Here is a 57,671-nt window from a genome sequence, read left to right on the forward strand (position 1 = left end):
ACCTCCTGGGCCAGTCGCCGTACCTCGGAGAGCCGGGACATATCGGCTGTGATCGCTTGGATGTGGCGATTCCCGGTAGACCTGCGGAGTTCATCCACCGCCGCCGCAGCCCGGCCCTTGTCCCGTCCCACGAGGACGACACCGGCACCCAGACCGGCCAAGACGCGCGCGGTCTCCTTCCCGATCCCTCCGGTACTCCCGGTCACCAGCACTGTTTTGCCTTCCATAGCCACCACTCCGTTCATCGTGTCACTCGGTGTCACTATAGCCATCGTATGACACAAAGTAGTCTGGGTGAATGACCGAAGGACTGCGCGAACGAACGCGCCGAGCGGTCCGGGCGGAAATCGCCCAGGTAGCCCTCGGCCTGTTCGCCGGCAAGAGTTTCGACGAGACGACCGTCGAGGAGATCGCCGCCGCGGCCGGTATGACCAAGCGCAGCTTCTTCCGCTACTTCCCCACCAAAGAAGACGTCGTCTTCGACGGCATCGACCTCACCGGAGAGCAGGTCGTCGCAGATATCGCCGCCCGGCCGGCCGGGGAAGACGCCTGGACGGTACTGCACCATGTCCTGCGGGCCTGGCAAGACCAGATCCACGCCGGTGCGCAGGTACTCGCCACCCTGCGCCTCATCCAAACCACGCCCGCGCTCGTCGGCGGACTCCACCACCGGCGAACCGAATGGCGCCGGCGCGTCAGCGAAGCACTGCAGAACCGCCCGGGGGCGGATATCGACGCCTACACCGCGGACCTGCTCACCAACGCGGCGACCGCAGTGCTCGACGCAGTATCCGGCGAGTGGGTGCGATCGGGCGGACAGGCGGACCGCACAGCCCTACTCGACCAGGGGTTCGGTCAGGTCCGCGTCGATACCTCCTCCGCTGCCGGAACCGGTTCCGAATAGTTATCCGGCCGAAGCCGGTTTCGGGATTCGTCGGCGACACGACGTGCATATACGCCCGAATCCGGGCTGGAACGGCGATACTCGCAACTCGATCTAGATCTATTGAGTCGAGGCGCCACGTTCTCTGCTCGAAGCCCTTGGTGTTGTGCTCGCGTCCACGGCGCTTTCGGTTCAATAGCTGCCGGGATGAGCCGTACGCAGAAGGGATCGCTATGAAGAGCGGGAAGCGCGCATGGGCCGCAGTCCTGTCGGGAACTCTCATGGTCGGCGGCGCCGCGGCGGTCGCACCGACCGCCTGGGCACAGCCGCGGCCGGTGCAGTCGCAGGGAGCCGGAGGCGAGATTGTCCGTACCGAGGTATCGCAGGTCGCCTTGCCGGTTCCCGGGCTCCCCGGGACGACACCGGTGCGGTCGACACGCCTCACTTACACCAGCAGCGATACCCATGATGCGCCGACCACCGTGGTGGGGACGTATTTCGAGCCCACGGCACCGTGGCGAGGCCCGGGCGAACGCCCATTGGTGGCCTACGCGGGCGGCACCCAGGGACAAGGCCCCGAATGCGCACCGTCGGCGATGGTGTCACAGGTGGTCCGGTTCCAGCCGCCGGCCGATGTGGTTTTCGAATACGACGTGATGGCTATCCAATACCTGCTGGCCCAGGGGATGGCGGTGGTGATGACCGACTATCACGATCTCGCCGCCCCCGGTATCCACAACTTCCTCAATCGCAAAACTCAGGGCTACGCGGTCCTCGATGCCGCCCGTGCCGCGTTGCATCTGCCCGGCAGCGGTTTCCACCCCGGTTCGCCGGTCGTTCTCTACGGCTACTCGCAGGGTGGGATGGCAGCCGCGGCCGCGGCCGAACTGCAGCCGGCCTATGCCCCCGAGCTGAACGTGCGCGGCGCCTACGTCGGCGGGCCTCCGGTGGGTCCCGCGGAATATATCGCGCGCAGCGACGGCCTTCCCGGCGTCGCGCCCGCCATCGCGTGGATCCTCAACGGTATCGCCGCCGATTACCCCGAAACCCGGCCGGTACTCGAGACCGTCCTGAACGACACCGGTAAAGCGATCCTGAACGAATCGATCGGCAAATGCGGCGGCGGCCTCTCGAACACCCTCACGCAACCGCAGCACACGTCGCGCTGGACCACCAGTGGACAGCCGATCACCGCGGTGATCGAAAACACCCCGGAATTGAAGGAGGCCTTCGACGAGCAGCGGCTCGGCGGGACGGCGCCCGCAGTGCCGGTGCGTATCTACTCGGCGCGCAACGACGAGATGTTTCCGGCATCCCGCGGTATCGCCGCCGCCTGGTGCGGTGGTGGTACGCCGGTACAGCTGGAGGTGGACGCCTCCGTGCCGCCCATAGCCGGATTCCTGAGCACTCACGATGTGGCGTTCTTCCCGTCGATGACCACCTCGGTGCCGTGGGTGACCGATCGTCTGGCCGGTGTGCCGGCCCCGGTGAATTGCGCGGCCCTGCCATGATTCGGTGAAAACCAAACCGGTTCCGGTGCTCCGGCGCCCCGATCAGTCCGCGGGACTGTCCCGATCCCGCGGCGCCGGCTGGTCGCGGGCGCGGGATCTGGCGATACTCAGACGTGCGAGCGCGCGTGATCCCAAACGCTATCTGTGGATTCTGAGTACCGTCGCGCCCGGTTGCGCGCTGCTTCCGGCGCAACTGGTCGAGTTCACGGGGCTGGCGTTGTTCTGGTGGATCGGCCCGATCGTGGTGTTCGGGGTGATTCCGATCCTGGATATCGCGGTGGGCTGCGATGGCAGCAGCCCACGAGACGAGGACTACGCGGCCCTGTCCAACGATCGCTACTACCGCTGGTGCACATTTCTCTTCTTGCCGATCCAGTTCACCGGCCTGGTCATCGCGGGATATATGTGGTCGAGTCCTGAGCTACAGCTCGTCGACAAACTGGGGCTGACCGTCACGATGGGGCTCGTTTCCGGTATCGGGATCAATGCCGCCCACGAGCTCGGCCACCGGGCCGAACACCTCGAACGCCGGCTGGCGCAGATCGCCCTGGCACAGTCCGGATACGGTCACTTCTTCGTGGAGCACAACCGCGGCCACCACGTCCGGGTCGCCACCCCCGGCGATCCGGCAAGCTCCCGCTTCGGCGAGTCGTTGTGGGCGTTCATACCGCGCAGCGTGGGTGGCGGTTTCCGTTCGGCGCTGATGTTGGAACGGGATCGTCTGTCCCGCAAGGGGAAAAGATGGTTGTGCCGCGACAATCAACTGCTTCGGGCATGGTCCATGAGCGTTGCGCTGTTCGGGGTGATGATTCTCGTGTTCGGACCCGGCATCATCCCGTTTCTGGTCCTGCAGGCCGTGATCGGCATCGGATTGCTCGAGACGGTGAACTATCTCGAACACTATGGATTGCTGCGGGCGCGCCGGCCCGACGGCCGATACGAACGATGCTCACCACGCCACAGCTGGAACAGCGACCGCCTGGTGACCAACGTGTTCCTGCTCCACTTGCAACGGCACAGCGACCACCACGCCAACCCCGGCCGCCGCTATCAGACACTTCGCAGCTCGGCGGAGGCCCCGCAGCTGCCGTTCGGTTACGCCACCATGGTCCTGCTCGCCGCCGTCCCCCCGCTGTGGCGCAGGGTGATGGATCCCCGGGTCCTCGACCACTACGGCGGCGACATCACGCTCGTCAACCGGAAACCGCGCAGCTGAACCGGACGGCTGTCGGTGTCCTGCTCGACCGGAGCCGCGCAGCCGATCCGGGCCGGCGGCCCCCGGTATCCCGGTCAGCTCGGCTTCGGGCGGCCTGCGCCGGATCCGGTAACCGGATTCGCCGGACGGCGGCGGGTGGCGGTGATGCTGTAGGTGAGGATCGAGGACAGCAGAATCACCAGGATCGGCGCGATCACGGGCGACCACGCCAGTTCGATGGGCAGCGCGGCAGCGGCGGCCGCGGCGCCGGTCCAGACGACGGCCCCGATCACCGAGGGCAGGGTTGTCGGTACCACCCCGCGCGGGGCCGTGACGGTAGCGATATTCAGCAGGTAGGTGGTGGCGACCAGGCCCGCGGAGGCGGCCGCGGTCAGCCCGGTGTCGGACAAACCCAGAACTCCGATCACCAGCAGCACGGCGCCGACGGCCGCGAGGCGCCACCACCAGCCCACGATCACCAGGATGATCGCGGCGGGGGCCGCCCACGGCTGGATCAGCGCGACCAGCAGTACCAGCAGGGTTCCGGAGAGGTGGGCGAGGAATTTGGTCATCGGCGTACCCGCATCATCCGCCGGTGCCGAGGCAGCAGGCGCATGGTCTGGTCGAGCCGGGTGTCGGCCGCCCAGCCGACGATATCGACCCCGACCGTGCTCATATCGCGGTACATCGACATCCGCTCGAGCTGCCACATCTTTTCCATGGTCGGGTCGAGTTCGCCGGTGAACGGGCTGCCGCGCAGCACATCCACCGCCACCACCACGTGACCGCGTTTGCGCAGGTCGATCAGGGCAAGCGCGAATTGGGTGTCGAGCAGGGTGGAGAACGCGACGACGACCGCGCCGAGCGGGACCGCGGCCCACGGCGCGAGCGTGCCGGTGGTGGGGATGTGTTCGTCGCCGACATCGAGGACGGTGTCGACGATCCGGTAGAACTGGCGGCGGCCGATATCGGGACGCAGCCAGCGCGGCGACCGGCCCAGGCACACCACGGCGGTGCGGTCGCCGGCCTGCAACGTGGACTGCACCACCTGCGCGGCGCCGCGCACGGATAGTTCGAGCGCGTCGGTGGCCGGGCCGGGTGCCTGCTGAGAAGTGTCCACCAGGACGACCACGTCGGCGGAACGGTTGGTCAGGCGTTCGGTCACATACAGCCGGCCGCGGCGAGCGCTCACCGGCCAGTTCACGATGCGGAGCTGGTCACCGGGGGCATAGGCGCGGATATCGGCGTATTCCACGCCGGGGCCGTGCCGGCGGGTCAGGTGTACACCGAGTCGTTCGGGCAGTTCGGTGCGCGGCAGAGGTATTCGCTGAGGGTCGGTGACCGGGTAGACGAAGATTTCACCGGCGGGCAAGGTGGCGGTGGCCAGGGCCATCCCGGCCGGGCTCAATGCTTTCACCCGCACCGAGACCGGGTAGCGGCCCCACCGCTGCGCCGAAACGGTCAACCGCAACCCGGCGGGCGCCGGCCCGGAATCCGACGATTCGTCGACGGTTACCGTCATCCCCTCGGTCACCACCGGTTTACAACGCAACAGCGCATGCCCCTGGTCGACGAACGCGGCGATGCTGACCGTGACCTCCTCGCCCTCGAAACACCGCTGGGTGCCGCCGCCGTCCACCTGGATCCGGGTGCGCGAAACCTGCCACGGCGCACTGGCCAGCACCCCGAGCATGGGCGCGGCGAACACCACCAGCTGCCAGCTGGCCGAGATCACCGCGCCGAACAGCGCTACCGCCGAGGCGATGGCGAGCAGATAGGTCAGCGGGGCGGGGCGCCAGCGCAGCCTCGCCTCCACGGTGGCGGTGGCATCGCGGTGTCTCATGGCGTGGCGGCGCGCGGCACCGGGAGCCGGCGCAGGAGTTCGCCGATCACGTCCTCCCCGCGGATCCGGCGCACCCACATTTCCGGCCGCAGGGTGATGCGGTGCGCCATCGCGGGCACGGCGAGGGCTTTCACGTCTTCGGGGATGACGTAGTCGCGCCCGTTCAGCAGCGCCCGAGCCCGCGCCATCTGCACCAGATCCAGTTCCGATCGCGGACTGGCCCCGACCTCCACCTGTGCGTGGCCGCGGGTCGCCGAAGCCAGCGCCACCACATACCCCACGACATCCGGGTGCACGGAAACGAATTCGACCGCGTGCCGCATCTCCAGCAGGTCTTTGGCGTCCACCACCTGCTGTACCCGCGGCTGCACCGCACCACGTTCCAGGCGGCGCCGGATCATCTCGGTTTCGTCGAGTTCGGAGAGATACCCGATACGCAACTGGATGGCGAAACGGTCCAGCTGAGCCTCCGGCAACGGGTAGGTGCCCTCGTATTCGATGGGGTTGTCGGTGGCCAGCACGATGAACGGCTGCGGCAGCGGAAAGGTTTCGCCGTCGATGCTCACCTGTCCCTCGGCCATCGCCTCCAGCAGGGCCGCCTGTGTTTTCGGCGGCGTGCGGTTCACCTCGTCGGCGAGCAGCATATGGGTGAACACCGGGCCCCGGCGGAAGGTGAAACGGCCGGTGGACATGTCGTAGATGGTGGAGCCGAGCAGATCGGCGGGCAGCAGATCGGGGGTGAACTGCACCCGGGTGAAATCCAGGCCGAGCGCCGCCGCGAACGAGCGGGCGATCAATGTCTTGCCCAGGCCGGGCAGATCCTCGATGAGCACATGCCCGCCGGACAGGATCGCGATCATGATGAGCTGTAGCTCGTCGCGTTTACCGACCACGACCCGGGAGACCTCCCGGAGCACGGCCTCGGTGCGTTGGACAGTCGCGTCCAGGGGCATCGTCATGTGTTTACTCGCAATGCGTCGACCCATCTCACATTCTTTGCAGGCGGCTCAGGATCTCGTCCAGAGCCGCACGACCCGGCGCGGGCGTGTTCTGGTCACGCAACGCCGAATCCGCCGGATCCACCCAGCGCCACAGGTCGGCGCCGAACAGATGGATACCGGCACTTTCCAGCGCCCGCCGGTTCTTGCTGACCCGCAAACCGGCGGACAGTTGGAACTCCTTGGCCAGCAGCGGGCGCAGATGCCGATCCCAGTCGGCGCGGTTCCCGTCGGCGCGGTCGACGAGCATTCCGGCGCGGGCATGCCAGTGGCGCAGCATTTCGGCGGGCCCGTTCTCCATCTCGTCGGCGAGTTCCTTCGCTTTCTGCTCCGGGCGCAGCAGTACCCAGACGAAGCAGCACAGCGCGATCGCCACCGGCACCCCTGCGGCCATCAGCATGAATTCCCGGGCCCGCAGATAAGCCGCGATTTCGACGACGGCGACGGCGAGGATGGCGGTCACCACTATCCAGGGCCGAGTCATGGGGCCACCGTCCCGCCGGACAGGTATGCCGGCTGTCCGGGCGATTCCGGATCGGCGGCATCGGGTATCGGCGTGCCCTGAAGATCGGAGAGCACCACACGCAACAACTGTTCGGCGCGCATCCGCTGCCACTCCAGCATGGCGTGCGGGCTGAACCGGGCTTCTTCGAACAGCGCGACCAGTTCGCGGGCGGAGGCGTCGTGCAGGGCACCGTGCTCGAAGGCCCGGGCCAGCACCTCCATGGGCGTATCGGAGGCCAGCGGCGCGGCGGCGCGGGCGTGGACGAGACCGCGTTCCATCGCCAGATAGCAGGCGATGATCGCGGTGCGCGGGTCCTGGCCGGGGGCGTTCATCGCGGCCAGACCCATCTCGGCGGCTTTGACCAGGGACAGGGTTTCTTCCCGCAACTGTTCGCCGGTGATGCCCGCGGCCTCTTCGGATTCGGGTGTGCGTTCCCGGCGCTGGGTGTTCACCGTGACCACGACCAGTCCGGTCACCGCCACGGCCACCAGGGTCGCGGCGGCGGCGCTGGCCAAGATCAGCCCGGTGCCGGTGAGCACCGGCTCGTCCTCTTCCATACCGGGCGGCACAGCAGGCGGGGCGGGTTGTTCGGACCGTTGCTCCGGCGCCGTCGGAACCGCCTCGCCGGGACGCTGGAACCCGATGAAATAGACGGCGAAAACGATAGACGCCAGTACTCCGGCGACGGCCAGCACGAACAGCACGATCACCCCGGCCCGACCCAGCCGCCAGGTCTGTTCGGATTCGTCGGCGTCCAGATCGGGCATGGCCAGCGGCAGCCGGTGCTGGCTGGCGATGACCCCGGCCAGCAGCACCACGATCGATACGGTGAGCAGAACGGGCATGAGGACGACGGACAGCACGGCGGGGGCGCCGTCGGCACCTTCCGCCGGATTTTCCGGCATCCCCGGAATATGGCCGCGCAGCGCGACGACAGCGCAGAACAGCAGCGCGAACACCGCCACAATGCGCGCGATCAGCGCCCGCGACCCGGCCAAAACTTCGACTCCACCATGTTTACTGCCAAGAACTGCCACATATTTACATGCCGGACGGCCGGTCCGGGAGAGAATCGACAATAGGAAATGACGAGTTTTGCACCGTTACCAGATCCTCGCCGGCAAACCCACTGACGATTGAGTGATCGACAGTTATATCTTGTTCCCCGCTGTGAAAACTCACAAGCGACCGGGCCCAGAGCTGCCGCGCCGGTCACCTGCTCTGGGGCGACCCGGCCCACTCAGCCTCTCCAGGAAGAACCAGTGACACCGCATTCCCTCGAGTTCTACATGCACGTGATCGCGTCCGGAACCGTCCTCGGCGCCAAACCGACGGACACCCCCGACCAGGTCACCGCGATCCTGGGCTCCGACTACGCCGAGAATTCCCTCGACGGCCGAAGCATGTGGCGCGACTACGGAATGGTCGAGTTCTTCTGGTTCCGGGAATCACGCGACAGCCCGTGGAAGGGCCAGCACTTCACCCTGCAAGTTCATCGGCTTTCCTACGGCGGCAGCACGGTCAACCGGGTGATTCTCGACCGGTACGGCCGCTTCGACCGCCGCCTTCGCTTCGACAAACTGGCGCGGCTGCTGGCCAAGCGCGGCGTGCACACGGAGGACATCCCACATCCCGGCAATCCGGCCCACACCCTGCACTGGCAACCTGGTTCTCAGGTCTCCGTCATGGTGTGCCGGTCTCCTGGGGAGGGAAAGCGTCGTCGCGGCGGTGCACATATCGGTGACGTGTCTACCGTCTCATCGTCGACGAGTGCCGAGCAGGTGGCCTGGTTCCGGTCGCGCTACGGCGGTCACAACATTTAGCCCATCCGATGTCTCGGGTTCAGGGTCCGAGCCGACGCCTGATCGGTCCGCCGCCGCCTGGCGCCTGCTCAGACCCTGACAACTGCTCAGGCGTCGGCGCTGAGCACCAATCCCGAAGTCGGCACCCCGGTACCCGCGGTGACCAGTACGTTCTCCACATTCTCGACCTGGTTCACCGAAGTTCCGCGCAATTGCCGGACCCCTTCGGCGATACCGTTCATCCCGTGGATATACGCTTCACCCAATTGTCCGCCGTGGGTGTTGACGGGAAGTTTTCCACCGATTTCGATCGCGCCGTCGGCAATGAAATCCTTCGCCTCGCCGCGCCCGCAGAATCCCAGTTCCTCCAATTGCATGAGCACAAAAGGAGTGAAGTGGTCGTACAGAATTGCGGTCTGGATATCGCCGGGGCGTAAACCGCTCTGTTCCCACAACTGGTCGCCGACGAGTCCCATTTCCGGAAGCCCGGTGAGCGCGTCGCGGTAGTAGCTGGTCATCACGTACTGGTCGGCTCCGCTGCCCTGGGCGGCGGCGGTGATCACGGCGGCCGGGTTGGGCAGATCGCGGGCCCGTTCCACACTGGTCACCACGATCGCGACCCCGCCGTCGGATTCCTGGCAGCAGTCCAGCAGATGCAGCGGTTCGGCGATCCAGCGCGATTTCTGGTGGTCTTCGAGAGTGATCGGCTTGTTGTAGAAGAAGGCGTTCGGGTTGACCGCGGCGTGTTTACGGTCCGCGACGGCGACCCGCCCGAAATCGGCGCTGGTCGCGCCGTAGACGTGCATATAGCGGCGCGCCACCATCGCGACCTGCGCGGCGGGCGTACCCAGGCCGTGCGGATACGACCAGCCGGCATCGATCCCAGAGGAGGTCGGCGCAGCGGCCAGCGAGGTGGAGAACTGCCCGAACCGCGATACCGACCGTTCGTTGAACGCCCGGTATGCCACCACCACATCCGCGACACCGGTGGCCACCGCCATCGCCGCCTGCTGCACGGTGGCGCAGGCCGCGCCACCGCCGTAGCCGATATGGCTGAAGAACTTCAGTTGTGGAATACCCGTGGCCCGCGCGACCGCGACCTGCAGGTTCGTATCCATGGTGAAGGTGGTCAGGCCGTCGACGTCGGCGGGGGTGAGTCCGGCGTCGGCGAGCGCGGCGGTGACCGCCTCCGCGGCCAGCCGCAGTTCGCTGCGGCCGGATTCCTTGGAGAAATCGGTGGCGCCGATTCCCGCGATGGCGGCCCGGCCGGACAGTGGGTGATCCGAGTTGCTCATTGGGTACCTCCGCCGCAGCGCGCGATATCGATGACGGCCTTCGCGACGATGTGATCGCCGAGACTGTCCTTGCCGATCACTTCGAGGCTCACCTCGGAACCTTCGATGGCCGTCACCTTGCCGGTGAGGGTGAGGGTGTCGTAGGCATACAGCGGCACGCCGAGGCGCAGCGATATGGATTTCACCACCGTGCTCGGGCCCGCCCAGTCGGTGACGAACCGCTGGACCAGGCCGGTATCGGTGAGGATATTGACGAAAATATCCTTGGAGCCGCGCTCGATCGCCTTGTCCCGGTCGTGGTGCACATCCTGGAAGTCGCGGGTGGCCAGGGCGGTGCTGATCACGAAGGTCGGGTCGGCGTGGATCGACAGTTCGGGCAGTTGGGTACCCACCGCGACCGTCGCCGGATCGAATGTTGTCGTCACGGGATCACCTTCCAGAACGGCAGCACCGTATCGTCGTCCAGTTTTTCGTAATCGGCGATTACGGGCAGCCCCACCTCGACCTTCTCGGGTTCGATACCGCGCAGTTCGCCCAGCATCCGCACCCCTTCCTCGAGTTCCACCAGCGCCACCACGAACGGCAGGTTGCGGCCGGGAACCTTGGGTGCGTGGTGCACCACGAAACTGAACACGGTGCCCTTACCGGAGGCGACGACATAGTCGACCGGTTCGGTCTTGTCCTGCCAGATCGCGGGGACGGGCGGGTGACGCAGCGTACCGTTGGGCAGCTTCTGGATGCGCAGCTCGCCGGCTTTGGCGCCTTCCCAGAAGAATTCGGTGTCGTGCGAGACCAGCGGGCGTACGCGGTCGGCGAGCGACGGTTTCGGGGGCGCACCGGTGCCGGGTGCGAATTTCAGGATGCGGAACAGCATTTCGGTGACGAGTTCGTCGCCGACGTACCAGCTGGTGCGGTAGGTGAGGAAGAACCCCTCCCCCAGCCCGGTTTTCTTCGGGCCCACGACGCTGTCCAGCGCGCTGGTGATGCTCACCTCTTCGCCGGGCCGCACGTAGCGGTGGTAGATCTGCTCACAGTTGGTGCCGACCACCGAGGTGTAGCCCGCGGAATCGAGCAGGGCGTTGGTGGCCTCCATGGGATCGTCGGCCGGGCGGCGGCCGCCCAGACCCAGCATGGTCCACACCTGGGCCATGGCGGGCGGCGCGACGATCCCGTCGAACCCGGCGGCCTTGGCGGCGGCCTCGTCGACGTACACCGGGTTGGTATCGCCCAGGGCCTCCACCCAGTTGTTGATCATCGGCTGGTTCACCGGATCACGGCCGAGCCGGGGCGCACTGGCGCCGGCGGCCATGATCTTCTCCGCGGCCGCGGTGATCTCTTCCGGAGTACTTGTATCCGGCAAGGAACTGCTCCTTAGGGATAGAGGGTGGGGCACGGGATCCGGCCGAACCCGGTCAACGGGGCACCCGGGGCAGCTTCAGGCCCGCGGAGGCGACGAGTTCGCGCATCACCTCGTTGACGCCACCGCCGAAGGTCACCACCAGGTTCTGTTTGGTGCGCCGGTCCAGCCAGCCGAGCAGTTCCGCGGTGGCCGGGTCGGCCGGGTCGCCGAAACGGCCCACGACCTCTTCGGCCAGCCGGCCGGCTTCCTGCAGCGATTCAGTGGAGAAGATCTTGGTCGCCGACGCGTCCGCGATGACCTGGGACTGATCCGTGTCCGGGCTCTCCGCGGTCGCCGCCACCTGCCAGTTCAACAACTCGTTGAGCCTGGTCATGGCATGGATTCGGCCCAGCGCGCGCTGCGCCTCGGGTTCGTCGAGGATCGCCCGCGGCTCGGCCCAATCGCGGACCTTGTCGTAGAGCTGTTCGATCTTGCCGGACGGCCCCAGGCTCACCCGCTCGTGGTTGAGCTGGGTGGTGATCAGCCGCCAGCCCTTGTTCTCCTCGCCCACCAGCATGCTCGCCGGAACCTTGACGTCGTCGAAGTAGGTGGCGTTGGTGTGGTGCGCGCCGTCGGCGGTGATGATCGGGGTCCAGGAATACCCGGGGTCGGAAGTATCGGCGATCAGGATGGTGATGCCGCGATGCCGGGATTCCACCGAACCGGTTCGGCAGGCCAGCCAGATGTAGTCGGCCTCGTGCGCGCCGGTGGTGAAGATCTTCTGGCCGTTGACGACCCAATCGCCGGATTCGTCCTTGACCGCGCTCGTCCGCAGTGCTGCGAGATCGGTGCCGGCTTCCGGTTCGGAATAGCCGATGGCGAAATGGATATCGCCGGACAGGATCCCGGGCAGGAACTTCTCCTTCTGTTCCTGCGTGCCGAACTGCTGCAAGGTCGGGCCGACGGTCAGCAGGGTGACCAGCGGCAGTGGAACATCGGCGCGGGACGCCTCGTTGTAGAAGATCTGCTGTTCGACCGGCCCGTACCCGTGCCCGCCGTACTCCTTCGGCCAGCCGACACCGAGCCAGCCGTCGTGGCCCATCCGCCGGACCACGGCGCGATAGGCGTCGCCGTGCCGGTTGTCCAGCATTTCGGCGGCCTCTTCCGGGGTGACGAGATCGGCGAAGTAGGCGCGCAGATCGTCACGGAGTTTGCGTTGTTCGCTGGTCAGATCGATGAACACCCTGCCCCCAATCGTTCGAGCCGCAGTGCGGCGCCGCCCAGCCAGCGGGCGATGTCCTTGGACTGTGAGTAATAGCGGTGCATGGAGTGGGTGACATCCACTCCGATACCGCCGTGCAGGTGATGACACTTCTGCATGGCGCGCGGCAGCTCCGCGGCCACGGTGTAGGCCAGCACGTTCAGATCGTCGTCGATCCGCTGCTGGTGTTCGGGGCTCGGATCGCTCTGCCCCAGCGCCCAGTTCGCGGAAACCGCCGCGACGTGCAGGGTACGCGACACCACGTACAGGTCCGCGATCTGCTGCGCGACGGCCTGGAACTCCGCCAGCGGCCGGTTGAACTGCTGCCGGGTGCCCACATGCGCGGCAGTGAGTTTCACCGCGCCGGAGAGCAGGCCGTCCGCGACGGCGCCGATGGCGGCCAGCACGATCCGGTGCAGGTGCGAGCCCGCATCGGACAGCAAGCGGTCGGCCGGAATCTGCACCCCGTCCAGTTTCACCGAGAACTCGGGAAGCCCACCGGATACCGAGGACGGTGCAAGCGACAGGCCCGCCGCCTTCGCATCGACGACGGCCACCCCGGATTCCGTGGTGACCAGCAGCCACCGGGCCTGATCGGCGCAGGGCACCGCCACCTTGTATCCGGTGATCCGCACCGTATCGCCGGATACCTCGGCCTTCGTGGTGGGCTCGGTGGTCAACGGCGCACCGGGCTCGCTGATGGCCGCGGTGAGCACCGCGCCCTCGGCGACCGCCGGGAACACTTCCGCCGCCACACTCTCCGGTACCGCGCCCAGCAGGGGCAGCACCCCGAACCCCAGAGTGGGCAGAGCGGGCGCGGCCACCGCGTCGGTGGCCAGTTCGGTCAGCAGTACCGATATCGCGTCGATACCCATATCGTCGCCACCGAACCGCTCCGGTAGCGCTACCGACAGCAGTCCGGTCGCCGCCAGTTTCGGCCACAGCTCGCCGTCGCGCGCCGCCTCCCGCTCCAGGAGTCCGACGACGACCTCCGCCACCGCCTCCTGAGCTTCGTCTCGGGTGAAGTCCACGTTCTGCTCTCCAGTCGTCGCACGAACTGGGCGTACCTTCGCATCCGCTCCGGCCATGCGCGGATTACGGATGGGCTGCGCCCAACAGCACTCATTTAACGGCCGCGTCGCGGGGCAAGCCCAGGATCCGCTCGGCGGCCACGGTCAACAGGATCTGCTCGGTTCCGCCCGCAATCGACAGACAGCGGGTGAGCAGAAATTCCGAGGTGTCCTCGGTCGTTCGCGCACCGGCCGGGCCGGCCACCTGTACCGCGAACTCGGCGACCGCCTGCCGGTGCCGGACGCCCACCAATTTGCGCACACTGCTCTGCGCGCTCGGATCGGCGCCGGCCAGGATCCGCACCGCCGCGCGCTGTTCCAGCAACAGTCCGGCGATCGCGTCGGCGACGAAACCGCCCAGCCGGTCGTTGATCAGTTCCGAACCCCGCCCGGTGGCCGGCAGTTTGGTGATCAGTTCCTCCAGCGCGGGGCCGATACCGTTACCGCTCATGGCGACCCGCTCCGCCGACAATGTGGAGCGAGCGATCTTCCAGCCGTTGCCGAGCGCGCCGACCACACAGTCGTCCGGGACGAACACCTCGTCGAGGAACACCTCACTGAAGCGTGCCTCGCCGGTGATCTGCACCAGCGGCCGGATATCGATACCGGCACTGCGCATATCGACCAGGAAGTAGCTGATGCCTTTGTGTTTCGGTGCGGCCGGATCGGTGCGGGCCAGGCAGATCGCCCAGTTCGCTTCCTTCGCCAGCGAAGTCCACACCTTCTGGCCGCGCAGGATCCAGCCGCCCTCGGTGCGTTCGGCGCTGGTGCGCAGTGCGGCGAGGTCGGAACCGGCGCCGGGCTCGCTGAACAGCTGACACCAGACCACTTCGCCGCGCAGGGTCGGCCAGGCGAAACGCTCGATCTGCTCGGGCGTTCCATGTTGCAGCAGGGTCGGGACGGCCCAGCCGCCGATGGTCAGATCGGGTACCGCGACACCCGCGCGGCGCAGTTCCTCGGAGATCACCAGACCGGTCATCGGATCGGCCGCGCGACCGTAGGGCTTCGGCCAATGCGGCATGATCAGGCCGGTCTCGGCCAGCGCGGTGCGCTGTTCATCGGCCGGCAGCGCGGCGATCCGGGCCACTTCGGTGGTGAGTTCGTCGGTTACGGCGCCGGTATCGGTTCCACCCACTGCGGCCGCATCGGCGAACACCCGGTCGGCGCCCGTGGTCCGCCGCTTCCCGGCGCGAGTCAGTTCGGCGACCCGGCCACGCCAGTAGGAACCACCGCCGAGCAATTGGCGCAATGCCACCGTCCGGCGCAGATACAGGTGCGCGTCGTGTTCCCAGGTGAATCCGATACCGCCGAGCACCTGGATGCAATCCTTGGCGGTTTCCACCGCGGCGTCGAGACTGATGGACGCGGCGATGGCGGCGGCAATGGGCAGTTCGGCGGCGCCGGTGTCCACGGCGGCCGCGGCATCGGCGGCGACCGCCCGGATGAGTTCGGTGCGGCACAGCATCCACGCGCAGATATGCTTCACGGCCTGGAAGGAGCCGATACTGCGACCGAACTGCTCGCGGACCTTCGCGTATTCGACAGCCGTGGACAGGCACCAACCGGTCACGCCCGCGAGTTCGGCGACGGCGAGCGCGACCAGCAGATCCTCGACGGCGTAGGCGGGCGCGAACAGTGCCGCGGCGTCCACCCGTACATCGGTGCAACGCACCCGGGCCAGCGGGGTCGCGAGGTCGAGTGGTTCCAGTGGTTCCAGTTGCAGCCCGGCCGTATCCGGCGACAGCAGGCACCAGCGCCGGCCCTCCGCGGTATCGACCGGAAGCAGCACCGCGGTACCGGATTCGGCACCGAGCACCGTTTCCCAGGTACCGCTCAGCAGGCTCGCGTCGCCGCCCGAGCGGAGCTGCGGCGCCCCCGCCGGCTCGGCATCCTCGGCGACGACCGTATCCAGCGCGACCCCGCAGGGCTGGTCCTCCGGTAGCGCACCGGCCGTTACGTAGCCGGCCACCGCCGTCGTCAGCACGGGGCCGCCGACCAGGTCGTGTGCCGCTTGTTCGAGGAAAACGGCCAGATCGGTCACCGATCCGCCCGCGCCTCCGGCCTCTTCGGCCACCGCTACCTGGAAGATTCCGAGCTCGGTCAGCGTTGGCCAGTACGAACGCCAGAAGCCGGTGGTCCCGGCCCGCATTGTTGCAATCGGTTGCGCCGCTGCGGCCCATCCGCTCATCGACTGTTGAACGGCTTTATGCTCGTCAGTGGTGGCGATGGTCACAGTCCATACCGCCTTTCCGGCGTGACTCCCACACCTAGAACATGTTCTAATATCCACGGCGGGCGGAAGTCAAGACACGATCCCACCGGCCGCGCTCGTGCTCGACCACGTCACGGAAAGGACTCCCCTCCATGGCCAGCCCCTCCCGTTCCCGGCCCGGCGATTCGGATGCGGCCCCGGTCGCGCCCGTCACCACGCTGCGGGAGGACGAACTGAGTTCGGCGGCTCAGCGCGAGCGGCGCAAGCGGATCCTGGATGCCACCCTGGCCCTCGCTTCCAAGGGCGGCTACGACGCGGTACAGATGCGGGCCGTCGCCGAGCGGGCCGATGTCGCGGTGGGCACCCTGTACCGGTACTTCCCGTCCAAAGTGCACTTACTGGTCTCGGCCCTGGCCCGGGAGTTCGAACAGTTCGAAGGCAAACGCAAACCGCTGGCCGGCAAATCGCCGGAGGAGCGGATGCATATGCTGCTCTCCCAGATCACCCGCATGATGCAGCGCGACCCGCTGCTCACCGAGGCCATGACCCGCGCGTTCATGTTCGCCGATGCCTCCGCGGCCGCCGAGGTGGACCGGGTCGGCAAGGTGATGGACCGAGTCTTCGCCCGCGCCATGAACGACGGCGACCCCACCGAACGCCAGCTCGCCATCGCCCGTGTCATCAGCGATGTGTGGCTGTCGAACCTGGTCGCGTGGCTCACTCGCCGGGCCTCGGCGACCGATGTCTCCGAACGTCTCGAACTGACTGTCGACCTGCTGCTCGGCAGCCGCTCCTGATCGGCAAGTCCCGGCCGTCCCGCAACCTGCGGAGACCCCCGTCGCACCGCCCCGGCAGCTACCATGATCCGTGTGGGCTGCGCAGGCAGCCGCCCGCACTTCCCGCCGAATCGGACGGGCGATGATGACACAGTATTGTCATGCGCGCCCCCTCTTAACGAAAACTCCGATCAATAGGTTGGATGCGTGAGCGCACAGGATCTGCCACTGGAACTCCGCCGAGCGCTGGCGACAGTCGCGCGCGTGCCTCGGCTGCTGGTCGCATCGGATTACGACGGGACTCTCGCGCCCATCGTCTCCGATCCGGCCAAGGCGTACCCGCACGGTGAGTCCGTCCGGGCCTTACGCGCGCTGGCCGGACTCACCGGCACCACGGCCGCGGTCATCTCCGGCCGCGCCCTACGCGACCTCGCCGCACTGTCACGACTGCCGGTAGAGGTGCAGTTGATCGGCAGCCATGGCTCGGAATTCGACGTGGGTTTCGTCCACGCCATCGACAACGACGCCAGGCAACTACTGCGTGAAGTGGTCACAGCCCTGAGCAAGATCGCCGCGGAGAATCCCGGCGCGTCGGTGGAGGCCAAACCGGCCAGTGTCGCGCTGCATGTACGCAACGCGGCACCGGAGATCGGGCGCCGCGCGCTCGACCAGGCCCGGCAGGGCCCGGCATCCTGGGTCGGCGTCCAGGTGACCGAGGGCAAAGCGGTGATCGAACTCGCCGTGGTCCCCACGGACAAGGGTTCCGCGCTGAGCACCGTACGACACCAGGAAGGCGCCTCGGCCGCGGTGTTCTTCGGCGACGACGTCACCGACGAGAAAGCCTTCCGGGTGCTGTGCGGTCCCGATATCGGGATCAAGGTCGGCGACGGCGAATCACTGGCCAAATACCGGGTGGACAGCACCGAGGCGGTCTCGCACGCATTGGCCTACCTGCTCGAGGAGCGCCGTACCTGGCTGGCCGGGGCCAGCGCCCCGCCGATCGAACGCCTGAGCATGCTGGCCAGCCCGCGCTCGGTGGCATTGCTGACCCCGGACGCCACGGTGACCTGGTTCTGCCATCCCGAACCGGATTCCGCGGCGGTATTCGCGCATCTGCTCGGCGGCGTCGACGCCGGCCATTTCTCGATCACGCCGCAGCGGCCAGGTCTGCCGCTCTCGCAGCGGTACGTCGAGAGCACCATGACCGTGGAGACCCGCTGGGCGAAACTGTCGGTCGTCGACTATCTGCCGCACGACGTGGACCCCAACCGCACCGACCTCACCCGCGTCATCACCGGCACCACCTCGGCCCAGGTGACCTTCGCGCCCCGGCCCGAATTCGGCCAGGTTCCGGTATCGATCGAGGTGGAACGCGACGGACTGCGGGTATGGGGCACCAACGACCCGGTGGTACTGCGCTCCCCCGGGGTCGCCTGGGAGATCCACAGCGACGGCGTACACGATTCGGCCACCGCCGTCGTAGACCCCTCCCAGGGCCCGGTGGTCCTGGAGCTGCGCTGCGGTTCGAAAGATCTGGGCCCGGCCGCGACCAGCGAACCCGAACGCCGCCGGATGGCGGAACTCTACTGGTCGGAATGGGCGCGGACGCTGGACCTGCCGGCCCTCAAACCCGATCTCATGAAGCGTTCCGCGCTCACCCTGCGCGGTCTGGTGCACGCCCCGTCCGGTTCCATTCTGGCGGCGGCCACAACATCGCTGCCCGAGGATATCGGCGGGGTACGCAACTGGGACTACCGCTATTGCTGGTTGCGTGATGCCGCGTTGACCGCGAGCGCGCTGGTGTCGCTGGGTTCGCTGGGCGAAGCCGAGCAGTACCTGGACTGGGTGCACCGCGTCTTGGAAACCCTGCCCGGCCCCGAACGGCTGCATCCGCTGTACACCATCTACGGCGAAACGCTGCCCCCGGAAGCTGTGATCGACCAGCTGCCCGGCTATGCGGGATCGCGCCCGGTCCGCGTCGGTAACGCGGCGAATATGCAGGTGCAGCTGGATGTGTTCGGGCCGATCGTGGACCTGATCACCAGTCTCGCCCACGCCCGGGAGAAGCAGGGCATCACCGACCCCCGCAAGGTGCTGCCCGACGCGGATTGGGAACTGGTGCATGCCATGGTGTCGGCGGTGCAGCGGCGCTGGACCGAACCCGACCACGGCATCTGGGAGATCCGCGGCAACCCCCGTCACCACGTGTATTCGAAGGTGATGGGCTGGCTCACGGTCGACCGCGCGCTCACCCTCGCCGAGAAGTTCGACCGCCCGGTCGACGCCGACTGGGCGCCGCTGCGCGAAACCATCGCCGAAGAGGTGAAAGTCAAGGGCTGGAACGACGAGGTCCAGTCCTACACCGCCGCCTACGACGGCACCGACCTCGACGCGGCGACCCTGCATATCGGACTCAGCGGCCTGATCGATCCCGCCGACCCCCGGTTCGCGGCGACCGTGGTGGCCACCGAAGCCGAATTGCGCAGCGGTTCGACCGTCTACCGGTACCACCACGACGACGGACTGCCCGGCGGCGAAGGCGGATTCCACCTCTGCGCGGCCTGGCTGGTGGAGGCCTATCTGCTGATCGGTAAACGGTCCGACGCCGAAGCGCTGTTCGCGCAGCTCGTGAACGTGGCGGGTCCGACGGGGCTGCTCAGCGAGGAATACGACCCGGTCGCCGAGCGGTCCCTGGGCAACCATCCCCAGGCGTACAGTCACCTGGGCCTGCTCCGTTGCGCCCAGTTGCTCGGCGTCTGAGCGGTAACGGGCAGAGCTCACCCAGCGGACTCGCCGGAAGAGTTCGGTATCGACCGGCCCCGCTCGTCGAGCGCCGCCTCGGGGTACATCGAGTACCCCGAGGCACGCCGAGGTCAGCGAGGCACACAGAGCCGGCAGCCCGAACGACCCCCCCGTGGGGTAGTCGCCGGGCCGCGGTCAGTTCAGTAGGAAACATGGCGGGCGGCCACAACCAGCCGAAGGCGCCGAGTCCAGCGAGGCGCTGAAAGGTTTCGGCCCGTCCGAGGGCGCTGAGCCCCGCGCCGCCGCAGGTGGCGCAAAGTAAAAACACCGCACGGTCGGTTCGGGGAGACTCTCGCTGCCTGCTAAAGTGAAACGGAAACGATTTCCATTAAACTCTTTGGTAGGTACCTCGTGTTTCTGAAAGCCACCCGAAGCGCCTTACTGCTCACTGCCGGCGTGGCGACGGCCGCGGCCCTTACCGCCTGTGGTGACAACGGCGACGATTCGGGCAAACCGCAGGTGGTCGCATCCACCAATGTCTGGGCCGATATCGCGAGCGCGGTGGCCGGGCCCGACGCGGAAGTCTCGGCGATAATCTCCGATCCCGCCGCCGATCCGCATTCCCACGAAACCTCCGCCGCCGAATCCGCGCAGATCAGCGACGCCGATCTGGTGGTGTACAACGGCGGCCACTACGACGAGTTCATGGCGAAGGCGATCGAGGGCCGAGGGCAGCGCGCCGTCGAAGCCGTCGCTACCCGTGACATCGCCATCCAGGACGATACGAACGAACACGTCTGGTACGACATGGAGACCGTCGCGCTGGTAGCCGAACAGATCGGCACCGCACTGGGCGAACTGGATCCCGCGCACGCGCAGGGATACATCGATCGCGCCGCCGAGTTCACCGGCCGGCTCGACGCGGTCACCGCCCTCACCGACCGGACCGCGGACGCCCACCCCGGCACGCCGGTGCTGCAAACCGAACCACTGGCGTACTACCTGCTCCAAGACGCCGGTACGGTCGACCGGACACCGCGCGACTACCAGGAAGCGATCGAACAGGAAACCGATCCCGCCGCCGCGGCCGTGGCCGCGACCCGGGATCTCATCGACGGCCGCCAGGTCGATGTGCTGATCTACAACGTACAGACCGAGGACACGGTCAGCCAGGATCTGCGGGCAGCAGCCGACGCGGCCGGAATCCCGGTGGTCGAGGTCACCGAGACGCTGCCGCCGGGACTCGATTTCGTGACCTGGCAGACCCGCAATGCCGAAGCGCTGGCCGACGCCCTCGGCTGACCCCGGCCCCAGAGCAACGAACGGATGCAACCGATGAGCGAAACCGCGTCGGCAAACGGTCGCGGCACACCCGGCGCCGATACCGCCTTGCCCGCGGACGCGGAGGCGGCGGAGGCCGGTAACCGCCGGGCCGGAAACGGTGCCGGTCCGGCCCCCGGAGGTCCGCGGCACACCGGACCACCCGAAGGGCAGGCCACCGGCCGGCACGACACCACCTCCCCGCACGGACGGCACATCGCATCTCTCGACGGGCACAGCACCGACAAGCGCGGGAACGCACTTCCCAACGGACGAGGCCCCACCGCCCCCAACGGGCAGGACATCGAGTCCCCCGACGCGCAAGGCACCACATCGCCCGACGCGCAGGGCATCACATCGCCCGGTGCGCAGGGCATCACATCGCCCGGTGCGCCGGGTACCGGGGCGACCTCCGAGCCCGCGACCGAACCGGCCGTATCACTCGAAGCGGCAACCCTTGCGTTCGGCGACCGTGTGCTGTGGCGCGAACTGGATCTCAGCGTCGCCCGGGGCGAGTTCATCGCCGTACTCGGGCCGAACGGCTCCGGTAAGACCTCCCTGCTGCGGGTGCTGCTGGGTCAGCTCACCCTGTCGGCCGGGCGGGCCCGTATCGGCGGGGCCGAACCGCGCGCCGGGCATCCCGATATCGGCTATATCCCACAGCAACGCACTATCGACGCAGGTGTGCAGCTACGCGGCACCGACCTGGTCGGCCTCGGGGTGGATGGGCATCGCTGGGGGCTCGGCTTGCGTGGACGCGCGGAACGCCGCCGCAAGGTCGCGGCCGCCATCGCCGATGTCGGTGCCGGAAAATTCGCGCGGGCGCCGCTGGAGAGCATGTCCGGCGGCGAACAGCAGCGGCTGCGTGTGGCGCAGGCGCTGGTCGGCGACCCCGCGGTCCTGCTGTGCGACGAACCGCTGCTCAGCCTCGACCTGGCCAGCCAGCAACTCGTCTCCGGCCTGATCGACCGGCGGCGCCGCGAACACGGCACCGCGGTGTTGTTCGTCACTCACGAAATCAACCCGATCCTGCCGCTGGTGGACCGGGTGCTCTACCTCGTCGACGGGAAGTTCCGGATCGGCACCCCGGACGAGGTGATGACCTCGGCGGTGCTGTCCGAGCTGTACCAGACCGACGTCGATGTACTGCGCGTCCGCGGCCGCCTGGTCGTGGTCGGAACCGGCGACACGATGGACGCGCTCGGCACGGCCGGCGCCCACTGCCACGGCGACCCCGGCACCCCGCACACCCCCGACCCGGCCGGCACCGACACCGTCCGGCAACTCCGACAGGCACACACCTAGATGGACAAGCTCTCCGACGTACTGGCCGAGATCTTCGATCTACAGACCACCGTCCACCTGCTCGGCTACGACTTCGTCCAGCAGGCCGTACTCGCCGCGGCACTGCTGGGACTGCTCGCCGGGGCCATCGGACCGCTGATCATCAGCCGGCAGATGTCTTTCGCCGTCCACGGCACCAGCGAACTCTCGCTCACCGGCGCCGCCGCCGCACTGCTCGTCGGCGCCGGGATCGGTATCGGCGCAATCGTCGGATCGGTGGTCGCGGCGGTACTGTTCGGCGTACTCGGCACCCGGGCACGGGAACGCGACTCGGTGATCGCGGTGGTGCTGTCGTTCGGTCTCGGCCTCTCGGTGCTGTTCCTGTGGCTCGGCCCCGAACGCGCGGGATCGAAGTTCTCCCTGCTCACCGGACAGGTTGTCAGTGTCGGCTTCAGCGGATTGACGCTACTGGCCACCTGCACCGCGGCGGTACTGGCGGTCCTCGCCGTCGTCTACCGGCCACTCCTGTTCGCCAGCACCGACCCCGAGGTCGCGGTGGCGCGCGGGGTCCCGGTGCGGGCCCTGTCGATCCTGTTCGCGGTGATGCTCGGGATCACCGCCGCGTTCGGGGTGCAGATCGTGGGCGCACTGCTGGTCCTCGCCCTGCTCATAACCCCGGCGGCCGCCGCCGCGCAACTCACCGCCGATCCGGTGCGGGCCACGGTGCTCGCGGTGATCTTCGCCGAGGTCGCCGCGGTCGGCGGGATCTTGCTGTCGCTCGCCCCGGGCGCCCCGGTATCGACCTTCGTCACCACGATCTCGTTCCTGATCTACCTGGTCTGCCGGGTGATCGGCGCCCGGCAGCGTTCATCGCGCCGCATCCGGAACCGTGACGCGGAGGGCTTGGTATCCCCGGTGTCGGGGTAGCCCCTTCGGCTGAGCGGTGTGATTTCGGAGCCGTCGGTGCCGCCGAAGCGCAACCGGGTGCGACCGCCGGCATTTGCTCCCCGAGGCAGGACGCCGTTCCGGGTGCTGCGGAGGGATGTCGACCGAGGTATCGGGAGTAGACCATCGGCTAAGGGGCGGGGCTGTGATTTTGTAACCGCTCCGCGGCTCGAGGATTTTGTAGCCGCTCCGCGGCTCGAGGGTGGGACCCTCGTGACGCCTGGTCTGCTCTCCTGCGTTCCTCCGCTTCGCTCCCCCGCTCCGTCGCTCCAGGCCAGGGGCGGGCCCCACCCAGGGAGTGGACTGTCCGGAGGAACGGCCTGAGCGGGGACCGGCCGGCATTCCCCGTTTCGGGGCCTTCGGCGAAGGGGTTTGAGTGCGTTCCGTGGGGGGCTGGGGGCAGGTGCCTTCAGTCTGGGTGTGGGGGTTTCGTATGCTCGTGCGCAACGCTCCCGGAACGAAGGGCACCACATGATCGACTTCACGATTCCCGCCGACCTGGCCGCCGAGCGCGACCGGATCCGCCAGTTCGTCGCCGAGAAAATCGTGCCCTACGAGCGTGACCCCCGGCTCACCGCGCACGGCCCCACCGACGAACTGCGCCAGGAACTCGTGGAGCTGGCCCGTGCCGAGGATCTGCTCACCATCCAGGCGCCCACCGAACTCGGCGGTCGCGGCCTCACTCATGTCGAGCAGGCGGTTCTCTACGAAGCCGCCGGATGGTCCACCCTCGGTCCGGTCGCGATGAACTGCGCGGCCCCCGACGAGGGCAATATGTTCCTGCTCTCCAAGATCGCCGACCCGGACCAGACCGAGCGCTACCTGAAGCCGGTTATCGACGGCCACCAGCGGTCGGTCTTCGCCATGACCGAACCCGACGGCGCCGGCTCCGACCCGGCCCAACTGGCCACCACCGCGACCTTCGACGGCGAAAACTTCACCATCGACGGCCGCAAATGGCTGATCACCGGGGCGAACGGCGCGAAAACCTGGATCATCATGGCAAGACTCGCCGAGAACCCGCACCTCCCGGCCGGCCCCACCCTCTTCCTGACCGACGGCGACCAGCCGGGCATCGTCATCGAACGCACCATGAACACCATGGACCGTAATTACGTGGCCGGACACTGCGTAGTTCGGTTCGACGGCCTGACGCTGCCGAAATCCGCCCTCCTCGGCGAAGCGGGCCAAGCGCTGCGCTACGCCCAATTGCGGCTCGCGCCGGCTCGCCTCACCCACTGCATGCGCTGGCTCGGCGCCGCCGAACGCGCCCAGAGCATCGCAATCGAGCATGCCAAAACCCGCACCGCCTTCGGTAAGACCCTCGGCGAGCACCAGGGCGTTTCCTTCATGATCGCCGATAACGAGATCGCGCTGCACCAGTGCCGGCTCACCATCTGGCATACCTGCTGGCTCATGGATCAAGGCGAAAAAGCGCGCCACGAGAGTTCGATGGCGAAATCGTTCGTCTCCGAGGAACTGTTCAAGGTCGCCGACCGCTGCGTCCAGATCCTCGGCGGTATCGGGGTCAGCGACGAAACGGTCGTCGAAATGATCTTCCGCGATATGCGCCCGTTCCGCCTCTACGACGGCCCCACAGAAGTCCACAAATACGCCATCAGCCGGAAAGTGCTGCGGTAATCACGGCCCGAACCCGCGGGCGCGGCCGCTCACCAATAAACTCCCCACTATGAGTTCGGAATTGCTCGTCGATGTCTCAGCGGGCATCGCCGTCCTCACCTTGAACCGGCCGGCCAAGCAGAACGCGTTCAACCCCGCCATGATCGACGCGCTCGGGACGGCATTGAAGCGGTGTGATGCCGAGGATGCGATCCGGGTCGTGGTCATCACCGGGACCCCACCGGCGTTCTGCGCGGGGGCAGATCTGTCCGACCGCGTAGGCGAGGTGAGCGCAAGTATCGATCCGCCCCCGTTCCGCGTCCGCAAACCGGTGATCGCGGCGGTCAACGGGCATGCCGTGGGCGTCGGCCTGGCGCTGGCGTTGCAATGCGATCTGCGATACCTGGCCGACGACGCGGTGTACGCGCTGAGCCAGGTGCGGCGCGGTGTGCTCGCCGACGGCTATGCACACTGGACGCTGCCACGCCTGGCCGGTCTCGCCAACGCCGCCGATATCCTGCTCACCGGCCGGACCTTCGACGGCGACGAAGCCAAGGCGATGGGCCTGGCCAATGCCTGCCTGCCCGCGGCAGAGGTGCTGCCGACGGCGATGGCGGTCGCACACGATATCGCAGGCGGCTCGGCGCCGCTCAGCGCTGCCCTGTCGAAACGCCTGCTCTGGGAGGGGGTCGGTCTGGAACCGGCGACGGTCGCACGACTGGAAGCCGATCTGAACGATCACATCGCCCACGGTCGGGACGCGGACGAAGCGATGACGGCCTTCCGGGAACGTCGCCAGCCCACCTGGTCGGGTTCGATCAGCGAGGAATGGCCCACCTGGGAGCCCGGGAAATGGAACGGCCAGCAGAGCCTGGACTGAACACCGTCAGCCGCCGGTGAGGAACACCAGGACGAACAGCAACGCCATCAGCACCGCCAGGATCGTGCCGATAACCCCCAGCGTGAACCCCACCACGACCTGGGTGCGGCCGCCGTAGGCACCGCCGGATTCGTCGATCTGATCCAGCGCGCGCTTACCCATCGCCCAGGCCACCGGCCCGGTCAGCCCGAAACACAGCAGGCTGAACGCACCCAGGAACAGCACCGCCGTCGCATACGGGTGCTCGACCGGCTTACCGATGGGCGTGTTGGGTATCACCACAGAACGAATTCTACGGTGCGCGGGCGGTTTTGCGGTCCGGGCGACCGAATCGGCGTGTAACCGCCCGCTGACCGGGACGGTGAGCGTACGGTCAGGCGCGGCGCTGCCGTGCGGTTTCGGCCAGCACGACGCCCGCCGCCACGGAGGCGTTGAGCGATTCCACCGGACCCGCCATGGGGATGCTCAGGATGGCGTCACAATTCTCCCGGACCAGCCGGGACAATCCCTTGCCCTCGGATCCGACCACGATGACCGTGGGCCCGGTGGCGTCGAAATCGTCGAGCGAGGTGTCGCCACCGGCGTCCAGACCGACGATCTGGACCCCTTTGGCGGCCCAATCCTTCAGCGTCCGTGTGAGGTTGGTAGCCCGAGCGACCGGCAGTCGGGCCGCCGCCCCGGCACTGGTCCGCCAGGCCACCGCGGTCACGCTGGCGCTGCGCCGCTGCGGGATCACCACGCCGTGGCCGCCGAACGCCGCGACCGAGCGCACCACGGCACCCAGGTTGCGCGGGTCGGAGATATTGTCCAGCGCCACCAGCAGCGCCGGTTCCGCCGACTGCTGAGCCCGCGCCAGCAGATCGTCGGGATGCGCGTACCGGTAGGGCGGCACCTGCAGCGCCATTCCCTGGTGTAAACCGTTGGAACTCATCCGGTCCAGGTCGGTGCGCGGTACCTCGAGGATGGAGATTCCGGTATCGGCGGCGATACGCACACTCTCGGTGAGCCGCTCGTCGTTCTCGGTGCCCACCGCCACGTACAGCGCGGTCGCCGGGACCCCGGCGCGCAGGCATTCCGTCACCGGGTTGCGGCCGAGGACCAGTTCGGGACCGTCGTCACCGTGCCGGCCGGCCGGGCGGGCACCGCGGCCGGCCGAGCTCTTCTGCGCAGCCCGCGCTTTCGCGGCGGCCTTGCGGGCCGCGGGATGTTTGGTGCGCGCCTCCGCCGGGGGTGTCGGCCCGCGACCTTCCAGTCCGCGGCGGCGCTGCCCGCCGGACCCGACCACCTGCCCCTTCTTGCTACCGCCTTTGCGGATCGCACCACGACGTTGTGAATTGCCGGCCATCAGCCCGCCTTTCCAGGGGTAGGTGTGCCCAGCGACCATTCGGCACCGTTCGGGGTATCGGTCACTTCGATGCCGGCCGCCTGCAGGCGGTCGCGTACAGCATCCGCGGTAGCCCAGTCCTTTGCGGCCCGGGCTTGCTGGCGGCGTTCCAGTTCGGCGCCGACCAGCACATCGAGGGCAGCGTCGGCGGCCGACCGGTCGGCGGCGGTATGCCAGTGCGGATCGAGCGGGTCCACACCCAGCACTTCGAGCATGGCCCGGACCTGGCCCGCGTGCTCCCGGGCGGTTTCGAGGACGCCGGCGTCGAGGGCGCGGTTGCCCTCGTGCACGCCGTGATGGATTTCGGCGAGCGCCTTCGGGACACCGAGATCGTCGTCGAGGGCGGCGGCGAAACCGTCGGTCCATTTGCCCATCGGGATATCGCCGCCGCGTTCGGCGACCCGCTGCACGAAGGCCTCGATCCGCTGATACGACTGGGCGGCATCGGCGAGCGCTTTATCGGAATATTCCAGCATGGACCGGTAATGGGCGCTGCCCAGGTAGAAGCGCAATTCCACCGGCCGCACGGATTTCAGCACATTCGGAATGGACAGCACATTGCCGAGCGATTTCGACATCTTCTCGCCGCCCATGGTCACCCAGCCGTTGTGTAACCAGTACTGCGCGAAACCGTGACCGGCCGCCTTGGACTGCGCGATTTCGTTCTCGTGGTGCGGGAACACCAGATCCATTCCACCGCAGTGGATATCGAATTCCGAACCGAGGTAGAACTCGGCCATCGCCGAGCATTCCAGATGCCAGCCGGGGCGGCCGGGACCCCACGGCGACGGCCAGGTGGGCTCACCTGGTTTCGCGGCTTTCCACAGTGTGAAATCGCGCGGGTCGCGTTTACCGAGCCCGGCGCTCTCGCCCTGGTGTACGTCCTCGACACGGTGCCCGGACAACCGGCCGTAATCCGGGTAGCTGCGCACATCGAAATACACATTGCCTTCGGACGCGTAGGCGTGCCCGCGCTCGATGAGCCGTTGCATCAGAGCGACCATCTGGGTGATATGACCGGTCGCCCTCGGTTCCGCAGAGGGCGGAAGCACGCCGAGCCGAAAATAGGCGTCGTCGAAAGCGCGTTCGTGCGTCGCGGCCCATTCCCACCACGGCCGGCCGGCGGCGGACGCCTTGGTGAGGATCTTGTCCTCGATATCGGTGACATTGCGGATGAATGCCACATCCAGGCCGCCCGCGGCGAGCCAGCGGCGCAGGATATCGAACGCGACACCGCTGCGCACATGACCGATATGCGGCAGACCCTGCACGGTTGCCCCACACAGGTACACCGAGGCGTGGCCGGGTACCAGCGGCGTGAAATCACGCAGGGTCCGTTTCTCGGTGTCGAACAGGCGCAGCGTCACGGCAGTCGATCCTAGTTTCGTTTGTGGATTGCACTCGGAAGTGGTGCAGCGGGGATATGGGCAGGGTAGCGGCAACGACCGGTATCACGGCATTCGGCCGCACCGTCGCGGCCGGGACTGTTGCACCCCGGCCCGCGGCGACGGTCTTCGCGTCGCGGCGGCGATCCGCGCACCGCGGCGCCGCGATCGCTGCGGTGGAACGGGGCGATGCCGCGTTCACACGGCGTCGATCAGCCCGGGATTCCGGCTCGTGCTGGGGCAGCGGCTCCGCTGTCCCCGATCGGTCCGGTCAACCGCCGTCGGGGAGGTCGCTCGGCCGCCCCGGACAGTGCAGCAGTGCGGTGGCAACCGCGGCGATACCCTCGCCGCGGCCCGTGAGACCCAGCCCGTCGCTGGTGGTGCCGGATACCGAGACGGGAGCATCGAGCAGATCACCCAGCACCTGCTGCGCCTCCGCCCGTCGCGGCCCGATTCGCGGGCGATTGCCGATGACCTGGACCGCGGCGTTGACGACCGCATATCCGGAGTCTTCCAGCAGCCGCCGCACTTCCTTCAACATGGCGGCGCCGGATACTCCCGCCCATTCCGGGCGGCCGGTTCCGAATACCGATCCGACATCGCCGAGCCCAGCGGCCGACAACAGGGCGTCGCACAGTGCATGGGCGGCCACATCGCCGTCGGAATGCCCCGCACAACCGTCTTCACCGTCGAACAACAGCCCGGCCATCCAGCATGGCCGTCCCGGTTCGATCGGGTGCACATCGGTGCCGATACCGACGCGGATATCCATCATCGCCCGGCCACCTGCCTCCCGTCGAGCACGGCTTCGGCCAGGCGCAGGTCGAGCGGTGTCGTGATCTTGAATGCGAGCGGATCGCCGGGAATCGTGTGCACGTCGATGCCGAGCCGTTCGACCAGGCCCGCGTCGTCGGTGGCGTTCTCCGGATGCTCGTAGGCGCGGCGCAGCACATCGGCCGCGAATCCCTGCGGGGTCTGCACGGCGCGTAGCGCAGAACGGTCCGGTGTACCGGTCACGACACCGGCGGTATCGACCGATTTCACGGTATCGACCACCGGTAGCACGGGTACGACCGCCGAGCGCCCGGCCCGTAGTTCGGCCACCACCCGGGCGATCAGATCGGGCGGCGTCAGTGCCCGTGCGGCATCGTGCACGAGGATGTGCGCGGCTGCGTCGGCACCGGCCAGGCCGGCACGCACGGAATCGGTGCGTTCGGCACCACCGGCCACGATCCGGGCCGGTGCCGCGGGCGGGAGCAGGTCTGCCGTTGCCTCGACGAGTTGGGCGGGCACCATCACAATGATCTCGTCGACAACCCCGGCAGCCATCAATCCACCGACAGCCAGCCCGAGCATGGGTGTGCCGCCGACCGGGACGAACGCCTTGGGAGCAGCTGCTCCCAGACGTTCACCACGACCGGCGGCAGGAACCAACGCTATGACGGGTCCGGCGTTACGGCCGGACCCGTCCGGTTCGTACACGGTCAGGACGCCGCGGCGAGAACCTCGTCGAGAAGCGTCTCGGCCTTGCCGTCATCGGTCCCCTCGGCGAGCGCCAGCTCACCGACGAGGATCTGCCGCGCCTTGGCCAGCATCCGCTTCTCGCCCGCGGACAGACCACGATCCTGTTCCCGACGCCACAGGTCACGAACGACCTCGGCCACCTTGTTCACATCGCCGGAGGCGAGCTTCTCGAGGTTGGCCTTGTAGCGGCGGGACCAGTTGGTGGGCTCTTCCGTATGCGGCGCCCGCAGCACCTGGAAGACCCGATCCAAGCCTTCCTGGCCCACGACATCGCGAACGCCGACGTATTCCGCGTTTTCCGCGGGAACCCGAACAGTGAGGTCACCCTGTGCGACCTTCAGGACCAGATACTCTTTCTGCTCACCCTTGATGGTGCGGGTCTCGATAGCTTCGATCAAAGCCGCCCCATGATGGGGATAAACGACGGTATCTCCGACCTTAAAAATCATGTGTCCCGTGCCCCTTTCGATGTTCACAGTTTAACACGCGACTCGATAACGGCGCGATCAACTGCGCAGGTCAGGGCCACAACGACCAGGTACTGGGGCTTGACAGGGCGTGTTTGGTGTGCATCACGTTGGGGCCGAACGGGTGTCGTCTCCGCACCCCGCCGGACCGGCCGGCGCCGCGGTGCACCGGGGCCGGGAACCAAAGCACGGAATCCGAATCGTTACCGGTCAGCATGGGCCGATGGGGGTCACCGAAGACGCACCGCACGACCTGCCGGACGCACCGCTATGAAGCATTACTCGCTCGCCCGCCCGGAAGCGATACCTCTGGGCGATAGGTGCGAGAAATCACACAGTGCGCAATCCCGTAATACCCCCTGACACCGCCCGGTGCATCCCGGCCTCCACGGCGACTACTACAGTGCCTAGTTGGAGTGCGCCACTCGGACATGGAGGACAACCCGTGACTGCCCTGACTGCTGTGACTGCCGCGAGCCCGGTCGCCTCGACTCGGCGGCGCCGGCGCTTGGTGCCGGTCGCCGCGCTCGCCGCCGGAGCGGCCATCATCCTGTCCGGCTGCAGCGCCGGCCAGGTCTCGCAGACCGCCGACCAGGTCGCGGCCATCAACGGCAACACCGCCGACGCCGGCGCCATCTCGTTGCGCAATGTGCATATCGTCTACCCGGACTCCGGCCCCGGCAACCACACCGCGGGTGGCCGGGCCGCGCTGGCGCTGTCGATCGTCAACACCGGCGAAACCGTCGCCGACGAACTCACCGCCGTCACCACCGACCTCGGCACGGTGAAGATCACCCCGGCCAACGGGGACAAGATCGAGATCAGCCCCTCCGAAACGGTTGTCGTCTCGACCCCCTCGGCCGGTGCGGAAACCCACACCACCGGCGAAACCGTCGACACCGAAGCCGGCGAAATCGAAACCGCCACCATCGAGATCACCGGGCTGACCCAGAACATCACCCCCGGCCTGACCTACAACGTCTCATTCGACTTCAAGGAAAACGGCACAGTCGAAGTCGAGGTCCCGGTCGACGCCGGTACCGACACCCCCCGCCTCGAATCCGAGCTCTCCAAGAGCACCACCGGACCGGCCGGCGGGCACTGAGTTTTTTGGCGCCGCCTCCGGCAGCGCGGGTTTCGGGGCCGTAGACACCGCTCTCGAGAAGTATCCGCCGCAAGACTCTGTTGTCGGCCGGTGTGCGTAAGGTGCGGGCTGTGGCAGTGACCAAGACCAAGGCCGTCTACCGGTGCTCGGAATGCGCGCACGAGGTTGCCAAATGGGTGGGTAAATGCCCCTCCTGCGGATCGTGGGGCACCGTCGACGAGGCACTGCCGGCGGTGGGGCCGGCCGGTGTGCCGGCGGGGCGTAAAGCGATGCTGCCGAGTACCGCTGCCGCGCCGATCTCACGGGTCGACTCGCAGACCACGACCGCGCGACCGACGGGAGTTTCCGAGCTCGACCGGGTACTCGGCGGCGGGATCGTCGCAGGATCGGTGGTACTGCTCTCCGGGGAGCCGGGAGTGGGCAAATCGACCCTGCTGCTGGAGGTCGCACATCGATGGGCGCGGCAGCGCGACGAACGGGCGCTGTATGTCACCGCGGAGGAATCGGCGGGACAGGTGCGGTTGCGGGCGGACCGGACGGGCGCGGTGCACGAACGGGTGTACCTCGCGGCCGAATCGGATCTGTCGGTACTGCTCGGCCATGTCGATCAGGTGAAACCCACGCTGCTCGTGGTGGATTCGGTGCAGACCATACTGGCCGGCGACAGCGACGGCGTACTCGGCGGAGTCACCCAGGTGCGTGCGGTCACCACGGCGCTGACCTCGCTGGCCAAGACGAGCGGTATCGCGGTGCTGCTCGTCGGCCATGTCACCAAGGACGGGGCGGTGGCCGGGCCGCGCACGCTGGAACATCTGGTCGATGTGGTGCTCCAGTTCGAGGGTGACAAGAATTCGACACTGCGGATGGTGCGCGGTATCAAGAACCGGTTCGGCAGCGCCGACGAAGTGGGTTGCTTCGAACTCCACGACGACGGGATCGCTTGCGTAACAGACCCTTCCGGCCTCTTCCTGCACCACCGCACCGATTCGGTGCCCGGTACCGCGGTCACGGTGGCCATGGACGGGAAGCGGCCACTGGTCGGCGAGGTCCAGGGCCTCACAGTGGATACCCAGGTACCGGCCCCGCGCCGGGCGGTCAGCGGGCTGGACTACAACCGGGTCGCCATGGTGTTGGCCGTCCTGCAGAGCCGCTGCGGCCTCTATGTCGGCAAACAGGATGTCTACGCGGCGACGGTGGGCGGGATGCGGCTCACCGAACCCGCCGCGGATCTGGCCATCGCACTGGCCATCGCCGGCGCCGCCCGCGATACCGCGCTACCGCCGGGGTGGGTGATCCTCGGCGAAGTGGGCTTGGCAGGTGAAGTCCGCCGTATCACCGCCGCCGGCCGCCGGCTGGCCGAGGCCGAACGCCTCGGGTTCACGAACGCGGTGGTGCCCCCTGGCGTCTCCGCGAAGGACACCGGTATGACCCTGCACGAGGCGGCCGACCTGCGGGCAGCGCTACGGCTGGCGGGCTTGTCCAGGAGGAAATAGCCGGTGCCGCGGAGGCACCGGCCGGGCGCCGCTATTCCGCGATGTTGAAGGGTTCGGGCGCACTGCGGACCGCTCCGAGTTGCGCGACCACGTGGTAGGCGCCGCTGGGCACCTGCACCCGCTCCCCCGCACATTCCGGCTGCGACGTGGTACCGGTCCAGGTCACCGTGAACGCGGCCTGCTCACCGCGGTCGAGGGTGCGCAGATCGGGTTCGCCGTCGGGGTAGCAATCCGTGCTGGCCCACAACTGTCGTCCACCGTCCAGCGTCCGCACCGAAACCCGCTGCAACCCCGACCCCATATCGCGAGTACAGGGTTCACCGGAGATATTCGTGATCACGATCCCGAACACCGGTTCCTCCCCGACCCGGTAGGTCGGCTGGGCCACCGACACCTTGATGGCCAGCGATTGGTCGGCGCACTGCCCGGCCGCGGCAGGCGCCGGTTCCGACGATTCGGTGGCCGAGGTCGTGGCAGCAGTCGTGGAGGTGGCCGTGGTGGCCGACGGCGCCGAACTCGCCGCGGCTTCGGAGCTCGCCGTCGAAGAGGCCGCGGCACCGGTCGCCCCGGGCGAACCTCCACCCCTGGTTACGGTCACGACCAGCCAGATCACCACCGCGAGCGCGACCACCAGCGCTCCGATGGCAAAAACGCGGCGCCGCCAGTAGATCTCCGGCGGTAACGGTCCTGTCGGTTCCAACACGTGTCAACGGTAAGCGTATTCGGCGGTGGTGGCGGTCAACGGCACACCACAAGCTGGTCCGCCGGCCGCCACCGTGGTCGTCCGGCCGGGGTCCGGCCGGACGAAACCGTCCGCACCGTCAGACGGTCTCCCCGATCTCACCGACCACGCGCCGCAGTTGCGCACGGCCTTCGGCGAGCTTGTAGGTGACACATGCGATGGCGCAGTCGCCCGCTTCGACCCGCTCGGACACGATCTTCGAGCGCTCCATCAGCAGCTGGCTGGTCTCCACCACGTGCCGGGCCTCGAGCTCATCGACCGTTTCCAGCCCCTCACGCCGGCCGATCAGCACCGACGGCGTGACCTTCTCGACGACGCTGCGGATGAACCCACCGGGTACGGCGCCGCCGTCCAATGCGTCCACGGTCGCCTTGACCGCACCGCAGCTGTCGTGGCCGAGAACCACGATCAGCGGTACGTTCAGCACATCCAGGCCGTACTCGACGGACCCCAGAACCGAGGCATCGATGACGTGGCCCGCCGTGCGCACCACGAACATATCGCCGAGGCCCTGATCGAAAATCAATTCCGCAGCCACCCGTGAGTCACCGCAGCCGAACAATACGGCCGTCGGGCTCTGGCCACCGACGAGCTTGGCTCGATCGGCGGCACCCTGGTTAGGATGCTGCAATGTGCCGTTCATGAAGCGCTCGTTACCTTCGCGCAGCGACTTCCAGGCACTCACCGGGTTGGACTGAGGCATGTGTCCATTCTGCACTACAGGGCATTGCCCCCGGCTTCGGTCCTGTTACAGCACGGCGTCGGTATCCGCGTCGGCGGTGGCACTGCACAGTTAGAACGGAGCGTTTCGGGTGAGCAGCGGAGCAGTCGGCGGACCGATGACCGAGGCGGGCCGCGGCACTGCGGATGCGGTGCCACCGCTCGATACCGACGCGTTGATCGACTGGTACGCCCGGTCTGCTCGCGACCTGCCGTGGCGCCGCCCCGGTGTGAGCGCCTGGCAGATCCTGATGAGCGAGATCATGCTGCAGCAGACCCCGGTCTCGCGCGTCGAACCGATCTGGCGGGAATGGGTAGCGCGCTGGCCGGTGCCCTCGGCCATGGCGGCGGCGAGCGCCGGCGAGGTGCTGCGCGCCTGGGGCAAACTCGGTTATCCCCGGCGCGCGCTGCGGCTACACGAATGCGCGCAGGTGCTGGCGACCGAACACGGGGACGAGGTTCCCGACGATGTCGAGGTGCTGCTCGGGTTGCCCGGTATCGGCGCCTACACCGCGCGAGCGGTGGCCTGTTTCGCGTACGGGCAGCGGGTTCCGGTAGTGGACACCAATGTTCGCCGGGTGGTGGCCCGGGCCGTACACGGGCGCGGCGAGGCCGGTAATCCGGCCGCCCGGGACCTGCGCGAAACCGAGGCACTGTTACCCGCCCGGGTGGACCGGGCGGCGGCCTGCTCCGCGGCGCTGATGGAACTCGGCGCGACGGTATGCACCGCCCGCACCCCGGACTGCACCCGCTGCCCCCTGCCCCGCTGTGCCTGGGTGGCGGCGGGCCGGCCGCGCCAGGAATCGACGCGCCGCACCCAGAAGTACGAGGGCACCGACCGGCAGGCGCGCGGCCGGCTACTCGATGTACTGCGCGCGGCGACCGAACCGGTGGACCGTATCCGTCTCGACCTGGCCTGGACCCGCGATCCCGGACAGCGCGACCGCGCGCTCGATTCGCTGCTGGTGGACGGTCTGATCGAGCAGACCCGGGACGGCCGGTTCGCGCTGGCGGGCGAGGGCTGAGACCGCTGCGGCCACGTTTCGGCGCCGTTTCCGGAGAACGCTGCCCGCACAGGCGGGCAAGTACTGGGCGGTCAGCCGCCTGGCGTTGTATTCACGGCGAGTACCCCGGCGAGAAACCGCTGGACCGCGGCGCGGTAGCGGCCGGGCTGGTCGTCGTGCACCAGATGGCCCGCCGCGGGGATCACGATGTGTTCCGCGTCCGGGTGCAGATCGGCCATCCGGCGCATCTGCCCCGGCGGGGTGATGGTGTGTTCGCCCTCGATGAGCAGCGTGGGCACGCGCACCTGCCGCCACTGCGGCCAGAACGCACGGGTTCCCCATTCCTCGGAGATATCGCGGAAGGTGGCGATATCTCCGTGCAGGCGGTAGCCGTCGGGTGTCCGGTCGAATGCGCGCTGGAAGTAACGCCCCGCAACCGGGCCGAAGAATTCGAGCAGGGCGGCCTCGTCGGCGAACGGCTGCGGCCAGGCCTCGATCATGGCCGCCCAGTGCGCGGCGGTACGCCCGGTGAAATCGGCCGCCATATCCTCCACCACCAGTGCCCGTACCCGCTCCGGATACTCGGCCGCGAAAACCCATCCGTGCAGGGCCCCCATGGAATGGCCGATAATCACCATCGGTGCGTCGATCCCGGCAGTCGCCACCGCCAGATCCGCGACGAACGCGTCGGTCGTCAATTCGGCCGGCGCGGGGCGGCCGTGCCCCGCCGCGTCGAAGGTGTGAACATGACCGTGCCTCCGCAGCCAATCGAGCTGGTCAGCCCACGTCCGGGCACTGCCCATCAACCCGTGCAACAGTAGTATCGGAACCCCGGATCCACCTTCGTCGTGCAACACCGGCCCGAGTGTAATTCGGCCCGAAAGCCCCCCGGACACCGTTCCTCCGTACGGCCAACCTTCCCCGGGCGGGCCCCACCCTCGAGCCGTGGAGCGGCTCCGTTAACACAGCGCATGCCCCCGAGGTGCGGGCCGTCTCCGAAATTCCGGCGTTAAGCTCGAGGTATGGCTGTTGTGAAGATCAATGCGATCGAGATCCCCGAGGGCGCGGGTCCCGAGCTCGAGGAGCGGTTCGCCCACCGCGCGCACGCTGTCGAGAATTCCCCTGGTTTTCTCGGCTTCCAACTGCTGCGGCCGACCGCCGGTGAGAACCGGTACTTCGTCGTCACCCAGTGGGATTCCGAAGAGTCCTTCGCGGCCTGGCGGGATGGTCCGGCCAGGGAAGCGCACGCCGGGCAGCAGAAAAAGCCGGTGGCGACCGGCGCCTCGCTGCTGGAATTCGAGGTCGTGCTGGACGTCTCGGGTAAAAGTTCCTGACCATTCGCCAAGCCGGCCACGCCCCCGTCTGCACGGTCGCGTGGCCCGCGCGCGGCGGCCGCTCACCGCGCTCTGCGCGGCCGATAGCGTCGCCGATGTGCTACCGGATGCGACGGCCGGGAACGTACTCGTCGCCATCACCCGCGCCGGGCATATCTGCGCGGTGCTGATCGCGATCCCGGCGATGCACACCCCCGCGGCACGCGCATGGTTCACCCGAACGCACGGCTGACGGCCGATGCGCCCGGGCTCCCCGGTCCGCCGGAGAACCCGGGCGAAGGGCTCAGGAATCGAGTGCGGCGTCCAAGGTGATCTCGTCGACACCGGCCAGTGCCTTGCTCACGGGGCATCCCGCCTTGGCGGCGGCGGCCGCCGTGGTGAAACCCGCATTGTCCAAGCCGGACACCCGGCCGCGCACGGTCAGCGCGATACGGCTGATCCGGAAACCGCCCGCCGGGTCCGGGCCCAGCGTGACCGCCGCCGAAACATCGAGGCTTTCGGGGGTGCCGCCGGCCTGGGCGATCTCATTGGACAGCGCCATCGCGTAGCAGGAGGCGTGGGCTCCCGCGATCAACTCCTCCGGGCTCGTGGTGCCGCCGGCTTCCTCGGCGGAACGTTTGGGGAAGGACACCTCGTACTTTCCGACTCCGGAGCTGACCAGTTCGACCTGGCCGGTTCCGTCCTGCAGACCACCGGTCCATGCGGTGCGTGCGGTACGTGTGGGCATCACAATCCTTTCGACGATGTTCGGGTCCGTTCCGAAACTACTCGCATCCTCGGCTTCGTTCCGGCCGTGAACGACCAGGACTCCTCCTGAACCTCACGATCGTGAGGCGGGTTCCTGCTTCACCGAGGCCAACCGTCGTGATCAGCTTGCCGCCGCGGTTCGTTCGTCGAGTCGGGCCAGCGCCTTGGGCCAGGTGGCGCGATACCGGTCGCGGGCTGCTTCGCCGGCAAAGCCGCTGTGCCGCAGGCGTAACCGGATCCCGCGGGGTTGTTTGACGAACTCCACCCGGACCACCGTTTCGGCGCCTTCGGTACCCGCCGCTCCGGTCATCCAGGTCATTTCGACGAGCCGTCCGGGCTCGAGCCGCAGGAAGCGCCCGTAATGCGGGTGCATGCTCCCTTCGTGCGCGGTCTCGAAATAGAACGGTTCGTTCACCTCGGGCCGCATCCGCACCGTCGCGGGCTCGGCGAACCAGATATCGAATCCCTGGGTCCACGCCAGATACAACAGTTCGGGCGATGCCTTCATCACCCGCTCCACCGTCAGCTCGTACGGTCGCGCTGACAGGTCCGGTACACGCACTTGCTGGTCGACCATCTCTGGACCATACCCGCGGCGGGCCGGATGCCGCCGCAGATGCGCCGATCATCGCACCGTCATCGATTGTGCCGTGCCCGATCGGCGGTTACGGCCCCGCAAATCTCTTGCCACACCGGGAATCCGGGTGTGCACCGCCGGTTCGGCCCGGAGTGCGAATAGGGTGGTGCGGGTGGAGAGTCCGCGATGACGAGCTGGCAGATGGTCGGGCTACTGGGTTGGCTTGCGCTGGCCGCCGCCCTGGTGGTGCTGTTGCGACAGCGCCGCGCGCTGCTACGGGTGTACCGGGAGCGCGACGCCGCGACCGCGACCGCCGCACAGCGGCTACGCGAACTCGAGGTGAGTACCGAACGTCTGGTGATCGCCCGGGAACTACACGATGTGGTGGCACACAATCTTTCGCTGATCAATGTGCAGTCGGGGATGGCGCTACAGCAGGTCGAGAACAAATCGGCGAAGGCCGCGGGCACGGTGGCCGAAATCAAGACCACCAGCCGTAACGCCCTCGAGGATGTACAGGCATTACGCCACGCCATCCAGTCGGTGGAGCCCGCCGGCCCCGCGCGACCCGATCGCGAGCGGCCGTGTGATCCGGATCCGGTGGTGCGCAGTGAACGCGAGAAGCGTGTCCGGCGCAGTGGTTTCGGCCGTCGCGACCGGGTGGGTGCCACCGGCGTGGGCGGTGGCCCCGAGCAGGCCGGTGAAAGCGCCTCGGCGCCCGCTGCGGCCGCCCCGCCGCCGCGCGAACCGGATCCGACGATGTCGGATCTGGAGGAACTACTCCGTAAACCTCGACTGGCCGGCCTGACCGTGCACGCCAGGGTGATCGGCACGGCCGGTTCCCTACCCGGGGCCATCGACGAGGCGGCGACCCAGATCGTCACGGAATCGCTGGCGAATGTCATCCGTCATGCGCCGAATGCCGAGGCCACGGTTACCGTGCGGTTCACCACTGATTCCGTGGATCTCACCATCGACAACACCCGGCCCACGGGCAAACCCGAACACACCGGCCCGACGCGCGGTATGGGCATCATCGCCATGCGGGAACGCACCCACGCACTCGGTGGCGCGCTGACGGCGGGCCCGAAACCGAGTGGCGGTTTCCGGGTCGCGGCCCGGCTGCCGAGCCGCCCGCTGCGTATCGCGATGGATCCGGACAAGGCATCGAGAGCACGGGCCGGGGCGGACGATAAGCAGCGGACAGCTCCGTCCGGCGACCGCGAGCCGATCGAAACCGGCCCCGTTGCACCGGAATAGCCACTCGCTGCGACCGATCCGGCCGAACGGTGTCGGATACCCCGCTAGCGCCTGCTCCGATATCGCAACTGGCAATCCGAACGAAGACGGGCAGGGCCACCCGCGAGGTGCGGATTCACCGGCTACCACCCGGATCGGCCGCACGCCGCTCTTCGTCGGTGAACCCCGCGGCGCGGGCCGAGCCCGTAGCCCCCGGCGCTTGTAAGCGGGACGAGTAGGCACCCGCGGCCCGGAAGACCCCCTGTACACCGGCCGGGGCGGCGCCGTAGGTGATCGACTGCTGCGGGGCGAACCCCAATTCGGTGCCGATCTGCACCGCATCCATATTCGCGCCCAGGAACAGGAAATCCCAGTTGTAGTCGTTCTGCTGCTGTTGGATCAGCGCGCGTACGGCGGAATGCGTCCATTCGCGACTGGAGTTCTCGTGGCCGTCGGTGAGGATGACGACGATCACCGTACCCGGACGTTCGGACTCGGGGCGCGCCGCCAGCTCGGCGCCGATATCGGTGACCAGTTTCCCGATCGCATCGTAGAGCGCCGTACCGCCCCGGGGATGCAGGACCGGCGGCGGAACCTGTTCCAGCGGAGTGTTCGAGTACAGGCATTCGTATTCGGTATCGAACTGGGCGAAGGTCACCCGGACGGTTTTCTCGACCTTTCGCTGTTCTTCGAAGAAGGCGGCCAGTCCGCCTTCGGTATCGGATTTGATCGATTGCATGGAGCCCGAGCGATCGAGCAGGACGGCGATCAGGCTCTGCGCGGGATCGGTCATCGTTACCCCCATTCGAGTTGGTCCCTTGCCGACAGCCTACGCGCGCCCTCGCCTGCCCGCCCAGAAGTTTTCCGAGGGGTAACGGAAGTTCTGGACATACGAAAAGGGCCTGCTCAGCTGTGTAATACAGCCGGACAGGCCCTTTCGTTTGCTGGATCCTACTCGCCCGAGGCGGCCTCGGTGGAGCCTTCGCCGGCACCGGTCAGCACGACCTCCGGTTTCTTCTCACCGTCGTCCTTGGTGAGTTTGGCCTTCGGAGTGAAGGTGAAGCGAGCATCTTCGCCGGAGCCTTCGCCGTCCCAGCCCTCGACGTCGACCACCACGTTCTGGCCGGCGCCGATCTCGCCGAAGAGGATCTTCTCCGACAGCTGATCCTCGATCTCGCGCTGGATGGTGCGACGCAGCGGCCGCGCACCCAGCACCGGGTCGAATCCGCGCTTGGCCAGCAGGCTCTTGGCCCGGTCGGTCAGCTCCATCGACATATCCTTGTTCTTCAACTGGACACCGACGCGGTCGATCATCAGATCCACCATCGCCACGATCTGCTCGGTGGTGAGCTGGTGGAAGACGATCACATCGTCGATACGGTTGAGGAACTCGGGGCGGAAATGCTTCTTCAGCTCGTCGTTGACCTTGAGCTTCATCCGCTCGTAGTTCGAACCCTCGTTGTTCGACTGGGTGAAGCCCAGGCCGACCGCCTTCGAGATGTCCTGCGTGCCGAGGTTCGAGGTGAAGATCAGCACCGTGTTCTTGAAGTCGACTGTGCGTCCCTGACCGTCGGTGAGGCGGCCGTCCTCGAGAACCTGCAACAGGGTGTTGTAGATCTCCTGGTGCGCCTTCTCGATCTCGTCGAACAGCACCACCGAGAACGGCTTGCGGCGCACCTTCTCGGTGAGCTGGCCGCCCTCCTCGTAGCCGACGTAGCCCGGAGGGGCACCGAACAGCCGCGAGGCGGTGAAGCGGTCGTGGAACTCGCCCATATCGATCTGGATGAGCGCGTCGTCGTCACCGAACAGGAAGTTCGCCAGGGCCTTGGACAGCTCGGTCTTACCGACACCGGACGGGCCGGCGAAGATGAACGAGCCGGACGGGCGCTTGGGATCCTTCAAGCCGGCGCGGGTACGGCGGATGGCCTTGGACACGGCCTTGACCGCGTCCTCCTGGCCGATGATCCGCTTGTGCAGCTCGTCCTCCATACGGAGCAGACGGGTGGTCTCTTCCTCGGTGAGCTTGAAGACGGGGATACCGGTCCAGTTGGCCAGCACCTCGGCGATCTGCTCGTCGTCGACCTCGGCTACGACGTCCAGATCACCGGAGCGCCACTGCTTCTCGCGCTCGGCACGCTTGGCGACGAGCTGCTTCTCCTTATCGCGCAGGCGTGCGGCCTTCTCGAAGTCCTGCGCGTCGATCGCGCTTTCCTTCTCCCGGCGCGCGTCGGCGATCTTGTCGTCGAACTCGCGCAGGTCCGGCGGCGCGGTCATCCGGCGGATACGCATCCGGGCGCCTGCCTCGTCGATCAGGTCGATCGCCTTGTCCGGCAGGAACCGGTCGTTGATGTAGCGGTCGGCCAGAGTGGCGGCGGCCACCAGGGCGCCGTCGGTGATCGAGACCCGGTGATGCGCCTCGTAGCGGTCGCGCAGGCCCTTCAGGATGTTGATGGTGTGCTCGACGGTCGGCTCGCCCACCTGCACCGGCTGGAAGCGGCGCTCCAGGGCGGCATCCTTCTCGATGTATTTGCGGTATTCGTCGAGGGTGGTGGCGCCGATGGTCTGCAGCTCACCGCGGGCCAGCTTGGGCTTCAGGATCGAGGCCGCGTCGATGGCGCCCTCGGCGGCGCCCGCACCGACCAGCGTATGCAGCTCGTCGATGAACAGGATGATATCGCCGCGGGTATTGATCTCCTTGAGCACCTTCTTCAGGCGCTCTTCGAAATCACCGCGGTAGCGGCTGCCCGCGACCAGGGAACCCAGGTCGAGGGTGTAGAGCTGCTTGTCCTTGAGCGTCTCGGGGACCTCGCCGTTGACGATGGCCTGAGCCAGGCCCTCCACCACGGCGGTCTTACCGACACCGGGCTCGCCGATCAGCACCGGGTTGTTCTTGGTGCGGCGGGACAGCACCTGCATGACCCGCTCGATCTCCTTCGAGCGGCCGATCACGGGGTCGAGCTTGCCCTCCAGCGCTGCCTGGGTGAGGTTACGGCCGAACTGATCGAGGACCAGCGATGTGGACGGCGTACCCGTCTCGCCGCGGGCACCGGATTCCACCGGCTCCTTGCCCTGGTAGCCGGACAGCAGCTGGATCACCTGCTGGCGGACCCGGTTGAGGTCGGCGCCGAGCTTGACCAGAACCTGGGCCGCAACTCCCTCGCCCTCGCGGATCAGGCCCAGCAGGATATGCTCGGTGCCGATGTAGTTGTGGCCGAGCTGCAGCGCCTCGCGCAGGCTCAGCTCCAGCACCTTCTTGGCGCGCGGCGTGAACGGAATATGGCCGGACGGAGCCTGCTGGCCCTGGCCGATGATCTCCTCGACCTGGCTGCGCACGCCCTCCAGCGAGATTCCGAGCGACTCCAGCGACTTGGCCGCGACACCCTCACCCTCGTGAATCAGACCCAGCAGGATGTGCTCGGTGCCGATGTAGTTGTGGTTGAGCATCCGGGCCTCTTCCTGGGCCAGGACGACGACACGCCTCGCGCGGTCGGTGAACCTCTCGAACATCGCTCCCTCACTCTCCTGCTCCGGACTCTATGGCCGGCTGACGCCGTGGTGTGTCGTGGACAACCGTCGGCCTCAGCCTGCCATGAAGGCCAGGGGTTGCGGCCCCCGCCTCCCACTCTAGTTGGCGGGTGGTCACACTGCCGCCGGTCCACCCTAATGATCCGCGGCCGGTGCCAGCGCTATTCACTCATAACGCCCATACCCACGGATTCGTTTCCCACTCCGGTTTTGCCGAGAGCGAACACACCGATTCCGGGCCCGCCGGGATAACCGCAGGTCTACAGGTCACGATCGGTGATCAGCCCGCTGCGCATGGCGAGCGCGGCGAGCCGGACACGTTTCTGGTTCTGGGGCAGATCCTCGACCCCGAACTTGGCGAACAGCGCACGCAGATGCGTTTTGACGGCGTCCACACTCAGGAACAGTTCGTCGGCGATCTGCTGGTTCGTCGCTGGGGCGGCGAATCCGACGTCCCCCTTGTAGGGGCGGCACAGCGCGATCAGCACCCCGCGCTGCGCCTCGGTCAGCGACCGGACGGTCGGGATGGTGCCGCTCGATGCCCGGGTCGCATCGTCGGCCACCCCGTTGAAATCGTGGAACGACACCATGGAGGTGCCCATCCGGATGCGATCGCCCGGCATGAGCCGGCGGCGGCCGTGCAGCCTTTCGCCGTTGATGAACGTGCCGTTGCGGGATAGGCCGTCGTCCACGATGGTCCATTGTGCGGCGAGATACTCCACGGCGGCATGTAATCGCGAGACCTCGGCGTCCCAGCGCAGCGAGAGGTCCGCGCCGACCGAACGGCCGATCGTGATCCGCTGCCGGTCGGGGGTCAGCATCACCTCACGGCGGCGGCCTTCGTCATCGGTGAAACGTAGGAACGAACCGACGGATCCGGACACTGCGCCGCTACCTGACCTCTCCATACCGGCAGCAAGTGCCGGACACCGCCCCGACCCCCGCACGGGCTCGGTACAACCAACAACCCCTATGGTGCCGGGCGAGCGGGCGGCGGAGCAAGACTGATCACCGCTGAGCGCAGCGGCCCCGGCCGACAACGCCGGGGCCAGCGGTAATTCCAATTAGCTATCGAGAAAGACCGACCGCCGTCCGCTTCGTAGAAAATAACTCGCGAACGACGGTTGAAAGAAGAACTATCCCTTCGAGGCCTTGTTGTACGCATCGGTGATATCGGCGGAGATACGCCCGCGCGCGGAAACCTTGTGACCATTCCGCCGGGCCCACTCGCGAATTGCGGCGCTTTGTTCGCGATCCATGGTGGCACGGCCCTTGCTGTTGCCGGCACCGGCGGCGACCGCGGACTTCACCCGGCGCCGGCCGCTCACGCGCCGAGCACTGGAAACCCACTGTTCCAACTCGTCCCGAAGCTTCGCCGCATTCGATGACGACAGGTCGATCTCGTACGACACCCCATCGATTGCAAACTCGATGGTCTCGTCCGCGATGGACTCACCGTCGACATCGTCGATCAGGCTAACGGTGACCTTCTTTGCCATGAGATGAACGTCCTCTCGAAATCGTGCGGCCCGGCAAAATCAGGCCGATTACCCGAGGCAAGAATACCTCGAATTCGGAAATTTCCAAGACGAGCGATCGGCTATGCAAACCGATCGCTCAACGGCCCACCGGCCGCACTATTGGGAACAGTATCGTTTCCCGGATTCCCAATCCGGTGAGCGCCATCAACAACCTATCGATTCCCATACCGGTTCCGGTCGTCGGCGGCATCCCGTGTTCCATCGCGGCGAGGAAGTCTTCGTCCAGAACCATTGCTTCGTCGTCACCGGCCGCGGCGAGCCGCGCCTGATCGACGAACCGTTCGCGCTGGATGACGGGATCGACCAACTCCGAATAGCCCGTGGCCAACTCGAAGCCACGAACATACAGATCCCACTTTTCGGTAACTCCGGCACGCGACCGATGCTGCCTGGTCAGCGGGGATGTCTCCACCGGAAAATCCCGGACGAAAGTCGGCTTGTACAGCTTGTCGCCGTAGCAGTGCTCCCAGAGTTCCTCGACCAGTTTGCCGTGGCCGTAACCCTTGCCTTCGGGAATTTCCAGACCTTCCCGTTCGGCGAGCGCCAGCAATTCCGCGACAGTTGTTTCCGGAGTGACTTCGACCCCCAGCGACTCCGACAGCGACGGATACATCTCCACCATTGTCCACTCGCCGCTCAGATCGTATTCCGATCCGTCGGCGAGCGTCACCACCTGAGTCCCCAGAGCTTCCTGAGCGACTTCCTGGATCAATTCCCGGATCATCCGCGCGGAGTCATCGTAGGTTCCGTACGCTTGATAAGTTTCCAGCATCGCGAACTCGGGCGAATGGGTGGAATCGGCGCCCTCGTTACGGAAGTTGCGATTGATCTCGAAGACCCGCTCGAGACCGCCGACAACACAGCGTTTGAGAAAGAGTTCCGGAGCAATGCGCAGGTAGAGATCCATATCGAGCGCATTGGAATGTGTCCGGAACGGCCGGGCCGCCGCACCGCCGTGCAGGGTCTGCAGCATCGGTGTCTCGACCTCGAGGAAACCCCGGCGTTCGAGTGCGTTGCGCAGCGCCCGCACCACCGCGACCCGGGTACGGGCCATCTCCCGGGCCTCCGGGCGGAGGATCAGGTCCACATAACGCTGGCGGACCCGCGTTTCCTCGTTCATCTCCTTATGGGCGACGGGCAGCGGCCGCAACGCTTTGGCCGCCATCGACCAGGTATCGGCCATAATGCTCAATTCGCCCGTACGCGACGAGATGACCTCGCCGTGGACGAAAACCATATCGCCGAGGTCCACATCGGCTTTCCACGCCGCCAGGGCATCCGCACCGACCCCGTTCAGGCTGATCATCGCCTGCAAGGTGGTGCCGTCGCCCTCCTGTAACTGCGCGAAACACAATTTCCCGGTATTGCGCATGAAAATAACGCGCCCGGCCACACCGGCCTGCTGACCGGTCGCCGTATCGGCCGCGAGATCCGGATGGGCGGCCCGGATTTCGGCCAGCGTATGGGTGCGGGGCACCACCACCGGATAGGCCTCACCGCCCGCGGCGAGCAGCCGTTCCCGCTTCTCCCGCCGGATCCGCATCTGCTCGGGGATGTCGTCGACAACCGCTGCGCGGCCGGATCGCCCCGCGGGAACAGTGCCCGCGGAGCCGCCGGATGACGAGGAGTTCGGGTTGCTCACAGCGAACCACCCTAGCGTGCACGGCAAATCGATTCGTCAGCCGCCCGCCCGTGGACCGCGGCATATGGAATCGATCCGGCCGCCCGCGGCTACCCACGAAAATAGACCATTTGGTTGCTTAGGAAATTCCACCGGTACCGACGGCAGCACGGAAAAGCATTGCGTTCCGGATCTATTCACCGACGGCCCGGACCAATTCACAGAACCGCGAGCGAACGGACTTCCCTGGTGAAGTGCGCGGCACCGGTCGCCACCGTGCGCATACCCGCAGCTACCAATGCCTGGTAACCGCCGACCAGATCGGTCGCGCGATGCAACCCCAATTGACGTAGCGAGGCCGCCGCCAGGCTCGACGTGTAGCCCTGCGAGCACACCACGATCCACTCGATATCGTGATCGACAGCCAGTGCCAGCCGGGCGGAGCTGCTCGGATCCAGCCGCCACTCCAGGACATTCCGTTCGATCACCAGCGCGCCGGGCAGCGTCCCTTCCCGGGTCCGCTGGGCAGCGGGCCGGATATCCACCAGGATCGCGCCCCGCGCGAGCGCGGCCGGTAATTCGACCGGCTGGATCCGCCGCAACTGCGAGCGGGCATTGTCGAGCATTTGGTCTATGGTCATCGACGGCATCTACAGGTCACCTTCGGGCTGGTCGGTGAGGACGGTGTGGGTACGTCGGAGGCCACCGTGACCGGTCACCTCGTAATAGGACATGGCGGTCAGCGGTGGCGAGTAGGCGTGCACGCTCAGCGTCGGATTCAGCGGCCCGGGATCGGAACGCCCGGAAATCGCGACCCGGTCGGACGCACGGACGACATCGTGTACCCAGCCGATCGGGAAGGCGGCCTGATCACCCGCCGCCAGGATCCGATGCCGCAGTTCCGAGCCGTTCCACCGGTACTCCGCGAGCGCGCCGCTGAGCACGGTCAGCGCACCGATCGAACCGGCGTGATCGTGCAGTTGCGTCGATTTCTCCGGTGTCCAGCTGATCAGCCAGATATCGACCTCGTCATCGGCGACCAGCCGCGTCGCCCAGCGGTCCACCAGCGGCCAGCGGCCGTCCGCCGGTAGGCGGTGATCGTATCGGCCGGCGAGCACATCTTCGCCGGTCTCATCGGTCAGCCGTAACAGATCAGCGGGACGTAACCGGGTCGGCAACGCCGGCGCAATCCGACGATCGGGAATCGGATTCGCCGCCGCGGCAGCGGTATCACGAGCCGACGGCCGGACTACGGAAGAAATAACAGGGGAACGCATCTGCGCATCTCCAGAAGGAATGAGAACGAACGAGGAATTCGGGATGCCTCGAACGGTCGAGGCGAATCAGCCTCGACAACACTCCTGGGTACGCATGCGGGACAGCACACGGCGAGCTTAGCAATCCTGGCCCGCCCCGGCCACACCCCGGGCCGGCGGCGTACGTCACATAACGCTGTACACAACTGCGGCCACCGTGTCGGTAGCCGCGGCTACGGTCTCGTACGCGCTCAACCGCGACTACGCCGCTGGTTGCGTTCGTAGACGAGTTGCAGGCCGGTCAGCGTCAGATGCGGCAGGTGATGTTCGATGGTCTCGGATTCGTCCAGGATCAACGGCGCCGCCGGGCCTGTCGCCACCACGGCGATATCGTCGCCGGAGAAACCGTCGATATCGTCGCGGATCCGGTCGACCAGCCCGTCCACCATCCCCGCGAAGCCGAACACGGCGCCGGCCTGAATACATTCGACACTGTTCTTGCCGACCACCGACCTCGGCCGGGTGAGCTCGACCCGCCGCAGCGCCGCCCGCTCGATCAGCGCCTCGGTCGCGATCTCCACCCCCGGCGCGATCACGCCCCCGAGGAACTCCCCCTTGGCCGACACCAGATCGACGCAGATCGACACACCGAAATCCACCACGATCGACGCGGTGCCGTACTCGTGATACGCCGCGAGACTGTTGACGATCCGGTCCGCACCGACCTCTTTCGGGTTGTCCACAAGCAGCGGGATACCGGTCCGCACCCCGGGCTCCACCAGCACATGCGGAACGTGTTGCCAGTAGCGATCCAGCATCAGCCGCATTTCCCGCAGCATGGGCGGCATCGTGGACAGACCGGCGATACCGGTCACCGCGTCGAGATCGGCCCCGACCAGACCGCGCAGATTCATGGCGAACTCGTCGGCCGTATGCAGCGGATTGGTGTGTATCCGCCAGTGCCGCACCAGTTCCGCCCCGGAATGGGTGCCGTTCATCAGCCCGATGACGGTGCTGGTGGTACGGACGTCGAAGGTCAGCAGCATCCGATTGCCGTCGGCGCTCAGACCAGCGACAGATTGCGCGGGCTGATCAGATCCGAACCCTCCGGCGCATGCGCCGGATCCGAACCCAGCTCGACCGCCCGGTTACGCGAATCCACGAAAACCACCTTCGGGTCGTATTCGCGCAGCTCGGCCTCGTCCATCATCCCGTACGCGATGAGAATGACCAGATCACCCGGGTTGACCAGATGGGCGGCGGCACCGTTGATACCGATCACCCCGGAACCGCGCTCACCCGCGATCACATAGGTCTCGAGCCGGGCACCGTTGTCGATATCGACGATGCAGACCTGCTCACCCTCGAGCAGATCGGCGGCGTCCAGCAGATCCTGGTCCACGGTCACCGATCCGACGTAATGCAGATCGGCATGGGTCACGGTGGCCCGGTGGATCTTCGACTTCATCATGGTCCGCAACATCACTGCCGCCCTTCTGTGTTCATGGCACTGCCTCCGGCAGCGTGGGCCGGGGCCCTGCCGACCCGGTTCTTCACTCCTGTGCTCCTCCGCTTCGCTCCCCCGCTCCGTGGCTCCAGAGCCGGGCGGGACCCGACCGTGCAGGTGAGCCATCTGGAGGCATGCGGCGCCTCGGAAGACGACGGGCATGTCAGCCCTGCTCCCGGGGTGGAGCATCCGGCTTCCGAGGCAGCGACACCGGCTCCCAAGGCAGTAGCACCGGCTCCCAAGGCAGTAGCACCGGCAACCGAGGCAATAGCACCGGCTCGCAAAGCAGCGGCACCGGCAACCGAAGCAGCGACACCAACTCGCAAAGTAGTAGCACCGGCAACCGAAGCAGAGCATCCGCGAAGGGGCGGGCTGTAATTTTGCCGCTCCGCGGCCCGGGCGTGGGACCCTCGTGACCCCTGGTCCGCTCTCCTGTGCTCCTCCGCTTCGCTACCCCGCTCCGTCGCTCCAGACCAGGGGCGGGCCCCACCCCGAGGGGTGGACTGTTCGGAAGAGGTGGCGGTTATGGGTGACCGGCTTACGAAGGTGGCGGGAACTCCGGCGATACAGGTGCTCATCGTCCGGCACCTGAGGAAGTGGCGGGTTCGGCGGCCGATTGCTCCACTACCGCGGAGGAGGTGTCCGCGTCGGGGTGGCCGTCCAGCTGTACACCGAGTTGGACGGGGGCGTTGTCGATCAGGCGGGTGTTGCCGATACGGGCCGCGATCAGGAGGCGGGCGTTGCCTGTTTCCGGGGCGGGGTCCAGATTCGCGGCGCGGAGTTCCAGATAGTCCAGTTCGATGCCGGGGGCCGCGGCCAGGACGGAATGCGCCGCGTCCAGGACGGCCTGTCCGCCCGCCGCGCCGGAGCGGGCACCGGCCAGCAACGCGGCCGACAGGGTGGTCGCGAGTTCACGCTGAGCAGGGTCGAGGTAGCGGTTACGCGATGACAGCGCCAGACCGTCGGCTTCGCGCACCGTCGGCACCGCGATGATCTTCACGTCGAAGTTCAGATCGCGGACCATCTGCCGGATCAACGCCAACTGCTGGTAGTCCTTCTCGCCGAAGAACGCCTCGTTCGGTGTCACGATCTGCAGCAGTTTCGCCACCACCGTGAGCATGCCGGCGAAATGGGTCGGCCGGGAACCGCCTTCCAGTTCGGCGCCCAGCGGGCCCGGCTGCACCGTGGTCCGCGGACCGTCGGGATACATATCCGCGGCGCTCGGGGCGAACACCAGATCGACGCCCTCCCCGCGGAGCAGTTCGACATCCGCATCCAGGGTGCGGGGGTAGCTGTCGAGATCTTCGTTCGCCCCGAATTGCAGCGGGTTGACGAAAATGGAGACGACCACGACCTGGTTGGTGCGTTTGGCGCGGCGGACCAGTTCCAGGTGGCCTTCGTGCAGGGCGCCCATGGTGGGCACGAACCCGACGGTACGGCCGGAACGGCGCAGCGCGCGGACGACCTTGCCGAGAACGACCGGATCGTGCTGCACGGTCAGTTCACCGGCGCGGTAGGCGCCGCGCAGAGTCCCGTCGGTCATGCTGCCTCCTTCGAAGCCGGTACGTACGTTCCGCGGAGGTATCGCGTCATCGGTGTTCCTCCAGCAGTTCACGCAGTTCGTCAGGCGCCTGAGCCCGTTCCGCGGTCCGCCGCGACATCGCCCGATACCCGGCGGCGACCTGTGGATCAGCCGCGGTCAAAGCCTCCAGATGCGCGGCGACGGCGGCGGTGTCGCCGCGGGCCACCGGGCCGGTCAGCGCGGCCTGGCCGCGGCGCAACGCATTGTCGAGCGCCGCCGAGGCCAGCGGTGCGAGCAACCGTTCGGGCAGCCCGTTCGGCTGGTCGTCGATGGTCTGCTGGCCCAGCAGGCCCGGTCCGGTCAGCGCGTCGCGCAGCGCCTGCACGGCGTCGAGTACCAGGGTGACCAGGTGATTGCTGCCGTGGGCGAGTGCGGCGTGATAGAGCGTGCGGTGCTCCTCGGCCACGCGGACCGGTTCGCCGCCCATCTCGATCACCAGCGACTGTGCGATGGCGTAACCGATCTCGTCCGCGGCGGTGATCCCGAAACATGCGTTGGCCAGCCGGGACAGGTCCTCGTCGTGGCCGGTGAAGGTCATCGCCGGATGGATCGCCAGCGGTCGTGCGCCGGCGTCCTGCAGCGGCGCCAGGATCGCGATACCGTTCGCGCCCGACGTATGCGCGACGATCGTGCCCGGCCGCACCGTCCGCGCGCTCGCCAGCCCGCGCACCAAACCCGCCAGTTCGGCGTCCGGGACCGCCAGGATGAGCAGTTCGCTGCGCGCGGCGACCTCCTCCACCGGCAGGATCCGGGATTCGGGCAGCCGGGTACGCGCCCGGTGCACCGAGGCATCGGAGATGGCGGCGACGCCGAACACCACATGTCCGGCGCGTTCGAGCGCGGCGCCGAGTGCGGATCCCACGCGTCCCGCCGAAACGATTCCTACCGTCAGGCGTGCGGGCGCCGGATCACCACTCGCGGCCGGATTGCCAGGAGTCACGCGTGGCGAGGTCAACAGTGTCCTCTCGAAAGTCGTTCCAGTCCCGCGCTGCGGGTACCGGACGTTACGCATCGAGGATATGACCCGGGTCCGCCGATGCGCCATGGGCACACCGGGTGATCTGCACCGCACTTGCGGGCCACCGCGCAACGCGGTCAGGAACTGCGCTGCTCTTCTTCCCGGCGCAGGTTGGCCATGATCTCGGCCACCGACAACTTGCGCGAACCGGCCGGATCGGCCTGGGCACGGCGCCGCCGGGAATTGACCGACCGCGACGGCAACTCGGCCGGGACGCGGGCATACTCCCGGACTTCGCCCCGAGCCGGCGCCCGGGGCGGTTCGGTCTCGGTGGCGCCGGGACGACCGAGCCACGCCGCGGCCGCCGGCGCACCGTGGACGAGCCCGGACGGCCGGGGCGGGCCCTGCACGAATTCGGCGGGGTGTGGCGGACCGTGGTGTTCGGTATCTCCCGGCGTATCCGGTTCGTCGTGGACCTCGGTGAACGCGTCGGCCCAGCCCGGAACCGAGAGTTCGGGCCCGGGACCGGTCTGCCCGGGCTCGTCGTCGAGACGCACGATCGCCGTTTCGGCCGTGATGGGGTCGTCGTCGGGGCCGGCGAACCTGGGCCGACCGGGATGATCGCTTTCGTAGACCGGGGTTACGGTACTGCGTTCCCCGCCGTCCGCATCCGCGTCCGCTGCCTCGGCGCCGGTGTCGACCCAGCCGTCCGCGGCATGCGACCAGCTCGCCGCGGCGTTGGCCCAGGCATCGACCGCGCGGCGCTCACCGTCCTCGGGCAGCGGCCAGGCCGCCGCGAAACCGGCTCGGTCCTGCGCGCTGGGCAGTTCCTGGACACGGAACGCGGCCCGCAGCGCGGGACGCTCCGGCGGGAGGTCGCCGTCGAAGAGGCGTTCGAGCTGACGCCGCAGTACCGCGAGCTCGGCGCGCAGCGCGGCCATCTCGGCGGCGTCGGCACCTACCTCCGAACGCACCCGCGCCTCGAGGCCGAGATCGTGCTCGCGGCGCGCGCCGATCTCTCGCTCCAGTTCCCGTTCATAGGCGCCACGCAGGTCCCGGATCTTGTTCTGATACCGGCTCACCGCCCATGCCGCCAGCACCGCCGCCCACAGCGCGACCACCAGCCCCACGCGGATGAGCTGCACGCTATCGCTGAGCACCAGCAAAGCACTGGCCACCACCCCGAGCAGCACCAAGCCGCCGAGGAGCGCCTTACCCACATCTTCCCGGCTGCGCACGGAAGAACTACTGCGGGACGGTGACACCATGCCCGCAAGAGTAATCGCGAAAGTCGGACGCGCCCAGGTCAGAATGGGCGTGATCCATCACGAAGAGGTCTAGGATGCCGCAGGCTCGTCGGTGGGGTCGTCCGGAGCCCGGCAACAGTGTTCGAGCCACAGTGCCGCGACGGCCAGCGCGATACCGGCACCACAGCCGATGAGGGCGCCCGGATAGTCGGCGTCGGCGGCCCGCAGATCCCCGCGCTGCGGGAAGATCCAGAGCAGGAACCCCAGCCAGACCCCCGCCACCAGCGAACCGACCTGCGCGGACGCCTTCGCCAGCGCCAAAGCCCGGGCCACGGTGATCGGATGCAGCTGGCGCCGGTCGGCACCGATCTGGCTGTTGCTGACCCGGGTGCGGATATAGAACCCCAGCGCTGCCTCGAGTGCGGCCACCGGATACAGCGAGGCCCCGGCGATCGTGGAGATCGGCGGGAAACTCCCGTAGGCGAGCCGCGTGGCCACCCAGGCGATAACGGCCGCGATCACGATATTGGCCAGCAGCTCCCGGATACGGGTCGGTTTCAGCTTCATATCGCCGTCGTCCCCGCCGTTGCCGCGGGTGTTCTTATCGCTGCCCCCGAAGGTCATGGTGCGGCTCCCGCGGAGGTCAGGGTGTGGCCGGTCCGGCGGACTCCCGCGATCTCGCCCGCAGCCAGCTTCGCCAGCAGATCGCGCACCGGGTATTCGATACCCGCGACGTCCAGCACGGCCGCGGGCTCCACATCCAGCCACGGAATCAGCACGAAGGCGCGTTCGTGGGCTCGCGGATGCGGCAGGGTGAGGACGGGGTCGGCACTGCGGCAGGAACGCGATCCCCCGGCAACCGGTTCGGCACAGGTGACGATATCCACGTCGAGGGTGCGTGCGCCCCAGCGCACCGTCCGCTCCCGGCCGGCGGCCTGTTCGAGCCGCTGCCCGTGCGCCAGCCAGGCGTGGCAGTCGTATGCCGGGTCCTCGACAACCAATACGGCGTTGAGGAAATCGTCCTGTTTCACGCCGCCCCAGGGCGCGGTGCTGTACACCGGTGAGATCGCGCGGACCCGCGCGCCGAATCCGGCGACGACACCGCGCAGCAGCTCGAGCCGATCGCCCATATTCGAGCCGATGGACAGGACCGCCCGCGTCATACGGCCCCCTGTTCCCGGCGGCCCGCGGTCACCACTCGGACATCGGCGAAACTGTGCGGGATGGGCGCGCTCGGCTTGTGCAGTACCACCTCGACCTCGGCGACACCGGGAACCGCGCGCACCTTACCGGCGATTTCCGCGGCCACGGTCTCGATCAGGTTGCGTGGGGGCCCCTGCACAATCGTCACGGCGATATCCGCGAGGGCGCCGTAGTCCACGGTCCGGGCGAGATCGTCGGTGGCCGCCGCGGCGGCGATATCGGTCCAGACGGTGAGGTCGACGACGAATTCCTGCCCGTTCCGGCGTTCGTGCTCGAAAACCCCGTGATATCCGAAAACCCGCAGGCCACGCAGTTCGATCCGGTCCCCGGTCCGGGTGCTCACCGTAGGTCTCCCGTCGCCACCGCGCGGCACCAGGCATCGGTCACCGCAATCGCGTCCTGCGAACCGCGCACGTCGTGCACCCGGACCCCCCACGCGCCATGCCAGGACGCCAGCGCCGAAATCGTGGCCGTGGCGGTCTCCCGGCCGGCAGGCGGGCGCGGACCGCCGTTATCGGCCAGCAGCGTACCCAGGAAACGCTTCCGTGAGGCCCCGATCAGCACCGGGAAACCGTCCGCGACGAAACGGTCCAGCGCGCCCAGCAGTGCCCAGTTGTGTTCGGCGTTCTTGGCGAAACCCAGACCCGGGTCCAGGATGATCCGCGCCGGGTCCACGCCCGCGGCGACCGCGTGCCGCACCTGTACACCGAGCTCCGCCCGCACCTCGGCGACGACATCGTCGTAGTGGTCGGCCGGGCCGGTGTGCCGGTAATCGGCGGCGGCCCGCCAGTGCATGAGAATCCACGGGATATCGGCGGCGGCGACCACCTCGGCCATGGCCGGGTCCGCCCGTCCCCCGGAGACATCGTTGATCACCGAAACTCCCGCCGCGATGGCCGCGTCCGCGACCGCCGCGCGCATCGTGTCGACGCTGGTGGGCACGCCGGCGGCGACCAGCCCGGCGATCACCGGGACCACCCGTTCGACCTCGGTTTCCGGATCCACCCGCACCGCGCCGGGCCGGGTCGATTCTCCGCCCACGTCGATGATGTCGGCACCGGACTCGTACAGGCGGACTCCGTGCTCGATGGCCCGGTCCGGGTCCAGATAGCGCCCACCGTCGGAGAACGAATCGCTGGTGACGTTCACGATTCCCATCACCACACACGACCGGCCCGGCCGCGGTTGCACACCCGGCCGGGGCACCACACCGGTCAGGGTGGGGGCGGCGGCAGAACGCTGATCGCTCACTTGCGCAGTATCAAGTCGAGGGCCTCGGAGCGCGAGGCCGAATTGGTTTGCAGCAGCCCGCGGACCGCGGAGGTCGTGGTGCTGGCGCCGGGTTTGCGGATACCGCGCATGGCCATGCACAGATGTTCGGCCTCGATCACCACGATCGCGCCGCGCGGATCCAGTTTGCGCATCACCGCGTCCGCGATCTGACTGGTGAGCCGTTCCTGCACCTGCGGGCGTTTGGCGTACAGGTCGACCAGCCGGGCCAGTTTCGACAATCCCGTCACCCGGCCGTGCGGGCCCGGGATGTAGCCGACGTGCGCGACGCCGTGGAACGACACCAGATGATGCTCGCAGGTCGAGTACATCGGGATATCACGTACCAGCACCAGCTCCTGATGCTCTTCGTCGAAGGTGGTGTTGAGCACCGCGTCGGGCTCCACATACAGCCCGGCGAACATTTCCCGATACGCCCGCGCAACGCGCGCGGGCGTATCCACCAGCCCGGCCCGGTCGGGATTCTCGCCCACCGCGAGCAACAACTCCCGTACCGCGGCCTCGGCGCGCGCCTGATCGAACGATTTCCCGGTGTCCCGGGCGATCAGCTCCGGGGCCGGGCCGCCCGTCTCGCCCAGTTCGGCGGGGACACCGGCCGGATGGCCGTTGGTCTGCTGATTGACCGACATTCGAGACACCTCCACATCTCGGGCGCGGCAGTACTGACCGGGCGCCGATTCCGTCCGAGCGTAATCGGCGTCTGTCTACTGCCGACCGTTCGGGCTGTCCCAAGAGTGCGTACCGCCACGGCCGGTCTCCTCGCCGGGACCGTAACCGGGATCGCCCTGGCCACGGTCGTACGGCGCGGTGGGACCGTCGCCCTGGTTACCACCGGAGTTCGCGTCGGGATGGGCATGGCGCGGTTGTTCGGGCACGGGACCGCCGTACCCGCGTTCGGGCGGCGGGGATTGCGGCTGGTCCCGCGGCGGCCAACCCGGGGCCGACCAGCCCGCAGGAGCGCCGTAATCCGGCCGCGACCCCTGCGTGGCACCGCCTGGATAGGCCGGCGCGGGCTGCTGCGGAGCGGGATAACCGGCCGGTGGCCGGCCGTAGCCGGGCTGGGCGACAGGTGCACCGCCCGGATACCCGGCGGGTTGCGGGAGACTGCCGGCTGCTGCGGGGTCCACCGGTGCGATACCGGCGGGCACCTTCGGCTCCGGCGGCCAGGGTTCGCCGCGTTCGGCGGCCAGTTCACCCGGGGTCTTCACCGGTGGTTTGTCCGACGGCACCCGATCACCGAAATCGTTGAACGCGGTGATACGCGGCCGTTTCTGCACCGCGCTCAGGATGATTTCCAGATCCTTGCGGTGCAGGGTTTCGCGCTCCAGCAGTGCGGTCGCCAGATCGTCGAGTACATCGCGGTATTCGCTGAGGATCGACCAGGCCTCGGTGTGCGCGGCCTCGATGAGGTTGCGGACCTCTTCGTCGATTGCGCCCGCTACCTCGTGCGAATAGTCCGAGGCGGTGCCCATGGACCGGCCGAGGAACGGATCGCCCTGTTCCTGGCCGTAGCGGACGGCGCCCAGGCGGGCACTCATCCCGTATTCGGTGACCATGGCCCGCGAAATCTTGGTGGCCTGGTCGATATCGGAGGACGCCCCCGTGGTGGGCTCATGGAAGACCAGTTCTTCGGCCGCGCGCCCGCCCATGGCCATGACCAGCCGGGCGATCATCTCGGAGCGGGTCATCAGGCCCTTGTCGTCCTCGGGCACAGTCATCGCATGGCCACCGGTGCGGCCGCGGGCGAGGATCGTCACCTTGTAGACCGGCTCGATATCGGGCATCGCCCACGCCGCCAGGGCGTGTCCGCCCTCGTGATAGGCGGTGATCTTCTTCTCGTGTTCGCTGATGATCCGGCTCTTGCGGCGCGGGCCGCCGATCACCCGGTCCACCGATTCCTCGAGCGCGTCACCGGTGATCGTGGCGCCGTTCTCGCGGGCGGTGAGCAGCGCGGCTTCGTTGATGACATTGGCAAGATCCGCACCCGACATCCCGACGGTGCGCTTGGCCAGACCGTCGAGATCGGCTTCCGGCGCGATCGGTTTGCCCTGTGAATGCACCCGCAGGATCGCCCGGCGGCCTGCCAGATCCGGGTTGCTGACCGGGATCTGCCGGTCGAACCGGCCGGGGCGCAGCAGTGCGGGGTCGAGGATATCGGGGCGGTTGGTGGCGGCGATCAGGATGATGCCGGTACGGTCACCGAAACCGTCCATCTCGACCAGCAACTGGTTGAGGGTCTGTTCGCGTTCGTCGTGCCCGCCGCCCAGCCCGGCGCCGCGCTGGCGGCCCACCGCGTCGATCTCGTCGACGAAGATGATGCACGGACTGTTCTGCTTGGCCTGTTCGAACAGGTCGCGCACGCGGGAGGCACCGACACCGACGAACATCTCGACGAAATCCGAACCGGAGATGGTGAAGAACGGCACCCCGGCCTCACCCGCGACGGCCCGCGCGAGCAGGGTTTTACCGGTACCGGGCGGACCGTAGAGCAGTACGCCCTTCGGGATCTTCGCGCCCAGCGCCTGGTAGCGCACCGGATTCTGCAGGAAGTCCTTGATCTCGTAGAGCTCCTCGACCGCTTCATCCGCGCCGGCGACATCGGCGAAAGTGGTCTTGGGCATATCCTTGGACAGCTGTTTGGCCTTGGATTTACCGAAGCCCATCATGCCGCCGCGGCCGCCGCCCTGCATCCGCGACATCACGAAGATGAACAGGCCGAGCAGGATCACCATCGGCAGG

At 67.6% G+C, this 57,671-nt stretch carries 58 protein-coding genes (2 of these 58 only partly in view); 17 read left to right on the forward strand and 41 right to left on the reverse strand.

All coding sequences use genetic code 11. The features are described 5' to 3' along the window. A protein-coding gene (locus IU448_RS12095) for an SDR family NAD(P)-dependent oxidoreductase (protein WP_324188576.1) crosses the window boundary here: on the reverse strand, positions 1–263 show its start. Its footprint begins 667 nt before the window's first position; the window shows 263 of its 930 coding nt (coding positions 1–263); it begins with the start codon at positions 261–263; its stop codon lies off the left edge, out of view. Between the two features lie 35 nt (positions 264–298). Here IU448_RS12095 and IU448_RS12100 point away from each other — a divergent pair, with 35 nt between their 5' ends. From IU448_RS12100 to IU448_RS12110, 3 genes are all read left to right on the forward strand, one after another. Next, positions 299–904 carry a TetR family transcriptional regulator gene (locus IU448_RS12100; protein WP_195055652.1) on the forward strand — a complete coding sequence of 202 codons (606 nt, stop codon included), beginning with the start codon at positions 299–301 and terminating at the stop codon, positions 902–904. A gap of 212 nt (positions 905–1,116) precedes the next feature. After that, on the forward strand, positions 1,117–2,394 hold the full coding sequence (locus tag IU448_RS12105) for a lipase family protein (RefSeq protein ID WP_195055653.1): 1,278 nt from the start codon (positions 1,117–1,119) through the stop codon (positions 2,392–2,394). 97 nt (positions 2,395–2,491) lie between these two features. Next, positions 2,492–3,610, forward strand: a complete 1,119-nt coding sequence (locus IU448_RS12110) for an alkane 1-monooxygenase (RefSeq protein ID WP_416383005.1) — start codon at positions 2,492–2,494, stop codon at positions 3,608–3,610. A gap of 74 nt (positions 3,611–3,684) precedes the next feature. Here IU448_RS12110 and IU448_RS12115 read toward each other — a convergent pair whose 3' ends face one another. From IU448_RS12115 to IU448_RS12135, 5 genes are read right to left on the reverse strand one after another with little or no spacing between them, the layout of a single operon-like run. After that, entirely contained in the window at positions 3,685–4,161 is a 477-nt protein-coding gene (locus tag IU448_RS12115; protein ID WP_195055654.1) for a hypothetical protein, read from the reverse strand. Then, complete coding sequence (locus IU448_RS12120; RefSeq protein ID WP_195055655.1) at positions 4,158–5,432, reverse strand: DUF58 domain-containing protein; 1,275 nt, start codon at positions 5,430–5,432, stop codon at positions 4,158–4,160. The genes IU448_RS12115 and IU448_RS12120 overlap by 4 nt, the downstream gene beginning before the upstream one ends. After that, positions 5,429–6,391, reverse strand: coding sequence for an AAA family ATPase (locus IU448_RS12125; RefSeq protein ID WP_195055656.1), 963 nt, complete (start codon positions 6,389–6,391; stop codon positions 5,429–5,431). The genes IU448_RS12120 and IU448_RS12125 overlap by 4 nt, the downstream gene beginning before the upstream one ends. Positions 6,392–6,419: 28 nt before the next feature. Beyond that, positions 6,420–6,914 (reverse strand): hypothetical protein, encoded by a 495-nt coding sequence (locus IU448_RS12130; RefSeq protein ID WP_195055657.1) that lies wholly within the window; start codon positions 6,912–6,914, stop codon positions 6,420–6,422. After that, the gene (locus IU448_RS12135) at positions 6,911–7,933 is read right to left on the reverse strand and encodes a DUF4129 domain-containing protein (RefSeq protein ID WP_228812639.1); all 1,023 of its coding nucleotides are present in this window, start codon (positions 7,931–7,933) and stop codon (positions 6,911–6,913) included. Before IU448_RS12135 ends, IU448_RS12130 begins: the two co-directional genes overlap by 4 nt. A 264-nt stretch (positions 7,934–8,197) precedes the next feature. On the opposite strand from IU448_RS12135, the gene IU448_RS12140 reads away from it, so the two are divergent. Next, the gene (locus tag IU448_RS12140) at positions 8,198–8,758 is read left to right on the forward strand and encodes a hypothetical protein (RefSeq protein WP_195055659.1); all 561 of its coding nucleotides are present in this window, start codon (positions 8,198–8,200) and stop codon (positions 8,756–8,758) included. 86 nt (positions 8,759–8,844) lie between these two features. On the opposite strand, the gene IU448_RS12145 is transcribed toward IU448_RS12140, so the two are convergent. From IU448_RS12145 to IU448_RS12170, 6 genes are all read right to left on the reverse strand, one after another. Further along, positions 8,845–10,032: a lipid-transfer protein gene (locus IU448_RS12145; protein WP_195055660.1), complete on the reverse strand. Its 1,188-nt coding sequence runs from the start codon at positions 10,030–10,032 to the stop codon at positions 8,845–8,847. Then, positions 10,029–10,457, reverse strand: a complete 429-nt coding sequence (locus IU448_RS12150) for a MaoC family dehydratase (protein ID WP_195055661.1) — start codon at positions 10,455–10,457, stop codon at positions 10,029–10,031. Before IU448_RS12150 ends, IU448_RS12145 begins: the two co-directional genes overlap by 4 nt. Continuing rightward, positions 10,454–11,341 carry a bifunctional MaoC family dehydratase N-terminal/OB-fold nucleic acid binding domain-containing protein gene (locus IU448_RS12155; RefSeq protein ID WP_195056253.1) on the reverse strand — a complete coding sequence of 296 codons (888 nt, stop codon included), beginning with the start codon at positions 11,339–11,341 and terminating at the stop codon, positions 10,454–10,456. The genes IU448_RS12150 and IU448_RS12155 overlap by 4 nt, the downstream gene beginning before the upstream one ends. Before the next feature lie 103 nt (positions 11,342–11,444). Further along, a complete protein-coding gene (locus IU448_RS12160; RefSeq protein WP_195055662.1) occupies positions 11,445–12,614 on the reverse strand; it encodes an acyl-CoA dehydrogenase family protein in 1,170 nt (389 codons plus the stop codon). Beyond that, positions 12,599–13,663, reverse strand: a complete 1,065-nt coding sequence (locus IU448_RS12165) for an acyl-CoA dehydrogenase family protein (protein WP_195055663.1) — start codon at positions 13,661–13,663, stop codon at positions 12,599–12,601. The genes IU448_RS12160 and IU448_RS12165 overlap by 16 nt, the downstream gene beginning before the upstream one ends. 91 nt (positions 13,664–13,754) lie before the next feature. Further along, positions 13,755–15,935: an acyl-CoA dehydrogenase family protein gene (locus tag IU448_RS12170; RefSeq protein ID WP_195055664.1), complete on the reverse strand. Its 2,181-nt coding sequence runs from the start codon at positions 15,933–15,935 to the stop codon at positions 13,755–13,757. Between the two features lie 131 nt (positions 15,936–16,066). Here IU448_RS12170 and kstR point away from each other — a divergent pair, with 131 nt between their 5' ends. The 7 genes from kstR to IU448_RS12205 all read left to right on the forward strand — a co-directional run bounded on the left by kstR (position 16,067) and on the right by IU448_RS12205 (position 25,481). Continuing rightward, complete coding sequence (kstR, locus tag IU448_RS12175; RefSeq protein ID WP_195055665.1) at positions 16,067–16,711, forward strand: cholesterol catabolism transcriptional regulator KstR; 645 nt, start codon at positions 16,067–16,069, stop codon at positions 16,709–16,711. Between the two features lie 186 nt (positions 16,712–16,897). Beyond that, positions 16,898–19,450 (forward strand): trehalose-phosphatase, encoded by a 2,553-nt coding sequence (gene otsB, locus IU448_RS12180; protein ID WP_195055666.1) that lies wholly within the window; start codon positions 16,898–16,900, stop codon positions 19,448–19,450. A gap of 399 nt (positions 19,451–19,849) precedes the next feature. Next, positions 19,850–20,734 (forward strand): metal ABC transporter solute-binding protein, Zn/Mn family, encoded by an 885-nt coding sequence (locus tag IU448_RS12185; RefSeq protein WP_195056254.1) that lies wholly within the window; start codon positions 19,850–19,852, stop codon positions 20,732–20,734. A gap of 393 nt (positions 20,735–21,127) precedes the next feature. Next, positions 21,128–22,057, forward strand: coding sequence for a metal ABC transporter ATP-binding protein (locus IU448_RS12190; protein ID WP_195056255.1), 930 nt, complete (start codon positions 21,128–21,130; stop codon positions 22,055–22,057). Then, complete coding sequence (locus tag IU448_RS12195) at positions 22,058–22,963, forward strand: metal ABC transporter permease (RefSeq protein ID WP_195055667.1); 906 nt, start codon at positions 22,058–22,060, stop codon at positions 22,961–22,963. A gap of 489 nt (positions 22,964–23,452) precedes the next feature. Continuing rightward, positions 23,453–24,622, forward strand: a complete 1,170-nt coding sequence (locus IU448_RS12200) for an acyl-CoA dehydrogenase family protein (RefSeq protein WP_195055668.1) — start codon at positions 23,453–23,455, stop codon at positions 24,620–24,622. A 49-nt stretch (positions 24,623–24,671) separates the two neighbouring features. Beyond that, positions 24,672–25,481 (forward strand): enoyl-CoA hydratase/isomerase family protein, encoded by an 810-nt coding sequence (locus tag IU448_RS12205; RefSeq protein ID WP_195055669.1) that lies wholly within the window; start codon positions 24,672–24,674, stop codon positions 25,479–25,481. A 6-nt stretch (positions 25,482–25,487) separates the two neighbouring features. Here IU448_RS12205 and IU448_RS12210 read toward each other — a convergent pair whose 3' ends face one another. From IU448_RS12210 to carD, 6 genes are all read right to left on the reverse strand, one after another. Next, the gene (locus IU448_RS12210) at positions 25,488–25,763 is read right to left on the reverse strand and encodes a DUF4190 domain-containing protein (protein WP_195055670.1); all 276 of its coding nucleotides are present in this window, start codon (positions 25,761–25,763) and stop codon (positions 25,488–25,490) included. A 91-nt stretch (positions 25,764–25,854) separates the two neighbouring features. After that, positions 25,855–26,826, reverse strand: coding sequence for a 23S rRNA (guanosine(2251)-2'-O)-methyltransferase RlmB (gene rlmB / locus IU448_RS12215; RefSeq protein WP_195055671.1), 972 nt, complete (start codon positions 26,824–26,826; stop codon positions 25,855–25,857). Continuing rightward, entirely contained in the window at positions 26,826–28,232 is a 1,407-nt protein-coding gene (cysS, locus tag IU448_RS12220) for a cysteine--tRNA ligase (RefSeq protein ID WP_195055672.1), read from the reverse strand. The genes rlmB and cysS overlap by 1 nt, the downstream gene beginning before the upstream one ends. A 289-nt stretch (positions 28,233–28,521) precedes the next feature. Then, positions 28,522–29,016, reverse strand: coding sequence for a 2-C-methyl-D-erythritol 2,4-cyclodiphosphate synthase (gene ispF, locus IU448_RS12225; protein ID WP_195056256.1), 495 nt, complete (start codon positions 29,014–29,016; stop codon positions 28,522–28,524). Positions 29,017–29,021: 5 nt separating this feature from the next. After that, entirely contained in the window at positions 29,022–29,732 is a 711-nt protein-coding gene (gene ispD, locus IU448_RS12230; protein ID WP_416382987.1) for a 2-C-methyl-D-erythritol 4-phosphate cytidylyltransferase, read from the reverse strand. Between the two features lie 2 nt (positions 29,733–29,734). Further along, positions 29,735–30,223 (reverse strand): RNA polymerase-binding transcription factor CarD, encoded by a 489-nt coding sequence (gene carD / locus IU448_RS12235; RefSeq protein ID WP_011206964.1) that lies wholly within the window; start codon positions 30,221–30,223, stop codon positions 29,735–29,737. A gap of 463 nt (positions 30,224–30,686) precedes the next feature. Here carD and IU448_RS12240 point away from each other — a divergent pair, with 463 nt between their 5' ends. Both IU448_RS12240 and radA read left to right on the forward strand, forming a co-directional pair. Then, positions 30,687–31,346, forward strand: a complete 660-nt coding sequence (locus IU448_RS12240; RefSeq protein WP_280458318.1) for a hypothetical protein — start codon at positions 30,687–30,689, stop codon at positions 31,344–31,346. 116 nt (positions 31,347–31,462) lie between these two features. Further along, positions 31,463–32,839, forward strand: a complete 1,377-nt coding sequence (gene radA / locus IU448_RS12245; protein WP_195056259.1) for a DNA repair protein RadA — start codon at positions 31,463–31,465, stop codon at positions 32,837–32,839. Between the two features lie 31 nt (positions 32,840–32,870). Here the strand turns inward: radA and IU448_RS12250 are convergent, their stop codons facing one another. Together IU448_RS12250 and IU448_RS12255 are read right to left on the reverse strand one after the other, a co-directional pair. Further along, positions 32,871–33,542 (reverse strand): hypothetical protein, encoded by a 672-nt coding sequence (locus tag IU448_RS12250; protein WP_195055673.1) that lies wholly within the window; start codon positions 33,540–33,542, stop codon positions 32,871–32,873. 118 nt (positions 33,543–33,660) lie between these two features. Continuing rightward, on the reverse strand, positions 33,661–34,284 hold the full coding sequence (locus IU448_RS12255) for a carbonic anhydrase (protein ID WP_195055674.1): 624 nt from the start codon (positions 34,282–34,284) through the stop codon (positions 33,661–33,663). Positions 34,285–34,420: 136 nt separating this feature from the next. Here IU448_RS12255 and IU448_RS12260 point away from each other — a divergent pair, with 136 nt between their 5' ends. After that, positions 34,421–35,326, forward strand: coding sequence for an A/G-specific adenine glycosylase (locus tag IU448_RS12260; protein ID WP_195056260.1), 906 nt, complete (start codon positions 34,421–34,423; stop codon positions 35,324–35,326). A 71-nt stretch (positions 35,327–35,397) separates the two neighbouring features. Here IU448_RS12260 and IU448_RS12265 read toward each other — a convergent pair whose 3' ends face one another. Further along, entirely contained in the window at positions 35,398–36,162 is a 765-nt protein-coding gene (locus IU448_RS12265; protein WP_195055675.1) for an alpha/beta fold hydrolase, read from the reverse strand. A gap of 165 nt (positions 36,163–36,327) precedes the next feature. Between IU448_RS12265 and IU448_RS12270 the strand changes: the two genes are divergently transcribed. Beyond that, complete coding sequence (locus IU448_RS12270; protein WP_195055676.1) at positions 36,328–36,639, forward strand: antibiotic biosynthesis monooxygenase family protein; 312 nt, start codon at positions 36,328–36,330, stop codon at positions 36,637–36,639. Positions 36,640–36,679: 40 nt separating this feature from the next. Further along, entirely contained in the window at positions 36,680–36,871 is a 192-nt protein-coding gene (locus IU448_RS12275; protein ID WP_195055677.1) for a hypothetical protein, read from the forward strand. A 51-nt stretch (positions 36,872–36,922) separates the two neighbouring features. Here IU448_RS12275 and IU448_RS12280 read toward each other — a convergent pair whose 3' ends face one another. Both IU448_RS12280 and IU448_RS12285 read right to left on the reverse strand, forming a co-directional pair. Continuing rightward, the gene (locus IU448_RS12280) at positions 36,923–37,366 is read right to left on the reverse strand and encodes an OsmC family peroxiredoxin (protein ID WP_195055678.1); all 444 of its coding nucleotides are present in this window, start codon (positions 37,364–37,366) and stop codon (positions 36,923–36,925) included. 141 nt (positions 37,367–37,507) lie between these two features. Beyond that, entirely contained in the window at positions 37,508–37,963 is a 456-nt protein-coding gene (locus tag IU448_RS12285) for an SRPBCC family protein (protein WP_195055679.1), read from the reverse strand. A 186-nt stretch (positions 37,964–38,149) separates the two neighbouring features. Between IU448_RS12285 and IU448_RS12290 the strand changes: the two genes are divergently transcribed. Beyond that, entirely contained in the window at positions 38,150–39,223 is a 1,074-nt protein-coding gene (locus IU448_RS12290) for a sensor histidine kinase (protein ID WP_195055680.1), read from the forward strand. 115 nt (positions 39,224–39,338) lie between these two features. Here the strand turns inward: IU448_RS12290 and IU448_RS12295 are convergent, their stop codons facing one another. From IU448_RS12295 to ftsH, 18 genes are all read right to left on the reverse strand, one after another. Next, a complete protein-coding gene (locus IU448_RS12295) occupies positions 39,339–39,995 on the reverse strand; it encodes a vWA domain-containing protein (RefSeq protein WP_195055681.1) in 657 nt (218 codons plus the stop codon). 158 nt (positions 39,996–40,153) lie between these two features. Beyond that, positions 40,154–42,709 (reverse strand): ATP-dependent Clp protease ATP-binding subunit, encoded by a 2,556-nt coding sequence (locus tag IU448_RS12300; RefSeq protein WP_195055682.1) that lies wholly within the window; start codon positions 42,707–42,709, stop codon positions 40,154–40,156. 278 nt (positions 42,710–42,987) lie between these two features. Continuing rightward, positions 42,988–43,611: an FHA domain-containing protein gene (locus tag IU448_RS12305; protein WP_416382988.1), complete on the reverse strand. Its 624-nt coding sequence runs from the start codon at positions 43,609–43,611 to the stop codon at positions 42,988–42,990. A 252-nt stretch (positions 43,612–43,863) separates the two neighbouring features. Beyond that, positions 43,864–44,226 carry a histone-like nucleoid-structuring protein Lsr2 gene (locus IU448_RS12310; RefSeq protein WP_195055684.1) on the reverse strand — a complete coding sequence of 121 codons (363 nt, stop codon included), beginning with the start codon at positions 44,224–44,226 and terminating at the stop codon, positions 43,864–43,866. 118 nt (positions 44,227–44,344) lie between these two features. Further along, positions 44,345–45,811 (reverse strand): lysine--tRNA ligase, encoded by a 1,467-nt coding sequence (lysS, locus tag IU448_RS12315; protein WP_195056261.1) that lies wholly within the window; start codon positions 45,809–45,811, stop codon positions 44,345–44,347. Between the two features lie 296 nt (positions 45,812–46,107). Then, positions 46,108–46,530: a rhodanese-like domain-containing protein gene (locus IU448_RS12320; RefSeq protein WP_195055685.1), complete on the reverse strand. Its 423-nt coding sequence runs from the start codon at positions 46,528–46,530 to the stop codon at positions 46,108–46,110. A gap of 9 nt (positions 46,531–46,539) precedes the next feature. Continuing rightward, complete coding sequence (locus IU448_RS12325) at positions 46,540–47,166, reverse strand: cysteine dioxygenase (RefSeq protein WP_195055686.1); 627 nt, start codon at positions 47,164–47,166, stop codon at positions 46,540–46,542. 230 nt (positions 47,167–47,396) lie between these two features. Next, on the reverse strand, positions 47,397–48,191 hold the full coding sequence (locus IU448_RS12330; RefSeq protein WP_195055687.1) for a type III pantothenate kinase: 795 nt from the start codon (positions 48,189–48,191) through the stop codon (positions 47,397–47,399). Positions 48,192–48,208: 17 nt separating this feature from the next. Further along, positions 48,209–48,628 carry an aspartate 1-decarboxylase gene (gene panD / locus IU448_RS12335; protein WP_195056262.1) on the reverse strand — a complete coding sequence of 140 codons (420 nt, stop codon included), beginning with the start codon at positions 48,626–48,628 and terminating at the stop codon, positions 48,209–48,211. A gap of 598 nt (positions 48,629–49,226) precedes the next feature. Beyond that, positions 49,227–50,195 carry a pantoate--beta-alanine ligase gene (panC, locus tag IU448_RS12340; RefSeq protein WP_195055688.1) on the reverse strand — a complete coding sequence of 323 codons (969 nt, stop codon included), beginning with the start codon at positions 50,193–50,195 and terminating at the stop codon, positions 49,227–49,229. Positions 50,196–50,241: 46 nt separating this feature from the next. Beyond that, on the reverse strand, positions 50,242–51,189 hold the full coding sequence (locus IU448_RS12345; RefSeq protein WP_228812643.1) for a DUF2520 domain-containing protein: 948 nt from the start codon (positions 51,187–51,189) through the stop codon (positions 50,242–50,244). A 140-nt stretch (positions 51,190–51,329) separates the two neighbouring features. Continuing rightward, positions 51,330–52,460, reverse strand: a complete 1,131-nt coding sequence (locus IU448_RS12350) for a DUF6779 domain-containing protein (protein ID WP_195055690.1) — start codon at positions 52,458–52,460, stop codon at positions 51,330–51,332. A 69-nt stretch (positions 52,461–52,529) separates the two neighbouring features. Next, positions 52,530–53,006, reverse strand: a complete 477-nt coding sequence (locus tag IU448_RS12355) for a DUF3180 domain-containing protein (protein WP_195056263.1) — start codon at positions 53,004–53,006, stop codon at positions 52,530–52,532. A 53-nt stretch (positions 53,007–53,059) separates the two neighbouring features. Then, positions 53,060–53,602, reverse strand: a complete 543-nt coding sequence (gene folK, locus IU448_RS12360) for a 2-amino-4-hydroxy-6-hydroxymethyldihydropteridine diphosphokinase (RefSeq protein ID WP_195055691.1) — start codon at positions 53,600–53,602, stop codon at positions 53,060–53,062. After that, complete coding sequence (gene folB, locus IU448_RS12365; protein ID WP_195055692.1) at positions 53,599–53,985, reverse strand: dihydroneopterin aldolase; 387 nt, start codon at positions 53,983–53,985, stop codon at positions 53,599–53,601. The genes folK and folB overlap by 4 nt, the downstream gene beginning before the upstream one ends. Continuing rightward, complete coding sequence (folP, locus tag IU448_RS12370; RefSeq protein WP_195056264.1) at positions 53,982–54,800, reverse strand: dihydropteroate synthase; 819 nt, start codon at positions 54,798–54,800, stop codon at positions 53,982–53,984. Before folP ends, folB begins: the two co-directional genes overlap by 4 nt. 89 nt (positions 54,801–54,889) lie before the next feature. Then, a complete protein-coding gene (folE, locus tag IU448_RS12375) occupies positions 54,890–55,561 on the reverse strand; it encodes a GTP cyclohydrolase I FolE (protein ID WP_228812645.1) in 672 nt (223 codons plus the stop codon). A 75-nt stretch (positions 55,562–55,636) separates the two neighbouring features. Beyond that, positions 55,637–57,671: the 3' portion of an ATP-dependent zinc metalloprotease FtsH gene (gene ftsH, locus IU448_RS12380; protein ID WP_228812647.1), read on the reverse strand. It continues 365 nt past the right edge of the window; the window shows 2,035 of its 2,400 coding nt (coding positions 366–2,400); its start codon lies beyond the right edge, outside the window; it ends in the stop codon at positions 55,637–55,639.

Origin of the sequence: Nocardia flavorosea (assembly GCF_015477805.1) — a bacterium.
GTDB lineage: Bacteria > Actinomycetota > Actinomycetes > Mycobacteriales > Mycobacteriaceae > Nocardia > Nocardia flavorosea_A.

Excerpts from the sequence above, each read along its gene's own strand:
- IU448_RS12200 (WP_195055668.1), top strand. The coding sequence starts at position 23,453 with ATGATCGACTTCACGATTCCCGCCGACCTGGCCGCCGAGCGCGACCGG.
- folP (WP_195056264.1), bottom strand. The coding sequence starts at position 54,800 with ATGGGAATCGTGAACGTCACCAGCGATTCGTTCTCCGACGGTGGGCGC.
- carD (WP_011206964.1), bottom strand. The coding sequence starts at position 30,223 with ATGATTTTTAAGGTCGGAGATACCGTCGTTTATCCCCATCATGGGGCG.
- IU448_RS12255 (WP_195055674.1), bottom strand. The coding sequence starts at position 34,284 with ATGCCTCAGTCCAACCCGGTGAGTGCCTGGAAGTCGCTGCGCGAAGGT.
- rlmB (WP_195055671.1), bottom strand. The coding sequence starts at position 26,826 with ATGGCCGGCAATTCACAACGTCGTGGTGCGATCCGCAAAGGCGGTAGC.
- lysS (WP_195056261.1), bottom strand. The coding sequence starts at position 45,811 with ATGCGGATCCGGCGGGAGAAGCGGGAACGGCTGCTCGCCGCGGGCGGT.
- IU448_RS12105 (WP_195055653.1), top strand. The coding sequence starts at position 1,117 with ATGAAGAGCGGGAAGCGCGCATGGGCCGCAGTCCTGTCGGGAACTCTC.
- IU448_RS12350 (WP_195055690.1), bottom strand. The coding sequence starts at position 52,460 with ATGGTGTCACCGTCCCGCAGTAGTTCTTCCGTGCGCAGCCGGGAAGAT.
- IU448_RS12330 (WP_195055687.1), bottom strand. The coding sequence starts at position 48,191 with ATGCTGCTGACCTTCGACGTCCGTACCACCAGCACCGTCATCGGGCTG.
- IU448_RS12130 (WP_195055657.1), bottom strand. The coding sequence starts at position 6,914 with ATGACTCGGCCCTGGATAGTGGTGACCGCCATCCTCGCCGTCGCCGTC.
- panC (WP_195055688.1), bottom strand. The coding sequence starts at position 50,195 with ATGACCGACGGGACTCTGCGCGGCGCCTACCGCGCCGGTGAACTGACC.
- IU448_RS12270 (WP_195055676.1), top strand. The coding sequence starts at position 36,328 with ATGGCTGTTGTGAAGATCAATGCGATCGAGATCCCCGAGGGCGCGGGT.
- IU448_RS12290 (WP_195055680.1), top strand. The coding sequence starts at position 38,150 with ATGACGAGCTGGCAGATGGTCGGGCTACTGGGTTGGCTTGCGCTGGCC.
- kstR (WP_195055665.1), top strand. The coding sequence starts at position 16,067 with ATGGCCAGCCCCTCCCGTTCCCGGCCCGGCGATTCGGATGCGGCCCCG.
- folE (WP_228812645.1), bottom strand. The coding sequence starts at position 55,561 with ATGTCGGTCAATCAGCAGACCAACGGCCATCCGGCCGGTGTCCCCGCC.
- IU448_RS12310 (WP_195055684.1), bottom strand. The coding sequence starts at position 44,226 with ATGGCAAAGAAGGTCACCGTTAGCCTGATCGACGATGTCGACGGTGAG.
- IU448_RS12100 (WP_195055652.1), top strand. The coding sequence starts at position 299 with ATGACCGAAGGACTGCGCGAACGAACGCGCCGAGCGGTCCGGGCGGAA.
- folK (WP_195055691.1), bottom strand. The coding sequence starts at position 53,602 with ATGACGCGGGCGGTCCTGTCCATCGGCTCGAATATGGGCGATCGGCTC.
- panD (WP_195056262.1), bottom strand. The coding sequence starts at position 48,628 with ATGTTGCGGACCATGATGAAGTCGAAGATCCACCGGGCCACCGTGACC.
- IU448_RS12195 (WP_195055667.1), top strand. The coding sequence starts at position 22,058 with ATGGACAAGCTCTCCGACGTACTGGCCGAGATCTTCGATCTACAGACC.
- IU448_RS12260 (WP_195056260.1), top strand. The coding sequence starts at position 34,421 with ATGACCGAGGCGGGCCGCGGCACTGCGGATGCGGTGCCACCGCTCGAT.
- IU448_RS12145 (WP_195055660.1), bottom strand. The coding sequence starts at position 10,032 with ATGAGCAACTCGGATCACCCACTGTCCGGCCGGGCCGCCATCGCGGGA.
- IU448_RS12320 (WP_195055685.1), bottom strand. The coding sequence starts at position 46,530 with ATGACCATAGACCAAATGCTCGACAATGCCCGCTCGCAGTTGCGGCGG.
- IU448_RS12205 (WP_195055669.1), top strand. The coding sequence starts at position 24,672 with ATGAGTTCGGAATTGCTCGTCGATGTCTCAGCGGGCATCGCCGTCCTC.
- IU448_RS12285 (WP_195055679.1), bottom strand. The coding sequence starts at position 37,963 with ATGGTCGACCAGCAAGTGCGTGTACCGGACCTGTCAGCGCGACCGTAC.
- IU448_RS12295 (WP_195055681.1), bottom strand. The coding sequence starts at position 39,995 with ATGACCGATCCCGCGCAGAGCCTGATCGCCGTCCTGCTCGATCGCTCG.
- IU448_RS12355 (WP_195056263.1), bottom strand. The coding sequence starts at position 53,006 with ATGAAGCTGAAACCGACCCGTATCCGGGAGCTGCTGGCCAATATCGTG.
- IU448_RS12300 (WP_195055682.1), bottom strand. The coding sequence starts at position 42,709 with ATGTTCGAGAGGTTCACCGACCGCGCGAGGCGTGTCGTCGTCCTGGCC.
- IU448_RS12115 (WP_195055654.1), bottom strand. The coding sequence starts at position 4,161 with ATGACCAAATTCCTCGCCCACCTCTCCGGAACCCTGCTGGTACTGCTG.
- IU448_RS12280 (WP_195055678.1), bottom strand. The coding sequence starts at position 37,366 with ATGCCCACACGTACCGCACGCACCGCATGGACCGGTGGTCTGCAGGAC.
- IU448_RS12120 (WP_195055655.1), bottom strand. The coding sequence starts at position 5,432 with ATGAGACACCGCGATGCCACCGCCACCGTGGAGGCGAGGCTGCGCTGG.
- IU448_RS12325 (WP_195055686.1), bottom strand. The coding sequence starts at position 47,166 with ATGCGTTCCCCTGTTATTTCTTCCGTAGTCCGGCCGTCGGCTCGTGAT.
- IU448_RS12125 (WP_195055656.1), bottom strand. The coding sequence starts at position 6,391 with ATGACGATGCCCCTGGACGCGACTGTCCAACGCACCGAGGCCGTGCTC.
- IU448_RS12155 (WP_195056253.1), bottom strand. The coding sequence starts at position 11,341 with ATGGCCGCCGGCGCCAGTGCGCCCCGGCTCGGCCGTGATCCGGTGAAC.